Consider the following 56,525-nt stretch of genomic DNA (forward strand, 5'->3'; position numbering starts at 1 on the left):
GGCCCACTGCCCGGCATCATCGTTGCGGCCGGTGTCATTGAGCTCGTGACGGGCGTGCTGATCGTCCTTGGCCTGTTCACCCGGCCGGCGGCGCTCCTCGCGTCCGGTACCATGGCAGCCGCCTACTTCCTCGGGCACGCCGCCCAAGGCTTCTTCCCGGTCCTCAACCAGGGCGAAGCTGCCATCATGTTCTGCTTCGCGTTCTTCTACCTGATCTTTGCTGGTCCGGGCGCCTGGAGCCTTGACGCGCTCAGGAGCCGTCGCAAGCACGAAGACTAACGTCACTGTGTGTCTTTCGAGCCGCTGCCGACCTATGTTCGGTGGCGGCTCTACCTGTTGAGCGTCCGCTTTCCACCCATTGCGGAAGTTGAGGTGCCTGCGTGGACTATCGGATCAATCTGCGCCTGTTCTTTCCACCGTCGGGGAGTATCTAGCTCGCTGTCATTCGAGGACTGGTGAGTTGCGGGTCGTGCTGATGTTGTGTTTCCGGGCACTCGTGCTGACGTTGGTGGGTTGCGTCGCGCTGCCGGCCGCCGCCCAGAGCCCTATCGAGATCGGCAAAGCGTATGACATCGCATCGCGTGCCCTAGGCGAGCATCGGACAGTGAATGTGGTCCTGCCGCCGAGCTACGCCAAAACACCAGAGCGACGCTATCCAGTGCTCTACCTGATTGACGGCGGGATCGACCAAGATCTGCTGCACGTAGCCGGCGTGGTTCAGCTTGGCGCGATGTGGGGGCGATCGGCCGAGGCCATCGTCGTCGGTATTGAGACAAAGGATCGGCGCAAGGAACTGGTCGGCCCCACTAAGGACCCGGATCTGTTGAAACGCTTTCCCACTGCCGGCTCCTCCTCTAAGTTTCGTGAGTTTCTGAAGACCGAGGTGAAACCGCTAGTCGAGCGAACCTATCGCACCGGTGAGCGGAGCGCCGTGTTGGGCGAGTCACTTGCGGGTCTGTTCGTCATAGAGACGTATCTCACAGACCCAGAATTGTTCGACGCTTACGGCGCTATCGATCCAAGCTTATGGTGGGATAAGGAAGCGCTGTCCCGGACGGCTATCGGGCGGGTGAATGCGCGCCACAAAGGTCGGTCGCTGTTCCTAGCGATCGCAAAGGAACAATTGGAAGAACCTTCCGCCAGCCAACGATTGATCTCCGCGATCCGCAACCAGGGGCTGCCGAACTGCGAGCTCCGGCGCTCCGACCTGACTCACGCTACGATCTATCAGCAGCTGACACCCCAAGCAGCTCAGTATCTTTTACCGCCCTCTAAGCCGCCAGCACTCGCATTCGGCTTTAATCTCGCATGCACAAACAAGTAGCAGCAGGAGCACGAGCACCGCGCATGTTGCGGATATTGCCCTGAGTGTCCGCTTCCCCCCTAGTGGGGATTCGGCGGCTCACCTTTTGCACGTTCTCGCTCCGCCCATTGCCGCCGCCACAGACGCATTGCGATCTCATCGTCGCGGGCAATCTCCAACTGCCGGTAGATGCAGCTGAGCGCATGATCGGCTGCCGAGAAGCGCCAAATGCCTTCAGCGCCAAGCGCCTTCCAGAGATCATCGTACGGCTTACGATCGCCCGGCCGCAGGCTCCACAGGTAGGCGAGCGCAAACCGCACCGCGAGCGTCCGGCGCGGCGCTCTGACCCGGCATTCCTGGACCGCTTCCTCCAAGGCCATGAGCGCCTTTGCACGCAGCTGAGGGGAGGTGAATGCCACTTTGTTCTTCTGGAACAAAGGTGGTATATCATTCAAGCCGCGAGCGGACGGTCACGCGGCAGAATGGGGGCAGGCAAATGAGCACCACCGCATCGGAGTCGAAGAAAACGCTGCCGCCGGAACACATGGCGCAAATGGCGCTGAACCCTTGTGTGACCGCTGCCGCAACCGTCATCGCCTTTAGCAAGCGATCGTTTGGCGAGGTGGATATACAGACGACCTACGAAGCCCTTCAGAAGGAGGCCAAGAAGGTCCGGGCAGGCGACCTAGGCGGGGTTGAGGACATGCTGGTGGCTCAGGCCAGCGCGCTCAACAGCATCTTCCTCGACCTGGCCAGCCGGGCGCAGGTGAACATGGGCGAGTATATCAATGCAGCCGATCGCTACATGAAGCTGGCCCTGAAGGCGCAAGGACAGTGCCGGGCGACGCTGGAGACCTTGGCAGCCGTCAAGAACCCGCCGCTTGTTGTCGCCAAACAGGCGAACATCTCCACCGGGCCGCAGCAGGTGAACAACGGCGTGGCGCATTCCGCACGGGCGGAAGAAAAATCAAATCAGCCAAGCGGACTATTGGAGGCAGGCAGTGGCGAACGGCTGGACAGCGGAACGACGGGCGCAGCAATCGGCGGCAATCCGGCGCTGGAGCCCGTGGGAGCGCTCAACGGGGCCGCGCACCACTGAAGGTAAGGCGATCGCCAGCCGCAACGCCTACAAGGGAGGCAGGCGCGATAAGCTGAGAGCGGACATCGCCTACATGAAGGCTATGATCCGGCAGCTAAAGGTGGACGAGCTGGAGGGTATCTAAGCCGACGGGCGCGAATGTCCGCTAAGGGTGGTTGGCGGACGTTCGACCGCCGCTAACCAGCGAGGCACTGAGGTGGCGAACATTTAGCTTCAGGAGAGGCTCTGCGCGCTCCAGTTTAGGGGCCCTTCGGGCAGCCCTCTGCGCTCTCTGGTTCAAAGGTTTAACCGCTGAGTGAGGCAGGGGTTCAGAGACGGTCAGGTTCGTTCCTCGCAGCCTCTTGTCCATAGCAATCTTCCGATCTGCAGTTGCACCGTGCACCTCGCTTGGTGAACCCTCGCAAGACCTGCTTGTTCGGTCCGCCTCGATGATGGTGATTGGTGACCGGCTGGCGCTCGGCGATTAGTTCGGCTTCCCTCAACCGTGCTCGTGCAGGGCATTGATGAACTTCCAGGATGACCACCTCGACATCCCGCTCACCGACATGATCTTTCCAGGCGGCACCCCGCTCCGGTCGAACAGCTCTACCGTATGTGCCTGAACCGTTGTGGAAGACCTGTTCCTCTCCGGGGAAGCGATGGCCGTAGACAACTTGAGGTTCGAGCAAGGTACCGGGGGCGAGATACATCCGTGGCATAAAAAGTGTTGTCCCGCTTGAGAGTGTCTGGTGCTTTACGCTGTCTAACTGAAAAGGCGCCGTTGCCGCATGCCTGAAAATAACAAGAGCTTTGAGAGCCTTCGGCGGCGGATTTTGGATGAGCCGATCTATGCGTCTAATGGACGCCACACTGGACGGCTGTGGAGAGTAGCCGAGAACGTCCGTGCTAATGCGCAGAGGGCCTCATGTGACGACCGATTGCTACACCTTCTATCTAGAATAGGGGTATTTAGCCGGGGATTGGCGCACGATCTGCGCAGTGGCCACACATCTGTTGAAGACACCGCCAAACTCCTCGATCAGCTCGCCGACCTCGGGGACCTCTCGTTCGACGAATGGCTTCACGGAACATAAGACTAGATGCCTCAGGAAAGGCGAAATGAGGCTTTCCGCTTCACAGCCACTCTCGAACCCTTGCCCTTGCCGCCTTCCAGGCTGGAGGCTTCAGGAAGCAGCAGTTCATGCCGACGAACAGCGGTGTTGCCGAGCACGTCTATGGGTGGTTAGCGGGCGTTCAGCCGCCGCTACCAGCGTGCACTGAAGTGGCGTATATCCCAGTTGTCGTACTGCTCCTGGTTCCGCCACGGCACGCCAGCTACTTCTAGCGATGGGATTAGTGATCGACACGCCGATGCAAAGTTGGCGATGAGCTGTGTGACGGAGGCGGTCTGCACTACAGGCTACGCCTAGGGCCGCAGCTGCAATGTCCGCAATGGGTGGAAACCTGACATTCTAATCGACGTCTCGCAGCCGCCATTTGCCTTTCGTTTGGACCAGCAGGAATGTGCCAGAACGCAGAACAAAGCCCCCTTGCAGATACCTGACGCGCAACTCGCAACCCGACTGAACGGCCCTCAGAAACTGATGGTGTGGCAAGTTGGGACGAAGGCGCACATCGCCTCCTTGGTATGGAGCACCTTTCTCCGCCATACGAACTTGTAAGGCCGCTGCGGCACCTGCAGGAAGGTCCGCCATCCGCTCGTATGTCGCTCGCCGCTTTGACGCGCATGCTCCCGACCCTTGCGCATCAGCCGCAGGATGAAATGCTAGCCCGACCATTGCTAAAACGATCGGAAGCCTCATCCTAGGAAGGTTAGCTCCGTTTCGAACGTCTGCAATGGGTGGAAAGCAGACTTAGCGTTGCACGGCCCAGTTAGCTGAGCGACGAAACTGACCGTTGGTGCGGCTGGTCGTACCTTGCCCGAGAGCTGCTAAATGGCTCTCGGGATCGGCTCGCACGTTCAGGGCGCATGACAATCCACTTCACCTGCCGCGGCCGGGGAAAACCGCTCGTTCTAGTCCACGGCCTCGGTAGCACCAGTCGAGCTTGGTGTCTCGTCACGCTAGCGCTTGCTCGCGATCGAGAGGTTATCACGCTCGACCTGCCGGGTCACGGTGACAGCCCTGCTGAGCCAGGCAGTGGCACCTTTGAAGGCTTGGCTGAAAGCCTTGAAAGATGGCTGAAGGCCGAGGGGCTCACCAGCGCTGACCTGGTCGGCAGCTCCTTGGGGGCTCGGCTGGTGCTCGAGATGTCCAGACGGGGTCAGTCCGGGGCAGTGGTCGCACTTGATCCGGGCGGCTTTTGGGAGGGGTGGGAGCGCCACTTCATCAAAAGCTCCCTTGCAGCTTCTGTCGTGCTGCTCCGCTCGATACGACCTGTTCTGCCGGTGATGGCGCACAACCCATTCGCCAGATCCATGCTGCTCGCCCAGCTCTGTGCCAGGCCGTGGGAGCTCAATGGCAATCTGGTTGAGGTCGAACTGCAGAGCTTCGCGGACACACCCAACTTTGACGCCTTGGTGGACGATCTTGCCTATGGGCCGAAGCAAGAGGGCCCAGCGGCGCCTGGATCAGGCTCGATCACCATCGGGTGGGGCCGGCACGACCGGCTTTGTTTTCCTGCGCAAGCATTCCGAGCTCAGGATGCCTTTCCGGGATCACGCGTGGTGTGGTTCGAACGCAGTGGCCATTTTCCGATGTGGGAGGAGCCAGAAGAGACGGTCAGGATCATCAAACAGGGAATCGCTTGAGGTGAGCCGTCCGGCATTTCACGATCCTGTGTTCAGGTTTGTGCTTCAAGCTGAGCTTTTGCCGTGGAGAAGTTGCCATGGAGAAGCTTATGCACCTGGTCGTAACTGTGCCCGCTACCATGCTTGGTTGGGCAGCAATCCGCAGGGCTGAAGCACGGGATAACTTGGGCCAGATGACGTTCGCCGAACGCGTACGGCAGCTCGCAGGATGTTTCTAGCTAAGGTGGAGATCAGAAGGCTGGAGAGGGCATGATGCTGACACTACTTGCCACAGCCTTGGCTGCTACATCGCCAACCGCTGATCAGGAGGCAGTCCGAAGCGCCATCGTGGCGGGTGCCGAAGCATGCAGCGCGGGGAACACCGAAGGCTCGATGGCTTCGGTCGATCGAGATCTGGTCTTAAGCTATCCGGATGCGAACGATCGGACCTTCGATGGCCTGGCTGCCGGGTATGCCCGTCTTTGCAGACGTGAGGGCGACAACACGGTTGTTTCAACCACGCCGGAGTTTGAAGAAATCGCCGTCAATGGCGATGTCGCAATAGCGCGGCTCATCTGGAAGACACGTCTCCGCGGCATGCCAGAAGGTGCATTTCGTAAGATGCGCGACTTCCAAGTATGGAGGCGGACGCCGGATGGTTGGCGCTTCTGGCGTGGCGTTCACTGGCAGTACTCGGATGAACGCCCGCGATAATCGGCATTATCCACAACAACGCGGTCGCTGGAGAACGCCTTGCGTGTGCAAGCGACAACGCACAGACTTCTGAACAGTTCCAGCCGTTGCGGTAACGGATCGCTCGGAACGAATCGACTTCGATCCGGTTCGATCCGCCATGCTCGACAGCAGTGACCTTCGAAAGCAAGCGCGACTCGCGCGCCGACTAGCGGAGCAGACCTATTCAGAGGCGGGAAGAGAGGAGTTCCTCAGCATCGCTGGCCAGTGCGAACGCGAGGCGGACAGCCTTGATAGCCAAGAGCTGCATCTCGGAAGTGATGAAGATCAGCGGCGGATCGGCGGAAGCGATCGGTCAACCAAGCACCGGACGGTGATCCGAGGCGATAATCCATTCGCCTCCTTTTCGCGTTAGCCGGAGCCTGAGAGCGGCGGGGCTGCCTGTCGTTTCAGACGTCGCTCTCAACCTCCTGTGTTCAAGGAACGGGGTTGATCTAGCGGGGCGTTGAGCCTGTCGCGCTCCGGTGCGCTACGCGGCACAAAGCACTGCGGCCTACTTGCTAACGGGACGGTCCTCATCGATAGGCGGCAGGGGGGCGGGGGGATCGTACCACCGGAGTAGCTTTGACCGACACAGGCGCTGCCTCACACTTGAACCTCCCCGCCTATGCGCGTGACGTTCTCGAAAACATGTCAGAGGCCTTCTTCCTACTGGATCAAGAGTTCCGGCTTCTGGACGTAAACAGGGCTGCGCTTTCCCTCGACGGGCGTTCGAAGGATGAACTTGTCGGCCGAACACTGTGGGAGCTGACGCCAGGTTTAAAAGACTCCGATTTGGGCAAGCTCTTCCAATGGGTCATGTTGCACCGCGAGGAGCGCATCGCGACGCATCATCAGGAATGGGAGGATGGGCACAGTGCCTGGCTGCAGTCTCGTATTGTCCCTGTTCAGGCTGGGGTCGCCGCGTTTTACCGTGACGTCTCAGCAGAGTTGTCTGCTCAGGAAGAGCTGCGGGACACCAGCCGTCGCCTGGACGCTATTCTAAGCAATACCAGAATGGCGGTGTTCCTCATGGATCATCGGCAGCAGTGCATCTATGCGAATGCCGCTGCCGAGGCGCTAACCGGCTATACCTTCGAACAGATGCGTGGGCGGCCGCTTCACGATGTCGTCCACCACACAAAGCCGGACGGATCGCACTACCCGCTGGAAGAATGCCCCATCGATCGTGCCTTCCCGGAACGGGCGCACATGCAGGGCGAGGAGATCTTTGTCGCGCCGGACGGCAGCTTCTACCCTGTCGCGTTCACGGCAAGCCCACTCCTTGATCAAAGCGGAACCCCAGTGGGCACCGTGATTGAGGCTCGAAACATCGAACAGGAGAAAGCGAAGCAAGCGCAGTTCGATGTGCTTAATCAGACTGGCGAAGCTTTAGCTGCGGAGCTCGATCTCAACCGAATCGTTCAAATGGTTACCGATGCAGGTGTCCAGTTGAGCGGCGCTAAGTTTGGTGCATTCTTCTACAACGTCACCAATGAGGCAGGGGAGAGTCTCCTACTCTACACTCTGTCTGGCGCCGAGCGATCGGACTTCGAAGGCTTTGGCCACCCTCGCGCGACTGAGGTTTTTGCTCCGACGTTCAACGGTGAGGGAGTCGTTCGTTCGAACGACATCACGTCGGACCCCCGCTATGGCAAGAACCCGCCACATGGGGGCATGCCTCAGGGACACCTGGCCGTTCGCAGCTATCTTGCAGTCCCTGTCACCTCCCGCTCGGGTGAGGTGATCGGTGGCCTGTTCTTCGCGCATCCAGAGGCAGGCGTGTTTGGTGAGGACTCAGAGCGACTGCTCCTCGGCCTCGCTGGACAGGCGGCTGTCGCGATCGACAATGCTCGTCTGTTCGAGGCTGCACAGCGCGCCAACCAAAACTTGGAACAGAAGGTCATAGAGCGAACGCGAGAACTAGAGATCGCGAACGACGCCCTTCGGCAGAGCCAGAAGATGGAAGCGATCGGGCAGCTTACCGGCGGGATAGCGCACGACTTCAACAACCTTCTGACGGTAATCAGGGGCTCTGCCGACGTGCTCCGCCGAAGTGACCTTAGCGAGGCCAAGCGCCAGCGCTACGTCGAGGCAATATCGGACACTGCCGACAGAGCGGCTCGATTGACTGGCCAGCTATTAGCGTTCGCACGTCGGCAGGCGCTGCATCCCGAGGTGTTCGACGCTGGCCTTCGAATTACTTCCATCGCGGAAATGCTCAGGAGTGTGTTGGGTTCGCGAGTTCGCCTGGAGATAGACGCTGGGTGCTCAAACTGCTTCGTGGAGGCGGACACCGCGCAGTTCGAAACGGCAATCGTGAACATGGCAGTAAACGCCCGTGATGCGATGGACGGAGAGGGTGAGCTTAAGATCGAGATCCACCGGGTAGCTCAAGAAGAGCGTGATTTCGTGTGTGTTCAGGTCACCGACACTGGCCAAGGGATTGAGCCGGATGCCTTGAATCGAATTTTTGAGCCATTCTTCACAACGAAGGAGGTCGGCAAGGGTACCGGCTTGGGGCTGAGCCAGGTTTACGGCTTCGCAAAACAATCTGACGGAGAGATCGTCGTCGAAAGTACGGTTGGAGTCGGAACTATATTTCGACTGCTGCTCCCAGCACGTGATGACAGGCCCGACGCGAGCACCGCGTCCGAGCGGGTCAGCTCACTGCGCGCGGGCGGCAAGGTCTTGATCGTGGAAGACAATGCTGATGTTCGCGGGTTCGCAGCCGATCTACTGCATGATCTCGGTTTCGACGCTGAAGTAGCAGAATCTGGCGCTGCCGCACTGGAACGGCTTGCAGGAGGCGCCTCTTACGACGTTATCTTCAGCGACGTTGTTATGCCTGGGATGAACGGTATTCAGTTAGCCAAGGCGATACGGGAACGCTCGCCCAACATGCCGATCGTGCTCACCAGCGGCTACAGCCACGTTTTGGTTGAGGAAGGCCGTCATGGATTTCCACTGCTTCAGAAGCCGTACTCCGCCGAGGCGGTGGTGAGAGCATTGCACGAGGCTAGGGAACCGCGTGCTGTTGAAGCGTAGATGCGAAGTCAAGACGGCCGCTCACGATGCCTAAGGTTAGACGAATGGTCTGCTTCGGAGGTCTGCTAAGGGTCGCTGGCCGACGATTCGACCGGCCGCGCGGCCAATGGTCGCACGAGTGGAAAGCGGACATAGAAAGCGCCGCCAGACGTTCATTGGCGGCGCTCCCTATCAGCGTCTCCGTCGGCATTCAGGCGTAGGCGACGGACCTTCGCGCGTGACGACGTGCTGTGAAGCCCATCAGACCAAAGCCCCCGATCATCATCGCCCAAGTCGCCGGCTCGGGAACGGCCGCGTTCAGAACCACGTTGTCGAGTCCCATGCCGGCTTGCGCAGCGAAAACACTGTAGACGCGGACCCCTATCTGATTGGAGGCTGCTTGAGCGTTCAATGTGCGACGCACCCAAGTGCCACCAGCAGGGTCAGTGAAGCCCCCCGTAGCTAGCACGAGATTGCTGGAGGGGTCGTACAGATCATAGCCGATCGTGCCGCCTCGTGAGTTGGTTGCCCAGGCGGATGCGTCGAGAGACAAGGTGTATGTCTGACCTGCCGTAGCGGCAACAATCTGAGCCAATCCGCCGATCGCACCCTCCTGGTTCATGTCCAGGAACTGCACGCCGTGCGATGCATCGACGAGTACCGGAAGGCCGGGTTGCTCGTACTTGTTGTGGATCAGATCGACCCCATTGGCGTACTGGGTCCAGCCTGGCGTGCTCGCAAAGCTGCGTACGCACCAGGCAAATCCCAAGCAATTGTCTGCCGCTGTAACTGCGCGAGCTTCGAAACTGCCATTGGTCAGTAAGTTGCCGTAAGCAGGCGCGGTCAACGCGCTGAGCGCGGCAAAGGCCGCAGTATATCGCTTCATCTTATCCCCCTGCTGCAAAGACGGCCGGATCCCGACTCGTCTCCTAGCTACAGATTAGCTCATCACGCGCCGTCGCCCTAGTGCTTGCATAAGCCGATGATTCCTGAAGTGGGGCAGCTCAACCTTCGAGGCACACGCTAAGCTCTGATCACCTCGCACGAGAGATCTCAGCGGAATGCCCGAAATGGGTCGAAAGCAGAAAACGAAAGAGCGCCGCCAGCGTTTCCACCGACGGCGCTACCTACGCTTGTGCGGGGGAGCCTAAGCGCAGGTGACTGAACTGCGGGCGCGGCGACGCGCTGCGGCGCCGAGCAGGCCGAAGCCGCTTAGCATCATCGCCCAGGTTGCCGGTTCCGGGACACCAGGAGGCGGTGTCACGGCACCGCAGGCTCCGGTCGTGCACAGGTAAACGTTATCGAGCGTCACGAAGTCAGCGCCTGAGCGCCAGTCAGCATTGATCGCGACCCGCTGTAGATTAGCCAGAACTGACTGGAGGGTTGCATCGCTCACAGTACCTGCGCCACCGTCTGATGTGCCGAAGTTGGACCCGATCAGGGTCAGCGAATAGGTAGTCTTGGCCAACGGGTCGGTACTTGGGACCACACTCCCCTTTGCATAGAGCGCCTGGCCATTGCCAATAAGTGTGAAGGGTGACGCTGCAAAACCGTCGTTCAAGCTGTCCGACAATTCGAACCGGAACGTGCCCCCAAAAACCGCGGACTTGTCGCCCAGGAACGCGGTTGGGGCGACAAATGCATTGTAGCTGAACACGTCGCTTGTCTCGATGTCCTGACGCACACTGTTGTAAGTTACGCCAGATGTCGCGCCGAGAGATTGAAACTCGCCCACCTGCCAACCTTCGGCTCCAACATCGAAGGTGCTGGAAGCGACGTTGGCAGCATAAGCCGAACCTGTGAGGAACACGGACGCGGCCGCAAGGCTCGCGCAAAAAGCACTTAATCGCATGACTGGAACTCCCCTGTAGACACGTGCGACCACTTTTATCGTTAACTGCTCCTTAGTTGCGTGCTGCCTCAAAGGAAAGCTCTCGCCAGTCCCATTTTGAGGCACTCCATGAGATCGCACCCCGACCGCAGATCGTCCGTTGACCGGCGTGCTGGGGTGCGTGGCTTGACTATCGGAGCGCTGCACTGAAAATCTCCTCGACGCTGAACGAATGGCCGAGATGGGTCGTTTCCGGTCGTCCGTTCAGGCCCGACGTTTGGGCAACTATGGGCGGAAAGCGGGATCAGAGGACGTCCAGAGCTACTTGGCGGTAGCGCTTGCGGGCGACCTGAGGGCCCGGCTTGCTTCGGCCGCACCGATCTTCGCCGCAGGCTGCCCGGATGCGCGACGGGATCTGAGGGCGTCGAGCGCTGCCCGGTGGGCGGCGTCCCGCGCGCCGGCGGCGGCGACAAGAAGGTCCGGTGTCACGCCGGTGCCCTCCCAGCCTGGCCCGTCGGTCACTCGCCGCTGAGGCAGGAAGAAGGATATTCCGCTTCCCACCTCGATCATGTTCCCACCGTTGCCCGCCCCCCTGCTTGTCTCGCCAACAACAGTGCCAAGGCCGCGGCGCTGCACGATATACGCAAGCATTTCGGCAGCCGAGGCGGTGGTGCGGTCCTGGAGCACATAGAGCGGCACGCCGGCCAACCGTCCCGACGTTACCTCCGCAGTCCAGATCTCTTCCGTGGTGCTGCTCGGTCGGTCGTATGTTGTAAGGAGCCGCAGCGGTTTCTCAACGAAGTGCCCGAGAAGCAAGCGGACCAGTTCGGGAGAGCCACCGGGCACACCTCGAACATCGATGATCACCGCGTCGGAGTGAGCAAGAAACGCCATTGCTGCCTCGGCAGTGGGTCGGGACAAGTCCGGCGGCACGAGCCTGGTCAGCTTCAGATAGCCGACATTGCCCTCCAGCCGCTCCACCCGATCAAAGCCAAAGTTCGTCCGCGCAATCTCGTCGTTACTCCTTCCGTCGATGCGCGCCATCATGCGCGGAGCCGATGCGCCGTCGGCACTATAGCGGCGTGGCTGCATCGGCCCGGTCGAGGCACTCCTGTTCGGCTCGTAAGCCACTCTCAGATGAAGGTCCGGCACCACCGAGCGCAGGTCGCTCGTTAGCGCGGCGGCGAAGCCTGCCGGATCGGCGTGCATATCGTAAGCGCCGGTGCCGAGCCGTTCCCGGAGGTGCTGCGCCAGCTTTGCGCCCGCTGCCGGCTCCACGTACATCGTTTCGGCGGCCACCGCGATGTTCTCGACCACCTCCTGTTTGGCCGAGATGTGCAGGCCCGACATGTTGGAGCTTGCCGCGGCCTCGGCGTCCTTCGCTACGGGCGCCTGCTGTGCAACGGCCACAGTTTCTGCAAGTAGAAGTGTCAGGGCGAGCAGACTTGCGGCATCTTTCATTCGAAAAGATCTCCGACCATGGCGCGATCCCGGCGATCGCAGACAAACCATTAGCTTGCGCCTTCCGAAGGGCGCGGCTTGGTCTGCGAACACCCAAGCAACATCGACAAACAGCCAGAAGCGACAGAGTAGTTGAACTCACGTCCACTTTCCGCGCCTCGCTCACCGCTTTGCATGTCTGCTTCAAAGGCCCGATTGGACGTGCAGCCGGCCTGCGTGGAACGGCCAGGAAGGGCGCTTGGCCGCCGTTGCTGCCAGCTACCTCTGGAATGTCGGCTAAGGGTGGGTAGCGGACGTTACTGGTCCTGAAACCCGCTACCATCCTTCGAAGGCGCTTGGCCAAACGTAATGTCGCCTAGTTGGCGCTTCCAAAGGCGATCGGCAAAGGGAGTAGCCTGGGCAACCGTTCATACCATCTGAGGTTTTGAAAAGTAGAAAGCCGGTTCCGTCTGCTGCCTTCGTCAAAGCCCGCTATGGTTGGGAGCGGACGCTGGCCCACCGCTAACCAGCCAGGCACTGAAGTAGCGTGCTGTAGCTTACAAACACAACCGAGTGCACTGCCAGATGTAGCGCCCGATGCGGTATAACCAAACGAGCACGCCTATCGCGACCGCCAGCAGTGCGCCAGGCAAGAGCAGGATTGCCAGCAGATGGAAGCCTTTCGCCTCGGAGTCGGTGAACCAGCCTTGCCAAAGTAGGGGCATGATCGCAGCGAACACACCAATGAAACCAGCGCTGAGAAACCGCTTGTTGATCACCAGCCAAGCCGGGACCGTAAACCACAGCAAGATCGCGACCACGAAAATCGAGTTGGCCTGCTGCTCCACGGTCACTCCAGCTTCTCCACCGGCTTATGCCTCAACACTCGTCCGGAGAACCACAGTGCCCACGAGACGACGCCCGCGATGCCATAGAGCACGACCAGCCCGCCCGGATGAGTGCCCCAACTGAGCGCATACCAAGCAGCGAACAGGGCAAATAGGACTGGCAACACGGCTAGGCCATAGAGGACGAGCCCCAACGCCCTCACTCGCCCCTCTCCGGCACCGGCTCATGTTTCACGATCTTCCGCACCTCCTATTCGAAGTGTCAAAAAGCACGGCCTGCGAAAGGCAGCAATGGGTCGCTTGCGGACATTCCGACCGGGGCCCGCCCCCGTTGACGAAAAAACTGTGTTAGCGCTCAGGCGGCCGGCGGCGTTGGTTTCCCACTCTCTATTTCTCTCTACTTTAGAGAGCCCCCTCCCAGGTTCTGGCTCTGTCCGCAGCGCTTGCCGATGATCCGGCCGCCCTCGCCATGCCGGTCGAGCCCGTAGAGCCTCGCCACGGCCTCAGGAGCGCCTTTCAGGCCGTAGCAAAGCACTTTGTGCAGGTTGGCGCGGTAAAGCGCTGGAGCGGCGTCCCAGGCGCTTGCAGTGCCCCCAATGCGCCTTGTTCGCACCGACCGGCGCGGCGTCTGTTTGCCAGCCAGGTTTCGCACCCATTTCTGTTGGAGTTTGCCGAACGAAGGGCCGGCCGGCCAATGCAGGTAAATATGGACGTGCGAGCCCTTGCGGCCGTCGCCTTCGTCATTCTCGCGAATATACCTCCAGGCAGTGCTCAAACCGCGCCTCGCCAGGAAGTCCCCCACCAGCTTCAGGTAGCCGCCGATCGCCGTGCCCGCCTCAGAATCGGAGTAGCCAATTGCCTCCAGATGAAGGGTAATGAATCGATTGAACGGAAGGCCGATCGCCAGCGCCCGGTCTGCCGCCGCGAAGGTGGCCGCGACCTGCTTTTCCGTCAGCTCAGTCGAGATGCGGCCGGCACGGTTGCGATCGCCACCCCAGCCGTTCCGCTTGAGAGCAGGCGAAGTGGGCACCACACTTAAAAGATCATGTATATTAGCAAGGGGTGGGCCAACTTCGGCCTTTGGCTGAAAACCGCCATTCCTGTCCGCACGCGAGCGCCGGGCGAGAGCCACGAGTCCGCCTCCCGTCGTAAGTTTCAAGATTGCTCGCGAAAGGAGAGGGGAGCGACCGGAAAGCCGCTCCCCTCAACTGGTCCGCCGGTTAGCCGGTCGGTGGACCGCGCTGAGTGTCGATCTGGTGCAGCACGTCGATCAGCTCAGGAATCCGCTCCAGCGGCATGAAAAAGCCACCGCGACCGGGCTTCAGTTTGCCATCCGTGTCGCGATACCAGGGCCAGAAACCTAGTCGCTTCCGCCCTTGGTAATCTGAAGGCCCAATCCGCCAGACGTGCCGGCGGCTCTCGCATTCGAGAACAGGGCTGATCACCTCTAGCGGGGCGTTGGACCCCGCCGCTCCACTGTGGTAGCTGCCATCTCTGGCGGTTGTTTTGTCACTCCCGCTACCTGCGCTCGGGACCGGCCTACTTGTCCCGGGCGCAGCTCTATCAGCCTCAAGCATGGCCTGCCTCTCCGGACGCGAGAGCGCGCAGGCTTTCTACTCGCACAAGGCGTCTGCGCCCAATCTGCACAGTTTCCAGCCGATTCTCGCTGATGAGCTGGTAAACCTTGGAGCGGCCTAGACCGAGAGCCCTAGCCGCATCGGGAGGGCAAAGTAGGATTTCCATTTGTCCTCCAGTGTCCACGCCGAGTGCTAGATTGCATTGTGGACGCTGGAGAGATGCAACCGGAAGTCAGTGCACTCACTACATGTGCATCAAAAGTCTGGAGTCTCCGGCAAGTGGGAACTCGGGAAAGCCTTACGCACAGTAGTCATAGACACACCTAGTTCAAGCGCAGCATTCCGAGCAGCCTCCGTTGGTTTATCACCTTCGAGCATGTATTTTCGCACGGTCTCCCTTCGCTCTTCGTCGGATTGCCGCCGTCTGCTTCTGGCGCTTTCAACTTGAGCCTCGTGAATTGCCTTCTGTTTTTCGAAGAACTCATTGTGCGCCGCTCGGAGTGCTATCTCGGCAAAGAGCTGGCCGGCACGCAACGCATGGTAGGCTGCGCGTTGTGGCTCACCAGCTTCGCATTGTGACTCTGCATTCTGCAACGCGAGCTCAATCTCTTGATTGTACCACCACACGCCGGCGTAAGGCTCGCATGCTCCAGGTGGCAGCACCCATTCACTATAACCTACCCTGAGACAGCCGAACGCCCACAGAAAACGGTCCAGCTGCCATCTTATCTGTCTAGCATCGTCGCTAAAGGGCGCGCGCTTCAGCCGTCTTTTACGCTTCTTCCGCTCTCTACGTTCGTTTATCTCGAAGTCGCCGGAGTAGATGGGCTCTCTAAGGTAGCGCTTAGTTAGGCCGTCGCCTCGCGCCCACTCTCTGTAGGTGATGTCGCCGCTGCACCGAGAGCCCTCGGATCGGTAGCGGTCGGCAAATGGCCGCCCCTGCGCATCTAATCCCAGCTGGATGAAGAGCTCAGAAATCAGCCATCGCCGCTGCTCATCTGAAAGCGGCAGTTGATCAGCAAAGCGCCGAACGCCTTCTGCGTCTAGGCCAAGCCATGCAGGTTTCATAGGCGCCGAAGATGCACCAACTTGCCTTCCTGGATGATGCAGAACCGCCCCCAACGCCCCATCAGCTCGCGCCGCTTTTCCAGATAGTTCGTTCGCCGGTAAGCGGCCTCAACCTTGTTCGGGATCGCATGCGCGAGCGCCGCCTCGGCAATCTCGCCAGCCATATTCGACTGCTCCGCTGCCCAATCGCGGAAGCTAGAGCGAAAGCCGTGCGTCGTTTCTGTACGGCCGGCGTCGCGCAGCACCTTCGTCAGCGTCATGTCGCTGAGTGGCCGGCCGCGCTTCAAGCCCGGGAACACCAGCCCGCAATCGGCTAGCCGCAGCGCCTTGGCCCGTCTGAACACGTCCAGAGCCTCAGGAGAGAGCGGCACGATATGCTCCTTGCCCGCCTTCATGCGATCGGCCGGAATGGTCCAGAGACCCGCCTCCAGGTCCAACTCGCTCCAGCGCGCGCCACGAACCTCGCCAGAGCGGACGGCAGTTAGGATCAGCGCCTCAAGTGCGAGCCGCCCCATGCTGGTCCGCTCGCGCAGGCTTTGAAGGAAGGCCGGAACCTCAGGGTAGGGCATTGCTTCGAATCGCCCGTTGTTCTTCGGCTGGCGAGGAAGCGCCTTTGCTACGGCTCGCATGTCGATCGGATGGGCTCGCCAGTTCTTGCCCACGGCAAAGTCCAGCACCGTCCCGACCCGCTGCCGGACGCGGCGGGCGGTCTCCGCCTTGTCGAGCCAGATCGGCCCCAGCACGTCACGAACGTGACCGGTCTCAATCTTGTTCACCGGCAGATCGCCAAAGACCGGGAAGGCATAGGTTTGCAGCGTTGTCAGCCACTGGCCGCGATGCTTGCCGTTCTTCCAGCCCTTCTTGTGCTCGGCATGCACCATTGCGGCTGCCACGCGGAACGTGGGGACACCCGCCGCCTTCTGCCGCTCCAGCACCGGGTCCAGCCCGGTCTCAACCTGCGCTCGCACCTCTGCGGCCCGGTCGCGAGCGAGGGAGAGCGGAACCTTGCTGAAGCTGCCAAGCCCTATGTCGCGCCGCCGGCCGTCCTTCTGCACCCGCACTATCCATGATGCAGCGCCCGTGCGGCCCACCTCCAGGAACAGCCCATCTCCGTCGCCATGCCGGCCGGGCTTCTTCACCAGCGCCTTGACTGCCGTTGCGGTTAGCTTTCCCACTTCGCTGTCCCCACATCCTTCCCCACACTGTAGCGCGGTTGCCAACAAACGGCAATGGACGGGAGCGAACGGAAATGCCGCCAGCCCTCTGGATAGGCTAGGCTAAACCGGATGCTGGCGAATGGGCGAAAACGTGGAAGTGGCGGAGAGAGTGGGATTCGAACCCACGGTGGGCTTGCACCCACGGCGGTTTTCAAGACCGCTGCCTTAAACCACTCGGCCATCTCTCCGTCAGGGCCGCTTATCGCTTCGGGAACGGGACGCAAGATTTCTCTGTTGCGCCGTAAGAGCCTTGTGGCACTTAAGAAGCGGGAAGAGGTGACGGCGATGCGTAGATTTGTTGCCGCCGCCGCGATGTTGCTCGGTGTAGGAGCACCCGTCGCGGCACAGGACGACGCGGGATTTCAGGAGTTTCTGGGAAGAGTCAGGCAGCAGGCGCTGCGGGAGGGCGTCAGCGCCCGCACTCTCGATCAGGTGCTGCCGACCCTGACCTTCAATCCGCGCGTGGTTGCGCTCGACCAGGCCCAGCCGGGCGGCAACCCGGCTGGCCCCCCATCCACGTCCATCCCGGCTTTCGCGCCTTACCGGGTCAAGCATGTCGACCGGGCGCGGATCGATCGCGGCCGTGCCAAATACCGCGCGCTGCGGCCGCTGCTCGCCCAAGTCGAGGCGCGGACCGGCGTGCCCGAGGAAATCATGATCGCCATCTGGGGGCATGAGACCAACTACGGCTCCTACACCGGCGATTTCGACCTGCCGCGTTCGCTGGCGAGCCTCGCCTATGAGGGACGTCGGCGCGAGCTGTTCACGACCGAACTGATCGCGACCTTCAAGATGATGGACCGCGGCGTGCCGCGCGAGCGCCTGAAGGGCAGCTGGGCCGGCGCAACCGGCTATCCGCAATTCCTGCCGAGCGTCTATCTCCGCCTGGCGCGCGACGGCGATGGCGATGGCCGCGCCGATATCTGGACGTCCGAGGCCGATGCGCTCGCCTCCATCGCCAATTATTTCGTGAGCTCGGGTTGGCGGCCGGGGCGGCCTTGGGGTGTGGCCGCGAGCGCGCCACCTTATCTTGACCGCCGCGCCATCGTCGGCAAGATCACCTCGCCCCGCTGCCCGCGCGTCCATGAACGGCACAGCCGCTGGATGACCGTGGCGGAGTGGCGCAGCCGCGGCGTGGTGCAGACCGGCGGGCAGCGGCTGCGCGACACTGAGCTGGTGACCCTGCTAGAGCCGGACGGCCCCGGCGCGACCGCTTACCTGCTCACGAGCAACTATCGCGCGATCCTCGATTATAACTGCTCCAATTTCTACGCGCTTTCGGTAGGACTGCTGGCCGACGAAGTCGCCCAAGCATCGTGAGTATCCGAATGAAGCCCTATCTGCCCGGTTCGATCTTTTTGGTCGCGCTCGCCACCCCCACCGTCGCCGCTGCCCCGCCGTTCGAGACGCCGGCGCCGGTCGCCTATATGATCGACCTGTCGTCGGGCGCGGAGCTCTATGCCAAGGACGCCGACCGCCGCATGCCGCCCGCTTCGATGGCGAAGATGATGACGGTCTATGTCGCCTTCGACATGATCAAGAGGGGCGAACTGAAGGAAGGCCAGGCGTTTCAGGTGCGGCCGGAGACGTGGCAGCGTTGGCACGGACCAGCAGCCGGCTCGACCATGTTCCTCAGCCCCAACGAACAGGTCTCGGTCGAGAACCTGCTGAACGGCATCGTCGTGTTGTCCGGGAACGACGCCTCGGTCGTGCTCGCCGAGGGGATCGCCGGCACCGAGCAGGCCTTTGCCGAGCGGATGAACCAGGCGGCCAAGAAGCTTGGCATGACAGGCAGCCGCTTCTGCAACTCGAACGGCTGGCCCGACGAAGGCTGCACTCAGGTGACCGCGCGCGATCTTGCCAAGCTGGCGGCCGCGACGATCCGCGAGCATCCGCAGCTCTACAAGAAATATTACACCAAGACCGAGTTCACCTGGGGCAAGACGCTGGGCGGCGGCGCGCCGATCACGCAGGCGAACCGAGACCCGCTGCTCGGCCGCGTTGCCGGCGCCGACGGTCTCAAGACCGGCCATACCGAGGAGGCCGGCTATGGCTTCACCGGCTCGGCGGAACAGAATGGCCGCCGGCTGGTGATGGTCGTATCCGGCCTGACCAGCTTCAACCAGCGCATCGCCGAGTCCGTCCGCTTCATGGAATGGGGCTTCCGGGCGTGGCAGGCGAAGCCGCTGTTCAAGCAGGGCGCGCGGGTAGAGACCGCGGACGTGCAGCTGGGCGACGAGGATCAGGTCGGGCTGGTCGCTCCCCGCAACCTCGCCGTGACGCTTCCCGCCGGCGCTGCGTCCAACATCCAGGTCAAGGTCGTCTATAACGGGCCGCTCAAGGCCCCGATCAAGAAGGGCCAGCATGTGGCCGACCTGGTCGTCTCGACGCCCGACACGCCGCCCCAGACCATGCCGCTGGTCGCCGATAGCGATGTCGGCGAAGCGGGCTTTTTCGGCCGCATCTGGGCCGGCCTCACCTCCTTCTTCGCTTGAGCGGCAGGTTCATCACCCTCGAAGGCGGGGAGGGTGTCGGCAAGTCGACCCAGGCGCAGCGGGTGGCCGACGCCTTGCGCAACCGGGGCCTGGAGGTGGTGCTGACCCGCGAGCCTGGCGGCAGCGAAGGCGCCGAAGCGATCCGCTCCCTGTTGCTGGAGGGGGAAGGAGACCGCTGGTCCACACCTTCGGAGGCATTGCTGTTCGCGGCCGCCCGCGCGGATCACGTGGCGAAGACGATCCGGCCTGCTCTCCAGGCTGGGCAATGGGTGATTTGCGACCGCTTCCTCGACAGCTCGCGCGCCTATCAGGGCTATGCGGGCGGCTTGGGTGACCAGGCTATCCTCGAACTTCACAGGACCGGCAGCGGTGGCTTCCTGCCCGACCGTACGCTCGTCCTCGACCTGGCGGACGCAGAGGCTGCGGCCCGCGCCCATGCCCGCGATGGCGGCGAGGCAGATCGCATCGGCGGCCGGAATGAGGCTTTCCACAAGGCAGTCGTGAACGCCTTCCGGTCCTTCGCCGACCAGGAACCCGGGCGGGTGCGCCTGATCCATGCATCCGGCACGGCCGAGCAGGTGACAGGGCGGCTCCTGGCAGCACTGGAGGACCTGCTGTCATGACGCCGCTACGCGGGCACGACGCGCAGGCTGGCGCCTTTCTAAACGCCATGCGCGGCGAGCGACTGCACCATGCCTGGCTGCTCGTCGGTCCCAAGGGCGTCGGCAAGGCGAGCTTTGCCAAGGCCGCCGCGCTGCGGCTGCTCGCCGAAGCGGCGGACCCTTCGCTCGCAGGGGAGGGGCTCTCTGTCGATTCGGAGCACCGCATCGCCAAGCTGTTCGCCGCGCGCAGCCACCCCGATTACCGCCTCGTCGAACGCGAGGTGTGGAAGAAACCGGACGAAGTGCTGCCGGTGGACGAGCGCAAGGGCGACGAGGCGCTCGGCCGGAACATCAAGGTGCTGCAGATCAGGTGGCTCGACCGCATCCTGTCGGTTGCGCCCTCACTGTCCAGACGCCGTGCGATCGTCATCGATGCCGCAGACGATATGGAACGCGGCGCCGCCAACGCGCTGCTGAAGAGCCTGGAGGAGCCGCCCGCGGGCACCGTCTTCTTCCTGGTCAGCCACATGCCGGGCCGGCTGCTGCCCACCATCCGCTCCCGCTGCCGCACTCTCCGCTTCAATCCCCTGAACGACGCGGACATGCGAGCGGTGCTCCAGGCGCAGCTGCCCGAAGCAGGGGCCGCCGAAATCGACGCGCTCGTGAAAATCGGGGATGGGGCTCCGGGGCAGGCGCTCCGTTTCGCCGGGCTGGACATCGGCGCGCTTGATGCCGCGCTGGAGCAACTCGCCAGCACCGGCGACCCGAACAACGCCACGCGCGTGTCGCTCGCCAAGGCGCTGGCGGCCAAGTCGGCCCAGCCGCGCTATGAGGCCTTTCTGGAGCGCGCACCTGCCTTTATCGCCGCTCAGGCCAAGGATCGGCATGGCCCTGCGCTCGAACAGGCACTCGGCAGCTGGGGCAAGGCGCGCGAACTCGCCGCCGGCGCGATCGGCTTGTCGCTCGATCCGCAGGCAACCGTGTTTCAGCTCGGCTCCTATGTGGCCGCGCTTGCCCAAGGTGGCTCAGCCGCTAAAGGCTGAGCCATGGCCGAACGCTTCTACATCACCACTGCCATCGCCTATCCGAACGGCCGTCCACATATCGGCCATGCCTATGAAGCGATCGCCACCGACGCAATCGCGCGCTTCCAGCGGATGATGGGGCGAGAGACCTTCTTCCTGACCGGCACTGACGAACATGGCTTGAAAATGGCCCAGACCGCCCGCGACCGCGGCGTCGAGACGCAGGCGCTTGCCGATGAAATGTCAGGCTATTTCCGGGAGATGGATCGGATACTTAACATCAGCTTCGACCGCTTCATTCGCACCACCGAAGCTGCGCATCACGAGGCCAGCCGCGCGATTTGGAAGGCGATGGAGGCGAATGGCGACCTGTATCTCGGCCGGTATGAAGGCTGGTATTCGGTCCGCGACGAAGCGTTCTACGATGAAAAGGAGCTGATCGTAGGGGAAGGGGGGCAGAAGCTGTCTCCCCAAGGGACCCCCGTCGAATGGACGGTCGAGGAGACCTGGTTCTTCCGCCTGACCAAATACCAACAGCCCCTGCTCGATCACTATGCAGCCAATCCTGACTTTATTCGCCCGGAGAGCCGGCGCAACGAAGTGCTGCGCTTCGTCGAGGGGGGATTGGCCGACCTGTCCGTGTCCCGCACCAGCTTCGACTGGGGCGTGAAGGTACCGGGTTCGGACGGTCACGTCATGTATGTCTGGGTGGATGCACTGACCTCTTACCTGACCGGCGTCGGCTATCCGGGTGAGGCGCCCTTCTGGCCCGCCAATGTCCACATCATCGGCAAGGACATCACCCGCTTCCATACGGTCTATTGGCCGGCTTTCCTGATGTCGGCCGGCATTCCGCTGCCCAAGTCCGTCTTCGCGCATGGCTTCTTGCTTCACCGCGGCGAGAAGATGTCGAAATCGGCCGGCAATGTCGTCGATCCGATAGAACTCGCCGAGCGCTATGGTGTCGACGCGCTGCGCTATTTTCTGTTGCGCGAGGTCAATTTCGGGCAGGACGGCAGCTATTCCGACGAAGCCATCGTCACCCGCGCCAATGCCGATCTTGCCAACAGCTTCGGCAATCTCGCCCAGCGCGTGCTGAGCTTTATCGCCAAGAACCTCGGCCGCATGCCGGGCGAGGGGAGGGCCGATCCCGCCGACCGCCAGCTCCTGGAGACCGTCTCACGAGCCTGCCGCGAGGAACTTCCTGCTGCCTTCCAGGAGCTGGCGCTGGCGCAAGGGTGCGAGGCCTGGATGCGGGCGGTTTTCGCCTGCAACCAATATGTCGATGCTCAGGCGCCCTGGGCGCTGCGCAAGACCGATCCCGAGCGGATGGAGGCGGTGCTCCGCACCTTGGTGCTGGCGATCCGCGACTTGGCAATCGCCATCCGCCCGGTAATCCCTGCCTCGTCTGACCGGCTGCTCGATCTGCTCGGAGCAATGGGCCGCAATTATGCCGACCTTGCCGACCGGAGCTGGATCGACACCGCGGCGCTCCAGACTCCCGCACCGATCTTCCCGCGCCTCGAGCTGCCGGCCTGATGTTCACCGACAGCCACTGCCACCTGAACTATAAGGGCTTGGTCGAGGATCAGGCCGGCACGATCGCGCGGGCGCGGGCGGCCGGCGTGGCCACGATGCTCAACATCTCGACGCGCGAGAGCGAGTGGGACGCGATCGTCGGAACGGCGGAGACGGATCCGGACATCTGGGCCTCGATCGGCATCCACCCGCACGAGGCCGATGCCCACCCCGACGTCGACACCGCCAAGCTCGTCGCCAAGGCCGCGCATCCGAAGGTGATCGCGATCGGCGAGACTGGCCTCGATTATTACTACGATCACAGCGACCGCGACCGGCAGCGGGCGAGCTTCCGCGCGCACATCGCGGCGGCGCGCGAGACCGGCCTGCCGTTGATCGTTCACACCCGCGACGCTGAGGAGGACACAGCCGAAATCCTCGCTGACGAGATGGGGAAGGGCGGTTATACGGGTGTTATCCACTGCTTCACCGCCAGCGGAGCTTTCGCCGACAAGGCATTGAACCTCGGCCTCTATATCTCGCTGTCGGGCATCGTCACGTTCAAGAACGCCAAGGATTTGCAGGAGACCGCGCGCCGCATTCCCGAGAGTCGGCTGCTGATCGAGACGGACGCGCCCTTCCTCGCGCCGGTGCCGCATCGGGGCAAGACGTGCGAACCAGCATTCGTCGCCGACACGGCGCGTTATCTGGCCGAACTGCGCGGCACCAGCGTCGAAGCGCTGGCGGAGACCACCACGGCCAACTTCCGCACGCTATTCAGCAAGGTTGGTGCGTGAAGGTCACGATCCTCGGCTGCGGAACATCTTCAGGCGTGCCGCGGATCGGGAATGACTGGGGCAGCTGCGATCCGGGTGAACCGAAGAATGCCCGCCGCCGCGTCTCTATCTTGGTCGAGAGCGAACGCACCCGCATCCTGGTCGACACCTCACCGGACCTCCGCATGCAACTGCTCGATGCGGGAGTGGGGCATGTCGATGCGGTAATCTGGACGCACGACCATGCCGATCACGTCCATGGCCTCGACGATTTACGCCAGCTTTACCATAATGCCGGCGCTCCGATCGCCGGCTTCGCGCGGCCGGCCACCATCGCCGTGCTGATGCGACGCTTCGACTACGTCTTCGAAGGCGCCGACGGTTATCCAGCGACCGCGAGCCTGGCGGAACTGCCGGACCGGCTGACGATCGGCGACATCGAGGTGAGCACCGTCGATCAGCCGCACGGTTCGATCACCTCGGCGGGCCTTCGCTTCGACGCCGATGGCGCCTCGGCGGCCTATGCAACGGACTTCCACAAGATGACCGATGCCATGCGCGCGCTTTATGCCGGCGTCGATCTGTGGATCGTCGATGCCTTGCGCCGCCGGCCGCACCCGACGCACCCGCATCTTGCCGAGGCGCTCGCCTGGGCGGCCGAGCTGAGGCCCGCGCGAACGCTGCTGACGCACATGGATAATTCCATGGATTACAGAGGCCTGCTCGCCGAACTTCCATCAGGCATCGAGCCGGCCTACGACAATCAGGTGATTACCCTGTGAGCGGCGACGATAGCGCCCAACTAGCCGCCGCCGCGATGATGCTGGTGCTCGTGGGATCCAGCCTCTTGTCGCGGCGGCTGCCGCTTGGCGACGTGGCGCGGATGGTGGCCGGCTGGATGCTGATCTTCGCCGTGATCCTGGTCGGCTATAGCTATCGGGGCGAACTCGGCGCGGTCGGTCAGCGGGTCACCGGCGATCTGCTGGGGGAGCGCGGCCAGACCGTCGGCGACACGTTGCGCGTGCCGATGTCCGAAGACGGGCATTTCTGGGTGCGCGCCCGCGTGAACGGCACCCAGGTCCGCTTCCTGGTCGATAGCGGCGCGACGACGAACGCGCTGTCGGCACGCGCCGCAGCTGCGGCCGGGCTGCAGATCGACGAAGCTGGCATGCCGATCGTGATCCAGACGGCGAATGGCGCGGTGCAGGCCCGCCGTGCCAGGATGGAGACGCTCAACCTAGGTCCGATCACCGTGCGCGACATGGCCGCCGTCGTGTCGCCCGCGTTCGGCGAAGTGAATGTGCTCGGCATGAACTTTCTGACGTCGCTGGGCAGCTGGCGGGTCGAAGGGCGGACTTTGGTGCTGGAGCCGCACAGCCGTGGATGACAAACCCAGCCGCACTCTCACTTTACATAATGTATATTATCGGGACTATACATGGACGAGAAATCAGCCCCTCTCGCGCTCCAAAGGCTCGCCGCGATCATGGCCCGGCTGCGCGATCCGGAGCGTGGCTGCGAATGGGACGTGCAGCAGACATTCGCGACCATAGCACCCTATACGATCGAGGAAGCCTATGAAGTCGCCGACGCGATTGAGCGCGACGATCTCGATGCGTTGAAGGACGAGCTTGGCGACCTTGCGCTCCAGGTCGTCTTCCACGCCCGCATGGCCGAGGAACTCGGGCGGTTCGATCTTGCCGACGTGCTGACCGCTGTCTCCGACAAGATGGAGCGCCGCCACCCGCATGTGTTCGGCGATGGCGCGTCGCCCGGCTGGGAAGCCGTTAAGGCCGCCGAGCGCGCCGGAAAGGACGATCCGAGCGCGCTCGCCGGCGTCGCGTCCGCACTGCCGGCGCTGCTCCGTGCCGAGAAGCTGCAGAAGCGCGCCGCCCTCACCGGTTTCGACTGGCCGGACGCAAGCGGCGCCCGCGAGAAGATCCTCGAGGAACTGGACGAGATCGCCTCGGCGCTGCCCGAGGCACTGGAGGAAGAAGTCGGCGACCTGCTCTTCGCCGTCGCCAACTTCGCACGCCATCTGAAGATCGACCCGGAAGCTGCCTTACGCAAGGCGAATGCCAAGTTCGAGCAGCGCTTCCGGACGATGGAAGAAATGGATGTCGATTTCGTCAGCCGCACCCTCGATGAGAAAGAAGCGCTCTGGCGTCAGGCGAAGGAACGCGCCTGAAAGCGGCTATATTCGGCATCCGACAGGCGCACATCGTAGGCGATGCGGTCGCCGTCGATCGTCTCCTGCCCGATCACTTCGCCATGCTCGTGCAGCCAGGCCGCGGCGGCGCCTTCGGTCAGCGGCAGCTCGATATGCCGCACGCGATTGGCCGTGGTTAAGCGGTCGGAAACCATGCGGGTCAGCCGCTCGACGCACTCCCCGCTGAGCGCGGAGATCAGCACCACATCCTCCCGGCGCGCCGCATCCGCTTCGATCAGCGACCGCTGCTCGGCGTCGAGGCTGTCGAGCTTGTTCCACGCCTCGATCTTCGGCGCCTCGGCACCAATTTCGGCCAGCACCCGCTCGACATCGGCCCGCTGCGCATCGGAGTCCGGGTGCGCGATGTCGCGGACATGGACGATCAAGTCGGCCGAGATCACTTCCTCCAGGGTGGCGCGGAACGCCGCGACGAGCTGCGTCGGCAGGTCCGAGACGAACCCCACCGTGTCCGACAGGATCGCCTTGTCCAGCCCTGGCAGCGAGATCTGCCGCATCGTCGGATCCAGCGTCGCGAACAGCAGATTCTCCGCCATCACGTCCGCACCCGTCAGCCGGTTGAACAGCGTCGACTTGCCGGCATTGGTGTAGCCGACCAGCGCGATGACCGGCCAGGGCGCTCGCTTGCGCCGTTCCCTATGCAGCGTGCGCGTGCGGCTGACCGTCTCCAGTTCCTTGCGCAGCTTGGCCATGCGGTCGCGGATCAGGCGGCGGTCGGCCTCGATCTGGGTTTCACCGGGACCACCGAGGAAGCCGAAGCCGCCGCGCTGCCGCTCAAGGTGAGTCCAGCTGCGCACCAGCCGGCCCGCCTGGTAATCCAGATGCGCGAGTTCGACCTGCAGCCGGCCCTCCGCCGTCGCCGCGCGCTCGCCGAAAATCTCGAGAATGAGGCCGGTCCGGTCGATGACCTTGGCTTTGGTCCCCTCCTCCAGATTCCGCTGCTGGACGGGCGTGATCGCACCGTCGACGATCACCAGTTGCGCCTCATGCGCGCGGACCGCTGTCGCGATCTCCTCCACCTGCCCGCTGCCGAACAGGGTCGCCGGCTTGGGCGCGCGCACGCGAAAGGCAATCCGCTCGACGACCGCGATGCCGATCGCTTCGGCCAGACCGGCTGCCTCGTCCAGCCGCGCATCGGTGTCGCGCCCGTCGGAACTCCGCAGGTCGGGATAGGCGATCACCGCCCGCGCGCCGCGGGCGAACTCGTCATAGTCGCGTTGGAAACCGGTCATAGCGTGCAGATAGGGAGCGGGCGCCCCGACTTAAACGGCTATTCCCACTGTGCCTGCTCTTCCGCCAGGTTCAGCGGATGCGCGGGCTGCACGGTCGAGATGGCGTGCTTATAGACTAACTGCGTCTGGCTCTCGCGCCGCAGCAACAGACAGAACAGGTCGAAGGCCGCGACATCGCCCTGCAGCATCACGCCATTGACCAGGAACATAGTCACCGGCTCCTCGCTGCGGCGCACTGCGTTCAGGAACACTTCCTGCAGCCCGTTTGCCTTTTTTTGCCCGTCGGCAAAGGCCTTCTCGATTGGCGCAAGGTCCACCGGCCCGGCCGGCATCACCGTCGAGATCGCATGCTTGTAGACCAGCTGCGAGTTTCCGTCCCGGCGCAGTAGGACCGAGAAATTGTCGAACCAGGTGATGATTCCCTGCAGCTTGACGCCCTTGACCAGGAACATGGTCACTGGCGTCTTCGACTTGCGCAACGAATTCAGGAAGATGTCCTGAAGATTATTGACCCTGTCGGCCATGCTTGCCTCCGCTCTTGTTGGCGGCTTCTCGGCTCCCCCTGTGGAAGCGCCCGCTCCATAGCCGCAAAGCGTCAGAGCGTCGAGTCGCTGTCAATCTTCGTCCTTGCTGTCGGCGAGGCCCAGCAGCTTCAGCTTCCGGTGCAGCGCCGACCGCTCCATGCCGATGAAGCTCGCCGTGCGTGAGATGTTCCCGGAAAATCGCCTGATCTGCACGCGTAGATACTCCCGCTCGAACGTCTCGCGGGCTTCCCGCAACGGCGCACCCATCATCGCCGTCTGGGCAGCGTTGGACGCGAGTTGCGGCTGGTCGCTCAGCACTTCGGGCGGCAGCATGTCGATATCGATCCGCCCGATCCGGTCCCCCGGCGCCATGATAATGGTCCGCTCGACGATGTTGCGCAGCTGCCGGACATTTCCCGGCCAGTCGTAGGCCTGTAGCGCCGCCATGGCGTCCATCGCCACCTCAGGCGTCGGCACGCGCCGTTCCGACGCATAGCGGGCGACGAAATGATCGACGAGCGAAGGGATATCCTCCCGGCGCTCGGCCAAGGGCGGCAGGTGCACCGGCACCACGTTCAGCCGGTAATAGAGGTCCTCGCGGAAGCGGCCGCCCGAAATCTCCTCCGGCAGATGCTTGGAGGTGGCGGAGACGACGCGCACATCGACCTTCACTGTTCGCTGCCCGCCCACGCGCGCGAAGCTTTGATCGGTCAACACCCGCAGGATCTTGGCCTGAGTGGTGACCGGCATGTCGGCAATCTCGTCCAGGAACAGCGTGCCGCCATGCGCCTGTTCGAGCAGGCCGGGCCGCGAAAGCTCGCCCCCTTCCTCCACGCCGAACAGTTCCTCCTCGACGCGTTCCGGCGTCATTCGCGCCGCGCTGACGACGACGAACGGCGCCTCGGCGCGCGGGCTCCACATATGCAGCAGCCGCGCCGCGACTTCCTTGCCGACTCCGGCCGGACCGGTGATCAGCACCCGGCTGCCGGTGGCCGCAACCCGCTTCAGCGTCGCGCGAACCTGGTTGATCGCCGATGATGCCCCAGTCAGCTCGTCGCCGCCGCCGACCTGGGCCTTCAGATTGGCGTTCTCGCGCCGCAGCCTTTCGGTCTCGGTCGCGCGGCTGACCAGCAGCAGCAGCCGCTCCGCCTCGAAGGGCTTTTCAATAAAGTCGGCCGCGCCCTTGCGCACCGCCGCCACGGCCGTGTCGAGATTGCCGTGCCCCGATATGACCAGCACCGGCAGCGACGGATCGCGACGCTTGATCTCGTCGAGCAGTTCGAGACCGTCGAGCTTCGAGCCGGTCAGCCACACATCGAGAAGCACAAGGGAGGGCCGCCGGTCGCGGATCGCGTCAAGCGCGGCATCGCTGTCGGCGGCGCTGCGGGCCGAATAGCCTTCGTCTTCAAGAACGCCCGCGACAAGATCGCGAATGTCCTGCTCGTCGTCGACGATGAGTACGTCCAGGGCCACTCCTAGCTCCGTTTCAGCGCGATGGGCGCGCGTTCTTCTTCGATTTCGCTGTTGCTGTCCGCGAGCGGGGCCAGCGCCTCACGGTCGAGGCTGATGCAAACAACGGTGCCGCCCCCTTCCCTGTCCTTCAGCTCGATCGTGCCGAAATGCTCCTCGACAATCTTCTTGACGATCGCGAGGCCGAGGCCGGTGCCCCGCACGCGGGTCGTCATATAAGGTTCGAACAGCCGCCCCCGCTCGGCCGGCAGCCCGGCGCCATTATCCTCAACTTCGATAACCAGCCGCCGCGCATCCGGCTCCGCGATCCGCATCGCGACAAGCCCGCCGGACTCCTCTTTGCGTTCAATCGCTTCGACAGCGTTCTTGACGACGTTCGTCAGCGCCTGGCCGAGCTGGCGGCGGTCGCAGACCAGCAGCGGTGACGGCTCGGGCGCGTCGAGCGTGAAGCGCACGCTCGGGTGCGCGACCTCGTGCAGGAACAGGGCCTGGCGGCCGATATCCACCACGGGCTCTTCGCGGAACAAGGGCTTTGGCATGCGCGCAAAGGACGAGAATTCGTCGACCATGCGCCTGAGATCGCCGACCTGACGAACGATCGTCTCGGTCAGACGGTCGAAGGTGGAACGGTCGCTGGCGATCTCCTTGCCGTAGCGCCGTTGCAGCCGCTCGGCGGCGAGCTGGATCGGCGTCAGCGGGTTCTTGATCTCATGCGCGATCCGCCGTGCGACGTCGGACCAGGCGGCGCGGCGTTGGTCGAGCAGCTGCTGCGTGATGTCGTCGAAGGTCAGCACGGAGCCACGCTCGGTCACGACGATCTTGACCGCGAGCGTACGCGGTTCGCCGCCGCTGGTCAGCTGCACGACCTGCTCGCAATCGTCCTGCCCCAGCATCGCGGCCAGTTCGGGCGCGACTTCGTCGAGCTGCTTGCCGACCGCGTCGTCGCCCGATTTGAGCAGGCCCGCCGCCGAGCTGTTCATCAGCCGGATGCTGCGGTCTGGGTCGACCGAGATCACGCCTGCGGTCACGCCCGACAGCACCGCTTCGGTGAAGGCGCGTCGCCGGTCGAGGAGATCGTTCGCGCCGACCAACTGCTGCGTCTGTTCCTCCAGCCGCCGTGTCATTCGGTTGAAGGCATTGGCGAGCGTGCCGATCTCGTCACGCTCCCGCGGCGTGGCGACGCGCGCCGACAGGTTGCCGGCCGTGACCTTGCGCGCCGCATCGACCAGCTCGCCCACGGGCCGCACAAGCCGGTCGGCGACGCGCAAGGCGATCCACACCGCCGCGCCGACGATCAGCAGCGAGATGAGCAGCAGCGCCGCGTTGAAGCGCAGCTGCAGCACGCGCGACCGTTCGAGCAGCGCGTCGTAATCGGCCAGCACCGCCTTGGCGCGCGCAGTTTGGGCAAGCGCCTGGGGGTCCGAAATGCGCGAGTTGTAGAGATATGTGTTTGTGTCGGGCTGCAGGCGCGTCACCGCCTCGATCCGGTCGGTACTGTCGGTGACCACCACGCTCTCGCCGCGGACCAGCCGGCCGACCACTTCGGGCGAGACCCGGCGCTCCACCGGCCGCGCGTCCGGGTTCACCATCGCCAGCGTGCGCGCGACGCCGTCCGGCCCTATTGAGACGATCGCGGACTCGCTGAACTCGCGCGACAGCACCTGCCAGCCATAGCCTTCGATGAACTCGGGGCTGTCGGACCGCGCCTGGGCCAGATAGTCGCGCAGGTCGCCCGCCATGGTGATCGTCTCGGCGGCGACGTCTTGCCTTTTTTCCTGATAATAGCCCTGGGCCAGCTCGCCGGCATTTTCGAGCATGCCGCGCGCCCGGTCCGAGAACCAGAATTCGACGCCATATTGGAACAGCAGCGACGCGAAGATCACGACCAGCAGGGTCGGCACTGCGGCGATCACGGAGAAGAGCGCGACCAGCCGGACGTGCAGCCGCCCGCCGCCGCCGACAGGCGACTGGGCTGCACGCTTCTTCGCGACCCGCCTCCCCCACAGCACGAGCAGGGCGATTGCCGGCACCAGATTGGCGACCAGCAGGAGAGCGACGAGCGGCGGCGTGAGCGGCTGATTGCTGGGCTGGCGATCGAGCAGGAAATAGCTGCCGACGCCCACGGCAATGGCCACAGCCAGGGTCAGCAGCTCGACAGCCGGCATGTAATGCGATCGGCGCCAGATCACCGCCAGGGTGCGGCGCCAGCGCGGCAGGCGTGAGTCGGAAGCCGGGGCAGCCGTCATCGTTGCAACGATACAACAGTTTTCGGCCAAGCCAAACCTCTGTTGCGCTTTGGCAACAACAGCTTGGCTCGCCCGCGCGTCAGGCTGCGGCGCGCGACAGCCAGGGAGTGTAGAATTCGCGCAACATGGCGAGCACCGTGGCGCTGCTCGCTTCCTGGTTCACCCGGTTGCGGAACTCGGCCGAGCCATGCAGCCCGCGCGTGTACCAGCCGATATGCTTGCGGGCCATGTTGACGCCGGTCAGCTCGCCATAATGTTCGAGCATCGCATGATAATGTTCGACGATCAGGTGGTACTGTTCCTCGATGCTCGGCTCAGGCAGCTCAGTTCCTGTTGCAAACCAGTGCATCACCTGATTGAGAAGCCAGGGTTTTCCGTAGGCGCCGCGCCCGATCATCACGCCATCCGCACCGGACAGCTCCAGCGCCCGCTCCGCATCGGCTATCGAGCAGATGTCACCATTGACGATCACCGGCAGCTTCACGGCCTCTTTCACCCGCCGCACAAAGGCCCAGTCCGCCTCGCCCTTGTACATCTGGCAGCGGGTGCGGCCGTGCACCGTGATCATCTGCACGCCCAGATCTTCAGCAAGGCGGGCGAGCTCAGGTGCGTTGAGGCTCGCATGGTCCCAGCCCATCCGCATCTTCAAGGTGACCGGCACCTTCACCGCCTTGACGGTCGCCTCGATGATCGCGGTCGCCAGCGGAATCTGCCGCATCAGCGCCGAGCCGGCGTCGCCATTCACCACCTTCTTGACCGGACAGCCCATGTTGATGTCGATGATTGCCGCGCCGCGGTCCTCATTGAGCCGCGCCGCTTCCGCCATCTCGGCGGGCGAGCAGCCGGCCAGCTGCATCGACACCGGCTCCTCGATCGGGTCCCAGGCCGCCTTTTGCAGCGACTGGCGCGTTTCCCGGATCATCGCCTGGCTGGCGATCATCTCGGTGACGTTCAGGCCCGAGCCATAGCGCCGCACGATGCGCCGGAACGGCAAGTCGGTGACGCCGGTCATCGGCGCCAGCAGCACGGGGCTGTCGATCCGCACCGGGCCGACCTGAATGGGCTTTAGCTGTGCCATTGAGGGGCGGGCACATAGCGTCTGCGCCCCTTTTCGACAAGGCAGCGGCCCGCTAACGGGCGTCAGTGAGCAAGACCATCGCCCTGATCGTCGCCGCGGGCCAAGGCACGCGCGCGGGCGGCGGCGTGCCCAAGCAGTATCGCAAGCTCGCCGGCAAGGCTCTGATTGCGCATGCCTATGACAGCATGGCGCGCCATCCGGCCGTGTCCGGCGTAGCCGTGGTCGTCGCCGAGGGTCAGGAGCAGGCGCTGGCTGACGCACTGTCCGGCCGCCCCCTGCTCGCCACCGCACTGGGCGGAGCCACCCGCCGCCTGTCCGTCCGATCGGGTCTGGAGGCGATCGGGTCGGCAAACACTGTCCTGATCCACGATGCCGCACGGCCCTTCGTGCCCGCCGAGGTGACCGATCGGCTCCTCGCCGCCCTTCGCGATCATGCTGGCGCCGTCCCGGTGCTGCCGGTCGCCGACACACTCGCCCGCACCGGCAAGCAGCTCGGCGAAGTAGTGGACCGCGCCGGTCTCCTCCGGGTGCAGACGCCCCAGGCCTTTCGGTACGACGTGATCGCGCACGCGCATGCGCGCTGGAGCGGCGATGCCGAGCCGACCGACGACGCGCAGATGGTCCGAGCCGCCGGCCATGCCGTGGCGACCGTCACAGGCGATCCCCGGCTCGACAAAATTACTCGGCCCGAGGACTTCGCCGCCGCCGAAGCGCGACTGGGCCAGCGCGTGTTCCGCACCGGCATGGGCTATGACGTGCACCGGCTCGCCGACAATGAAGAACTCTGGCTCGGCGGGCTGCTGATCCCGCACGGCCGGGGCCTTGCCGGCCATTCCGATGCAGATGTCGCGCTGCACGCCCTCACCGACGCGATCCTCGGCGCGGTTGGCGCGGGCGATATCGGCCAGCACTTTCTCCCCAGCGACCCGCAATGGCGCGGCGCCTCGTCGGACCGCTTCCTCCAGCACGCGGCTTCGCTCGCTGCTGAAAGCGGCGCCCGGATCGAGCATGTCGACCTGACCATCATTTGCGAGGCGCCAAAGATCGGCCCGCACCGGGATGCCATGCGCGCCCGCATCGCCCAGCTGCTTGACCTTTCCCCTGCCCGCGTCAGCGTCAAGGCAACCACGACCGAGCGGCTGGGTTTCACCGGACGGGGAGAGGGCATCGCCGCCCAGGCGGTCGCCACCGTCAGTGCTTACGAGGTTCAGGAATGACGAATCATCCCCATGCCGATGCGCTGCTGCCGCCGGAGCTGGTGGAGAAGGCGCAGCAGGTGGTTGCCGCCAATCGCGCCGCCGGTCGCCGAATCGCGGTCGCGGAAAGCTGCACCGGCGGGCTGGTGGGCGCGGCGCTTACCGAAATAGCGGGCTCGTCCGACGTGTTCGAAGCGAGCTTCGTCACCTATGGCAATGATGCGAAGATGCGGATGCTTGGCGTGTCCAGCGATGTGCTCGAGACGTTCGGCGCCGTGTCTATTGCCACCGCCTGGGCGATGGCGCAGGGAGCGATGAGCAAGGGCGACGTCGATGTGGCGGTCGCGATTACGGGCATTGCCGGTCCCGAAGGGGGCACCGAGAAAAAGCCGGTCGGCACCGTCGTCTTCGCCCGCGCGGAACGTGACGCGCCGCCCGACAAGATCAAGGCCGAGCGGCGGGAGTTCGGTGACCTCGGACGCGGCGGCGTGCGGCTTCAGGCAACGCTGTGCGCGCTCGAACTGCTGATGCCGGAAGCGGCGCTGACGCCTGCGCCGTAGAGCTGGTTGGCGCGCTCCTCGAAGGCGTTGATCATCCGCCTGAGCGCCGTGTCGAACATCTGGCCGGCCAGCGCTTCGAACACGCGGTTCCGGAATGCGAAATCGACGCAGAAATCGACCAACGTCCCGCCCTGCCCGTCCGGCCGGAACTTCCAGTCGTTGCTCAGATGCTTAAGCGGGCCTTCCAGATAATCGACATGGATATGGTCGGGCCGGTGCTTGTGCACCCGGCTGGTGAAGCGTTCGCGCAAGGCCTTGAAGCCGACGATCAGGTCGGCGACCATCTCGTTTGCGCTGTTCGACCGCACCCGCACCGCCGCCACCCAGGGCAGGAACTCGCCATAGCGCGCCACGTCGGCGACCAGGTCGAACATCTGTTCGGGTGTGTAAGGCAGCTGCCGGGTTTCGGAGTGGCGGGGCACTATTCCCTCCGTTCGTATCGAGCGAAGTCGAGATACGAGGGCACGGCGCTAATGCTTCTCGACTGCGCTCGAAGCGAACGGAGTTGAAGCGGCCAGCTTCGCCTCCCGATTGGCCCGCAGCTTAGCAAAATCGTCGCCGGCGTGATAACTCGATCGGGTCAGCGGCGAGGACGCCACCAGCAGAAAGCCCTTGGCGCGAGCGATGGCTGCATAGGCGTCGAAGGCCTTGGGCGGGACGAACTCCTCGACCTTCGCATGACGCGGCGTCGGCTGCAGATATTGCCCCATGGTCAGGAAATCGACGTCAGCCGAGCGCATATCGTCCATCACCTGATGCACTTCCAGCCGCTGCTCGCCCAGGCCCAACATGATGCCCGACTTGGTAAAGATCGACGGATCGAGCTTCTTGACGTTCTCCAGCAATCGCAGCGAAGCGTAATAGCGCGCGCCCGGCCGGATCGTCGGATAAAGCCGCGGCACCGTCTCCAGATTGTGATTGTACACGTCCGGCCGGGCAGCAACGATCGCCTCGACGGCCGCTTCGTGCTTGTTCCTGAAATCCGGCGTCAAGATTTCGATGGTCGTGGACGGCGTCGTCCGGCGCAGCGCTTCGATCACCTTCACGAACTGCGAAGCGCCGCCATCCGGCAAATCGTCGCGGTCGACCGAGGTGACGACGATATGCTGCAGGCCCAGTTCGGCGGCCGCGTCGGCGACATGCTGCGGCTCCTTGACGTCCACTGCCCGCGGCATGCCGGTCTTCACATTGCAGAAGGCGCACGCGCGGGTGCAGGTGTCGCCCAGGATCATCACGGTCGCGTGCTTCTTGGTCCAGCACTCGCCGATGTTCGGGCAGGCCGCCTCCTCGCAGACCGTCGCCAGGTTCAGCCGCCGCATCAGCTGGCGCGTCTCGGCAAAGCCGGTGCTGGTCGGCGCCTTCACCCGGATCCAATCAGGCTTGCGAATGCGTGGGGGTCTCCCCTCGGCCAGGCTCGGGACAGGCAAGACGGGATCGGCTTCGCTCATGGAGGTGCAGATAGCGAGCCGGACCCCGGCTTGCCACCCCTTCCCTCCCTGGCCTAACGCCGGCGTCATGACGCAAGCTTTCGACTCCCTGATCGCCGGCTATCGCCGCTTCCGTGAGACCGGCTGGCGCCAGCAGCGTGAGCGCTGGGCCGAGCTGAAGGAAGGTCAGGCGCCCCGCGTGATGGTGATCGCCTGCTCCGACAGCCGGGTCGATCCCAGCCAGATCTTCGACACGTCGCCAGGCGAGATGTTCGTCGTCCGCAACGTCGCCGCGATGGTCCCGCCGTTCGAGACGGGAGGCGGACGTCATGGCGTCTCGGCCGCGCTGGAGTTCGCCGTGACCCAGTTGGAAGTCGCCGAGATCGTCATCATGGGCCATGGCGCGTGTGGCGGCGTCAACGCCGCCCTCACCCGCCGCTTCCACCAGGCGGCGCCCGGCGAAGGTGGGTTCATCGCCGGATGGATGGAGCTGCTCGACGAAGCCCGGGATCGTGTGCTGCAGGACCGCCGGGACGATCCCAACATCGCCCGTGCCATGGAATTGGAAGCGGTGAAGGTCAGCCTCGCCAATCTGCGCACCTTCCCCTTCGTCGAGGATCGGGTTCAGGCGGGCACACTCAAGCTGCACGGCGCCTATTTCGCGATCGCCGACGGCATGCTGCATGTGCTGGGGGAGGATGGCGCCTTCCGAACCGCCTGATTGGAACGGTTGCGGCACTATGGCCGTTCAGTCGGCCAGTGCTCGTCCAGTCAGGAGAGATGGAATGCTGAAGCACCTTGTAGCCGGCGTCGCACTGATCGCGATGGCTGCGCCCGCAATCGCCCAGTCTGCTGCGACAACCTCACCTCCGACCCAGCCGGGATCGAAGGACGATCCGGGCACGCCGCGTACGCCGCTGCCGAACGACCGCGGCTATGACAAGCCGCAGGTCCGCACCGAAGCGATCAACGCCCAGACCCGTGACGACGTCGCCCGCGCCAACTCGAGCGCGAACATCACGTCGGGCAGTTCGGTAAGCGCATCGGCGATTCAGGCCGATCTCCAGGCCCAGTATAGCAGCGACATGGCATCTTGGCTGAGCGCTATGCGCGCGCGCGACGCGAACATGGCTGCGAACGCCGCGCAATATGACCGCCAGCAGCGAGCCTATGCCGATGCGATGTATGTCTGGCGCATGCAGGTCCGCGACTGCGAGCGCGGCTATCAGTTCGCCTGCAATCGCCCGACGCCAAACCCGGCCGATTTCATGCGGTAAACGCCATTGCGAGCGTAGCGAAGCAATCCAAGGGCTCCAGGAGCCGCTGGATTGCTTCGTCGCCTGGCTCCTCGCAATGACGAGGTTCTTACTTCTTGCCCCCGAGCGTCAGCCCGCCGAAGCGCTTGTTGAAGCGCGCGACCTGGCCGCCCTGGTCCATCAGTCGGCCGGTGCCACCCGTCCAGGCAGGATGGGCGAGCGGATCGATTTCCAGCGCCAGCGTGTCACCCTCTTTGCCCCAGGTGGAGCGGGTCTGATAGGTCGTGCCGTCCGTCATCTGGACGGTGATCATGTGGTAATCGGGGTGAACGCCCTTCTTCATGTCAAATCTCCGAGGTGGCCGGTTCCGACCGGCCCAAAAAAGGAAGGCGCGCCGCTAGCAGAAGCGCCTTCCGGTGGCAACTCTCCCAGCCGTTATGCCGAACTTGTTTCGGCATAAGCTTTGCCGGCGAGGGGTGTGGACCGGCTGGTCTAATCACCGTCACGCGCGACCCTTATCCCGAAACAAGTTCGGGATGACGGGTCAGGCACTCGGCGGATCCGCGATCATCGCGGTGAAGTTTGCCTCCGCCGCCAGCTGCCCGTCGACCATCGCGCGGCCGGCGAACTTGCACACTTTCGACCGCTTCTGAACGAACTCGACTTCGAGCCGGAGCAGCACGCCAGGCTCGACCGGCTTGCGAAACTTGGCCTCTTCGATCGCCATGAAATAGACGAGCTTGCCGGTTCCGCTTAGGCCTAGCGACTCCACCGCCAGCACTCCCGCCGCCTGGGCGAGCGCCTCGACGATCAGCACGCCGGGCATGATCGGCCGGCCGGGAAAATGGCCCTGGAAAAAGCCTTCGTTGAACGTGACCGCCTTGATTGCCGCAATGCGCTGTTCGGGCACGAGTTCCTCGACGCGGTCGACCAGCAGCATCGGATAGCGGTGGGGAAGCGCGGCCAGCACCCTGGTGATGTCCAGGGGACCGGTAGAGCCTCCCTCACCCGCACTCATCTTAGCGGCTCTGCGGCTGTGCCGGCTGGGCCTGCTGCGGCAGCGGCGTGACGCTGACGCTCGGCAGCTGCTGGTTGAGGGCAGCCAGCACTGTATTGGTGATGTCGATCGCCGGCGCCACGGCCAGGGCGGCGCCGCGGTCGACGATCAGCGACGCGCCCGTGGCGGCCAGCTGGGCGTTGATGATCGGCCCAAGGCGCTGGTTGATCTGCTGGACGACATGCGCCTGGGTCGAACGAATGGTCTGCTCCTGGCGGCCCAGTTCCTGGTTCGCCGTGTTCTGGCGGGTCTGGAGCGACTGTATGCGGGTCTGCAGCGCGGCATCGGGCTGCTTGCCCTGCAGCGCGTTCACTGCGGTCTGGATCGCCTGCGCTTCGGTCTGGAGCGGAGCGGCGAGCTGCTGCTGCCGGGTCTGGAGAGCCTGGACCTGGCCCTGGAGCGTGGTCTGCGCCGCGCGGCAGGCGGTGCATTCGCGCAGGATGCGGTCGGTGTCGACCACCGCGATCACGGCGGGGTTCAAGCGCTGCGCCTGGGCGGCGGCAGGAGCAAGCAGAACGAGCGCGGCCATCGCCGCCTTGAGAGTCGTGTTCATCAGAATTGCGTTCCTACGTTGAAGGTGATGAGCTGCGGATCGTCACCCTTCTGGGTGATCAGCGCCTTGGCGATGTCGATGCGGAACGGGCCGAAAGGCGAGTTCCAGTTCACGCCGAAGCCGACAGACAGGCGCGGCTTGGGCGTGTCGCCCAGGAAGGTTTCCGCGAAGGCGACACCTGTCTCCTGGGTTCCAGGCGTGCTTCCCGCGGGGCAACCACCAGCCGGCTGGAGAATAACCGTCGGCGTGGTCGCGGGCGGCACTGCGGGCGTCGTACAGATTGCGGACTGGAGACGTGGATCGCCCGGCGCCACGTTCAGCGTGACGGGCCGCTTCACCCCGAACACCGCGCCCACGTCCATGAAGATCGACGGACGCAAGCCAAGCTCTCGCGCACCGGCCCCCAGCGGAATCTGCATCTCGATATGGCCAAGATAATAGGCCCGGCCGCCGATCGCGTCGTCGGCCAACAGATCCTTGCGCTCACTGTTCAGCTGAAAGCCGATCGTGTTTCCGTTCGCGTCCTTGATCGGGATATACGCGTTCGTTGCGGGGTCTCTCGCATAGGCTTGGCGCTGCACGCGCGGGCCGACGCCGCGAATGTCGAAGCCGCGAAATTGTGGCTGCCCTAGGTAGAAGCGGTCGATCAGCCGCACCGGGTCCACTTCGTTTCCGGAGGCATCGAAACGCTTGCCTTCGAACGAATGGATATAGCCCCCTTCGGCGCTGAAGTTGACGATGAAGCCGCGACCAAGATTGACATATTTGTCCGCGTTAAGCCGCGTCTTCAGATATCGGACGCTGCCGCCCAGCCCGGCGAAATCCTGATTCAGAACGAGCCGCTCGCCGCGTGTCGGCCGCAGTCCATTGTCGAGGGAGCTATAAACTAGCGAATAGCCGAGTGAGGAAGTCGTGCGATTGCCGATCGCATCGCAAAGGAAGCGGCCGGCACGGAGCGGATCGCACACCCCGTTGGTGAAGAACTCGTCACCCAGGCTGACATCGTCGACCGAGAGGCTGTAGCGCGTCTGCAGCTGTACGAACTCAGTCAGGGGCACGCCCAGGCGGAGCTGGAAGCCGGTCGAGACCTGGCTGTAGGTCGTGTTTCGTTCGTTGCCGTTGACGAAGTTGAACGAGTTGAAGTCGCGACGGAAGATGTTGCCGCCCAGGGCGATGTTGCGGTCGAACAGATAGGGCTCCGCAAAGCCCAGCTCGACCGACTTCGAGAATTGCGAGTAATTGATCGAGGCCGACAACGTCTGGCCGAGACCGCGGAAGTTGTTCTGCTCGATCGATGCGTTGACGATGAACCGCTCAAGGCTCGAAAAACCTGCCGACAACGACAGCGATCCGGTCGGCTTCTCTTCCAGATTGGCTTCGAGCACGACCCGGTCGGGCGTCGAGCCCGGCTTCTGGTCGATCTCGAATTTCTCCTGGAAATAGCCGAGCGACTGGATGCGGTCCTTCGAACGCTTCACCTGAAAGCTGTTGAACGGGTCGCCTTCCTGCAGCCGGAACTCGCGGCGCACCACCTTGTCCTGGGTGATGGTGTTGCCGTTGATGTTAATCCGCTCGACATACACGCGCGGCGTCTCCGCCAAGCGGAAGGTGAGGTTCATCTCCTTCTTCTCGGCATCGCGCTCGAACTGCGGATCGGCCTCGGCAAAGGCATAGCCGAGCAGGCCGGCGGTCTCATTCAGGCCGTTGACCGTGTCCTCGACCTGCTTGGCGTTATACCAGTCGCCCTTCTTCATCGGGATGACGGTCTGGGCAAAGTCCGGCTTGAAGTCGCGCAGATCGCTCTCGACCTTTACGTCGCCATATTTGTACCGCTCGCCCTCCTCGACCACATAGGTGATGATGAAGTCGCGCTTGTCGGGCGTCAGCTCGGCGATCGCTGAGATGACGCGGAAATCGGCATAGCCTTCGGTCAGATAGAACTGACGCAACTTCTGCTGGTCATAGGCGAGACGGTCGGGGTCGAAGCTGGTGTTCGAGCTGAAGAAGCTGGTCAGGCGCGCCTGCTTGGTCGCCATCTCGCCGCGCAGCCGGTCGTCCTTGAACTTCTCGTTGCCGATGATGTTGATCTGCTGGACGCGGGACTTGGCGCCTTCCACGATCGAATAGACGATGTCGACGCGATTCTGGTCGAGCGTGACCATCTGCGGATCGACCGTCGCGGCATAGCGGCCCTGGCGGCGGTATAGTTCGATGATCCGCGCGACGTCGGCCCGCACCTTCGATCTGGTGAAGATCTGGCGAGGGGCAAGCCGGATTTCCTTGAGGATCTTGTCCTCTTTCAGCCGCTTATTGCCTTCGAAGATGATGCGGTTGATGACCGGGTTCTCGCGGACCTCGATCGTCACGACGCCGCCAGCCTGGCGGACGGTCACATCGGCGAACAGCTCGGTCGCGAACAGGTCCTTGATGATCTGGTCGCCGACTTCGGCGGTATAGGGATCGCCCGGGCGCGGCTTGATGTACGAGCGGACCGTGTCCGGCTCGATCCGCTGCGAACCGACCACGTTGATCTGGGAGATCGTCTCGGCAGCGACGGGAGCCGGCGCTGCCGGAGCCGGTGCGGGCTGGGCGGGAGCCGGCGCCGGCGCACCGGTCGTCTGGGCCGCCAGCGGCATCGTCAGGCCGGTCAGGATCGTCCCTGCCAGCAAGGCGGAGAGCGGCCGGATACGATAAGTCTGCGTCAAAGAGGCCGTCACCAGATACCCACCCCAAACATCATGCCGGATTGTGCAAAGAAAAAAGTCGCTCGCGCCCTGCCCGAACCGGCCTAGCCGATCAACCCGCTAAGGCCGCGCCACAGGCCGAATGCAGACAGGTCGTTGAACGTCACGAACAGCATCAATCCCAGCAGTAGCAACAGCCCGGACCGAAAGGCCCATTCCTGCACCTGCGGCGCTACCGGCTTCCGCCGCACCGCCTCCAGCGCATAGAAAAGCAGATGCCCGCCATCCAGCATAGGGACTGGCAAGAGGTTGATGAATCCGAGATTAATCGAGATCAGCGCGACGAAGCCTACGAAGGCGGACGGTCCAACGTTTGCCACTTCGCCAGAGATCTGAGCAATCCGCAGCGGACCGCCGAGTTCCTTGGCACTGCGGCGTCCAGTGACGATCTGACCTAGTCCGTCCACCATACCCCGCACAAATCCAAAGGTCTGACGCAGGGCAATGGCGGGCGCCTCAAGCGGCCCGACACGTTCTATGATTTGCGGAGGCGGCGCGATCCCAAGTTGGCCGAACGGGTATTTGTTGCCAAATCGATCGACCTGATACCGTACCCCAGTGACTGCATTAATGGTCCGGATGGCACCTCTTCTGTCGACACGAACCGACAGGGTCTCGCCCGGACGCGCAGTTACGAAATCTACCAGGTCACGGAAGTCGTCCATGTCCCGCCCGTTGATCGAGAGGATCGTATCTCCAGGGAGGAAGCCGGCTTTGGCAGCAACGCTATCAGGCTGCAAAGCACCGACCTGTGCTGGTGTGCGATTTACACCAACAGCCATCGCAAAGACCGCGAGAATTAGGATGGCGAGCAGGAAGTTGGTGACGGGTCCCGCCGCCACGATCAGCGCGCGCTGCCACACCGGCTTGGCATGGAAGGTGCGGTTCCGCTCTTCGGCCGGCAGCAGCATCCATTTGGGATCGGGCTGGCTCGCGGGGTTCATGTCGCCGGCGAAGCGGACATAGCCGCCCAGCGGCAGCCAGCCGAACTTCCAGCGCGTGCCCAGACGGTCGGTAAAGCCGAACATCTCGCGCCCGAAGCCGATCGAAAAGGCCTCTGCCTTCACCCCGAACCAGCGGCCGACGAGATAATGGCCAAGCTCGTGCACGAACACGAGCGGTCCGATCACCGCCAGGAAAGCGAGAATGGTCAGCAGCAGACCGGGAGCATTGCTCAATCGACGAACACCTTCATCGCCTCGGCGGCATGGGAGCGGGCCTCTCGATCGATCGCGATCACGTCTTCGATCCGCCCAGGCGCCGCCGGGTCATAACGCTGCATCGTCTCTTCCACAATTGCGGCGATTTGGAGGAAGGCGATGCGTCGGTTAAGAAATGCGGCGACTGCCATCTCGTTCGCGGCGTTGAGAACCGCCGGACGCGCACCGCCCGCCTCCAGGGCCTCGCGCGCCAGCCGCAAGGCCGGGAAGCGCTCGGGATCTGGCGCGGCGAAGTCGAGCCGTCCGATGCTGGCCAAGTCGAGCGGCGCGACAGGCGTCTCCATCCGGTCAGGCCAGGCCAGCGTATGAGCGATCGGCGTCCGCATATCGGGCGAGCCAAGCTGCGCGAGCATCGATCCATCGACATATTCGACCAGCGAATGGATCACCGATTGGCGATGCAGGATGATCTCGATCCGCTTGGGCGCGACCGGGAACAGCCGCGCCGCCTCGATTAGCTCCAGCCCCTTATTCATCAGCGTCGCTGAATCAATCGAGATCTTGGCGCCCATCGACCAGACCGGATGCGCGACGGCCTGCTCGACTGTAACGCCAGCCATCTCGGCCAGGCTGTAGTCGCGGAAAGGGCCGCCGCTCGCCGTCAGAACAATCCGGCGCACCCGCTCCGGCCGCTCGAAGTCGAAGCACTGGAAGATGGCGTTATGCTCGGAATCGGCGGGCAGGATCGTGGCGCCCGAACGTTGGGCGGCCTGCGGGATCAGCTCGCCGGCGGAAACCAGTGGCTCTTTGTTGGCAAGCACGACGGTGCCGCCCTGCTCCACCGCGGCCATCACCGGCTCCAGCCCAGCGCAGCCCACGATAGCCGCCATCGTCCAGTCGGCGCCAGACCCTGCCGCCTCGACAAGCGCCTTCTCCCCTCCGGCGACGCGCGTGCCCGTTCCGCTCAGTGCGTCGCGCAGCTCCGGCAGCCGCCGCTCGTCGGCGATCACAGCGAATTCGGCGTTGGTGCGGCGCGCGATCGCCGCCAGCTTGCGCACTTCGGCGTTGGCGGTCAGCGCGACGACGTGGAAGCGGTCCGGCTCGCGCTCGATCAGGTCGAGTGTCGAGGTGCCGATCGAACCTGTTGCGCCTAGGATCGAGACGCTGCGCGTCACAGGAGTTTGTCCAGCAGGATCAGCCCGGCGGCGGCCGGCGCGACCGGCACCAAGCCATCCAGTCGGTCGAGCACGCCGCCATGGCCGGGAAGCAGCTTGCCGCTATCCTTCACGCCCGCCTGGCGCTTGAGCCAGCTTTCATATAGATCGCCGATCTGCGCGATCACCCCCAGGATCGGACTGGCGAAGGCGAGCTGCAGGCGAAGTCCGGCATATTGCCACAGCAAAAGGCCCAGCACGAATGCGGCGGCGACCCCTCCGATCAGGCCCGCCCAGGTCTTGTTCGGGCTGACGCTGGGGGCAAGCTTCGGGCCGCCGATGCTCCGTCCTGCCGCATAGGCGCCGATGTCCGTCGCCCAGACCGTCGCCAGCGCCCAGAGCGCCAGCAGCAACCCATTTTCCTGTCCGCGCAGGAAGAGCAGCGCGAGCGCCGGCAAAGCCACATAGGCGATTCCGAAGCCCAACCGCGGCTTGCGCGTGATGATGGTCACAAAGAATGCGGCCCCGACCGTTAAGCCAAGTGCGAAGAAGTTCGGGCCCGCGGCAAGCGGCGACATGATCGCGAGCGGCACACAGCCGGCGAACAGCGCCAGGCGGTTATGCTTGGGGTCGGTCTGGACCAGGTCGCCCCATTCGGCGAGCATCAGCATCGCCGCGGTCGAGGTCAGCACCCAGAAAGCGATGCCGCCCAACCACAGGGCCGCTACCGCCAGCACGACCATGGCGACGCCGCTGACGGTCCGCACACCCAGATCGGAACCGCTGCCCTTCGAACTCATAGACCGCCGAAACGGCGCTCCCTCCGGCCGAAATCGGCCAGTGCAGCGGCGAGCTCCTCCCTGCCAAAATCGGGCCAAAGCGTGTCCACGAACAACAGCTCCGCATAGGCCGTCTGCCACAGCAGAAAGTTGGACAGGCGCCGCTCACCCGACGTGCGGATCAGCAGGTCCACCGGCGGCAGATCGGCGGTGTAGAGCGTCTGGGAGAGCGCCTCCGCCGTGATCGCATCTGGAGAAAGCTCGCCCCGCTGAACTTGCTCGGCCAGCAATCGCGCGCCGCGCGCGAGCTCATTTTGCGAGCCATAGTTGAGCGCGATTACTAGGGTTGTCTTGCTGTTGCCTTCGGTGCGGGCGATCGCGTCGTCGATCAGGCGCACGACATCGGCCTGAAATGCCTGATAATCGCCGATTACCCGCAGCTGGACGCCCGCCTCGGCAAGCTCGTCGATATCGTCGATGATGAACCGCCGCAGCAGCCCCATCAAGTCGGAGATCTCTTCCGCCGGCCGTCGCCAATTCTCCGACGAAAAGGCATAGAGTGTGAGCACTTCCAGGCCCAGATCGCCTGCCGCGCGCACGACCTGCCGCGCGGCCTCGACGCCCTTGCGGTGCCCTGCCACCCGAGGCAACCGGCGCTTCTTCGCCCAGCGGCCATTGCCGTCCATGATGATCGCCACGTGGCGGGGCAACGAAGCTCCGTTCGCTTCGAGCGCAGTCGAGAAGCGTCTCTCGACTTCGCTCGAGATGAACGGATTTGGTTTTGCACTCACTTGCCGAGGATTTCTTTCTCTTTGGCCGCGGTCGCCGCGTCGATTTCGGCGATGGTGGCGTCTGTCAGCTTCTGGACCTCCGTCTCCAGCCGCTTGCGCTCATCCTCGCTGATCTCATGCTTTTTCTCGTCCTGCTTCAGCGCGTCGTTCCCGTCGCGGCGCACGTTGCGAACGGCAATCCGGGCCTTTTCAGCATATTGGGAGGCGAGCTTCGCAAGCTCCTTGCGGCGCTCCTCGGTCAGATCGGGAATCGGCAGGCGCAACGTCTGCCCGTCGACGATCGGATTGAGGCCGAGCCCGGCCGAGCGGATCGCCTTGTCCACCGGCCCGACATTCGACTTGTCCCACACCTGCACCGACAGCATCCGTGGTTCGGGCGCGGAGACTGTTGCGACCTGATTGAGCGGCATGTGCGCGCCATAGACTTCGACATTCACCGGATCGAGCATCGTCGTCGAGGCGCGGCCAGTGCGCAGGCCCTGCAGATCGTGCTTCAGGGACTCGACCGCGCCATGCATGCGGCGCTCGATATCGCTCTTGCTATAGGCTGGCATCTTACTCCCCTTGCGTCTGGACGATGGTGGCGGTGCCTTCGCCGGCGAGCACCTTCGACAGATTGCCCTGCTCGCGAATGTTGAAGACCACGATCGGGATGTTGTTGTCGCGGCAGAGGGCGACGGCTGAAGCGTCCATCACCTTCAGATTGTCCGCGAGGACACGATCATAACTGATTGTATCGAAACGCTTCGCCGAGGCCACTTTCTTCGGGTCGGCATCGTACACGCCATCGACCGAGGTGCCCTTGAACAGCGCGTCGCACTTCATCTCGGCGGCGCGGAGCGCAGCGCCGGAGTCGGTCGTGAAGAACGGGCTGCCAACGCCTGCGGCGAAAATCACCACCCGCCCCTTCTCCAGGTGCCGGGCAGCACGGCGGCGGATGAACGGCTCGCACACCGAAGCCATCGGGATGGCGGACTGGACGCGCGTGTCGACGCCGATCTGCTCTAGCGCATTCTGGACTGCTAGCGCGTTCATCACGGTCGCGAGCATACCCATATAGTCGGCGGTCGCGCGCTCAAAGCCCTTGGCTGCCGCTGCAAGACCACGGAAGATGTTGCCCCCGCCCACGACGACGCAGATCTCGTACCCCTGCGCCTTCACATCGGCGATCTCGCGCGCGACCCGGGCCGTCACAGCGGGATCGATGGCATGACCCTCGCCCATCAACACTTCGCCGGACAACTTCAGGAGAATGCGGTTGAAGCGGGGGCGAGTCATGCATGTCCGTTCGGGCAAAGGTGAGGTGTCTTAGTCAGCGCGATAGGCGCTGCCAAGCACAGCGTGCGCCCCGGCGGAGGCCGGGGCCCAGGCATATATCATTGCTGGGCCCCGGCCCTTGCCGGGGCACACACCATCAAGCGACAGGGTCGGCCTTCTTCACGCCGGCAGTCGCAGCCACCTCGGCGGCGAAGTCGCTCTGCTGCTTCTCGATGCCTTCGCCGAGCTGGAAGCGAACGAAGTCCGCGATGCGCGCCGAGCCGCCAGCGCCCTTGGCTTCCGCCGCGACGAAGTCCTGCACCGGCGTCTTGCCGTCGAAGACTACTGCCTGGGTCAGCAGCGCATTTTCCTTGCGGAACTTGTCGACCGGACCTTTGACGATCTTCTCGACCACTTCGGGCGGCTTGCCAGCAATCTTGTCCGCCGCCTTCTCCTTGGCGATCGCCGCTTCGCGCTCGATGATCGCCGGATCGATCGCGTCGCCGCTGAGCGCCAGCGGATTGGCGGCGGCGATGTGCATCGCCAGCTGCTTGCCCAGCGCTTCCAGCTTGTCGGCCGGCGCATCGCCTTCAAGCGCGACGAGCACGCCGATCTTGCCCATTCCTGGCGCCGCGGCGTTGTGGACATAGGAAACGACGGCGCCCTGGCCGACGCTGATGCTCTTCGCGCGGCGCAGATTCTGGTTCTCGCCAATCGTCGCGATGTTGGAGGTGAGCACTTCCTGCACGGTGCTGCCGTTCATCGGTGCGTTCAGCAAAGCTTGGACGTCGTCGCCCGCGGTGAGCGCCAGCTGGGTCACGTCCCGCACGAACGCCTGGAACTGTTCGTTCTTGGCGACGAAGTCGGTCTCGGAGTTGACCTCGACCACTACGCCCTTGGTCCCTTGGACGGCGACGCCGACCAGGCCCTCGGCGGCAGTGCGGCCGGCCTTCTTGCCCGCCGACGCGAGCCCCTTGGCGCGCAGCCAGTCGATCGCTGCTTCGATGTCGCCGCCGGTCTCCGCCAGCGCCTTCTTGCAATCCATCATGCCGGCGCCGGAGCGCTCGCGCAGATCCTTCACCATCGCGGCCGTGATTTCCGCCATGTGTTCACTCCTCTGATAAGGTCTCGGTTGGGCCTGAGCCTGTCGAAGGCCTCCCTGTCCTTCCCAATGGAGTGGAAGAAGGGAGGGCTTCGACAAGCTCAGCCCGAACGATGTAGATGTCAGGCCGTGGCGGTTTCCTCGGAAGCCAAAGCTTCCTCGGCCGGCGGCTCCGCCATGGCGCCGATGTCGACGCCACGCTGCGCCTGGCCCTGCTGGCCGCCGCGAGTCGCCGCGGTGGCGACCGCATCGCAATACAGGCGGATCGCGCGCGCCGCGTCGTCATTGCCAGGCACCGGGAAGGCGATGCCGTCCGGCGACACGTTCGAATCGAGGATGGCGACGACCGGAATGCCGAGCGTATTGGCTTCCTTGATCGCTAGCTCTTCCTTGTTGGCGTCGATCACGAACATCACGTCCGGGATGCCGCCCATGTCGCGGATGCCGCCCAGCGACAGCTCCAGCTTGTCGCGCTCGCGGGTCAGCTGCAGCACTTCCTTCTTGGTCAGACCGTGCGTGTCGCCCGAAAGCTGCTCTTCCAGCGCCTTGAAGCGCTTGATCGAGTTCGAGATCGTCTTCCAGTTGGTGAGCATCCCGCCCAGCCAGCGGTGGTTGACGAAATGCTGGCCCGAGCGGCGCGCGGCTTCAGCGATCGGCTCCTGCGCCTGGCGCTTGGTGCCGACGAACAGCACCTTGCCGCCAGCGGCGACCGACGAGCTGATGAAGTCGAGCGCGCGCGCGAACAGCGGCACGGTCTGCGACAGATCCAAAATATGCACGCCGTTCCGGTCGCCGTAGATGTACGGCTTCATCTTGGGGTTCCAGCGATGCGTCTGGTGGCCGAAATGCGCGCCCGCTTCGATGAGCGCCTGCAAAGAGACGGTGGGAGCCGCCATAGGATGTTCTCCTTACCCGGTTAACCCTCTGGAAGGCAGTGACCCCTCGCAAGCGCGGAGCACCGGTATGAGCGCCTTCCATGTGGAATGCGGCGGCCCTTAGCGACGAGCCGAGTCAAAAGCAAGCTTGACAGAGATAGAACATATCGTGAACATAGGAACCAACAGAGTCACGGACGGTTGACGTTCATGACCTCAGGGAGGTTTGCATGGTGCAGGTTTTCATAACCATTTTCTTCAGCTTGGCAGCGATCGGCGCGGTGCTGATGATCGTTTCGATGCTCCGGCGCGATTGGGACCGGGTCGTGGCGATCCTCAACGGCTCCGAACTCGCCCAGGCTCAGGCGTCCTTGCCCCGGGTACGGGTCAGGCAGCGGGCGTGGGGCCGTCCGGAGCAGCGGACCGTTCCGCAGCGTCGCGCCGCCGCCGCTTGACCTTGGAATAGGCGCGGACACTGAACGGGATCAGCGCGAGATAAACGACGCTGATGACGATCAGCGTTTCCCAGGGAGCCGAGAACACAGCCGCCCCCAGCAAGGCAATCACCACGATCGCTTCCAGCCTTACATTGCGGCGCAGCCTGAGCGAGCCCCAAGAGAATGTCGCCACATTCGAAATCGCCAGAAAGGCGATCGCCGCCGCCCAAGGCGCAAGCAATCGATAGTCCTGGAGCCAGGTCCATTGCCGATCGCTTGCCAGCCACAAGAAGATCGGCAGGAACAACAGACCTGCCCCCACCGGTGCCGGAACGCCTGTGAGGAATCCGGCCGACTTGTGCGGCTGATCCTCGACGTCGATCCGCGCATTGAAGCGGGCCAGGCGGAGCGCCATGCATACGGCATAAGCCAGCGCAAAAATCCAGCCGATGCGCGGCCATTGCTGCAGCGCCCAGAGGTGGATGATCAGTGCCGGCGACACGCCGAACGCGATCACGTCCGAGAGCGAATCGAGCTCGGCGCCGAACCGGCTCTGCCCCTTGAGCGCGCGGGCTATGCGTCCGTCCATCGCGTCCAGCACACCGGCCGCCACGATCGCATACATCGCGTTTTCCCACTGCCCAGCGATGGCGAAGCGCACTCCGGTCAATCCGACGCAAAGCGCCAAGGCAGTGACTGCGTTGGGCACCACCGCGCGCAGCGGAATGCCCCGCCGGTGCTCGTTTGCCGCTGTCATTGCGGCACGCCGATGACGGTTTCGGTCTCGCCGATCCTCGCGATCACCGTCTCGCCGGCGATCGTCCGCTGGCCGAGCGCGACGCGCGGTACCGTGCCCGCCGGCAGATAGACGTCGACCCGGCTGCCAAATCGAATGAGGCCCACGCGCTGCCCGCGTCCGACCACGTCGCCGGGCTTCACGAACGGCACGATCCGGCGCGCGACCAGGCCCGCAATCTGGGTGAAGCCGATCCGCGTGCCGTCGGCACCTTCGACGAGGAAGTGCTGCCGCTCATTATCCTCGCTCGCCTTATCCAGGTCCGCGTTCAGGAATTTGCCCGAAATATAAACGACGCTGCGGATCGTGCCGGCGATCGGGCTTCGATTGATGTGCACGTCGAACACGCTCATGAAGATCGACACGCGCATCATCGGCGCCTCGCCCAGCCCGTCGGGCCCGGCGAGCTCGCGGGGCGGCGGCACGGTCTGGATCAGCGTGATCAGCCCGTCGGCCGGCGCGATCACCAGCCCCTCGCCCTGCGGCACGCTGCGAATCGGGTCGCGGAAGAAGGCTGCCACCCAGATGGTCAGCCCGATCAGCGCGAAGCCGATTTCGTCCCAGACGAAGAAGGTGAAGATGAAGGCGAGCAGCGCCGAGATCAGGACGAATTTGCGGCCGTCCGGGTGCACGGCAGGCCAGCGCCACTTCACATTGGTGGTGACGACCGGAGGCTTTTCGAGTGATGGCATGGCACCTGCTTAGGCTGGGCTGTTCAGCTTCACAACGCCGGACACCCCGTTGATCGTTCCGCCTGCCACCCGTAAGAGCCGCGCAACCCAAGTTTCAGGAAGAGCGCGCAATGGCCAAGATCAAGGTGAAGACCCCCGTTGTCGAACTCGACGGCGACGAGATGACGCGGATCATCTGGGCCTGGATCCGCGAGCGGCTGATCCTCCCCTATCTCGACATCGACCTCGAATATTACGACCTCGGCATCGAAAAGCGCGACGAGACGGAGGACAAGATCACCGTCGAGTCCGCCCGCGCGATCAAGAAGTATGGCGTCGGCGTGAAGTGCGCGACCATTACCCCGGACGAAGCGCGCGTCGAGGAATTCAAGCTCAAGAAGATGTGGAAGTCGCCCAACGGCACCATCCGCAACATCCTGGGCGGCGTCGTCTTCCGCGAACCCATCGTCATCAAAAACGTGCCTCGGCTGGTGCCCGGCTGGACCGACCCGATCGTGGTCGGCCGCCACGCGTTCGGCGACCAGTATAAGGCGACTGATTTCCGTGTGCCCGGCCCCGGCAAGCTGCGCATGGTGTTCGAAGGCGATGACGGCACCGTGATCGACGAGGAGGTCTTCCAATTCCCCTCCTCGGGCGTCGCCATGGGCATGTACAATCTCGACGACTCGATCCGCGATTTTGCCCGCGCCTCCTTCAACTATGGTTTGCTGCGCGAATGGCCGGTCTATCTTTCGACCAAAAACACCATTCTCAAGGCCTATGACGGCCGCTTCAAGGACATCTTTGCCGAAGTTTTCGAGAATGAATTCAAGCCTCAGTTCGACAAGATTGGTACGGTCTACGAACATCGCCTGATCGACGATCTCGTCGCCTCGGCATTGAAGTGGAGCGGCAAGTTCGTCTGGGCCTGCAAGAATTATGATGGCGACGTGCAGTCCGACATGGTCGCTCAAGGCTTCGGCTCGCTGGGCCTGATGACCTCGGTGCTGCTCTCGCCCGACGGCAAGACCGTCGAGGCGGAGGCCGCGCACGGCACCGTGACGCGCCATTATCGCCAGCATCAGCAGGGCAAGGCAACCTCGACAAACCCGCTCGCCTCGATCTTCGCCTGGACCGGAGGCCTTAAGTATCGTGGCCGCTTCGACAACACGCCCGACGTGACCCGCTTCGCCGAAACGCTGGAACGCGTCTGCATCAAGACGGTCGAACAGGGGCAGATGACCAAGGATCTCGCCATCCTGATCGGCCCCGACCAGCCCTGGATGACGACCGAGCAGTTCTTCGAAGCGATCCGTTCGAACCTCGAAACAGAAATGGCCAGCTGGGCCTAAGCGGCAAAGGCGTCCGGTGAACGCACATGTTCCCGCCGGATGCCGAGGCCGATCACGCGGCCGGGAATACGCTGCAGCAGCGGAAAGCGGTTCACCAGACGCAGCACGGCCGGCGGACGCTGCAGCGCCTCGGTGCGCGTCAGCAGGCCGCCGATCACCCGGTCCTGCGCGGCCTTCTGTGCGCTCTGGATCACGCGCGTCGGAAACAGCCGCCGCCGCTGGACTCGCTCGAGCAGCGGGTCGACGGCGCGGCCGTCCGCTAGCGGCCCGGCAAGGATGTTCGCCGCCGCGACCGCGTCCTGCACCGCGAGGTTGATGCCGACGCTGCCGATCGGCGACGCCGCGCACGCCATGCCGCCGATCGGCGACATGGCGTGCGCGGCGTCGCCGATTGCCAGCAGCCCAGGCCGGTGCCACCGTTCCAGCCGGTCCAGCGCAACGTTCAGCAGTTTCAGCTGATCGAAATCGCCGAGCGCCTCCGAAAGTGATCCAACTTCCGGCGCCATAGCTTCGATGTCGGCGCGGACGGCGTCGATGCCGCGGGCCCGCAGCCGTTCCGCGCCGCCTTTCGGCACGACGAAGGCGCATTGCCAATAGTCGCCACGGTCGATGCAAACCAGCAGCCGCCCCGCCTCGACGATCCCGCGCAGCCCGCTTGCAGTTGCGCCTGTGCGCGGGGCGCGGAACCAGAACACGTCGATCGAGGCGCCGAGATCGCGAAGGGGCAGCATCGACCGCACGCCGGAGCGGCGGCCGTCCGCCGCAACTACCAGCGCGGTCGCGGTGATCTCCTCGCCCGTCGCCAGCACGACTCCGGTGACGCGACCGTCCCGCTCGACATAGTCGGTCACCTCCGCCTCCCGGCGCAGCGAAAAAGTCGCATAGGCGCTCGCCTCGTCGAACACGAAGTCGAGGAAATCCCATTGCGGCATCATCGCGATGAACGGCGCCGCGACCGGCAAGTGACGCAGGTCGCCCACTTTCACTTCCGTTCCGAACAAGCGCAGAACGGCGCCGTCGACCCGGTTGTGCGGCCGCCGGAGAAACCGGTCGAGCGACCCGAGCTCGCGCAGTATCTCCATCGTCGACGGATGCACCGTGTCGCCACGGAAATCGCGCAGGAAGTCTGCATGTTTCTCCAGCACCAGCGTCTTCACGCCGGCGCGCGCGAACAGCAGGCCCGCCATCATGCCCGCAGGGCCGCCGCCGACGATAACCAGTTCGTGCTCGGACATTTCACGTCCTTTCGGCTGACAAGCAGGGCGTCCGCTGCTTAAGAGACGTTGTGGCCTTTACGCTGAACTCGACCGGCTTTTCCGACGCGCTTGTGATCCTTGGCGCGGCCGGGATCGTCATTCCCGCATTTGCGCGTGTGCGCGTCAACCCCGTGATCGGCTTCATCCTGGTCGGCGCGCTGGTCGGACCATTCGGCCTAGGCCAGCTCGTTCCCCAGGCGCCCTGGCTCTATTACTTGACCATCTCGGATCCGGACGCGATCGAGCCCTTCGCCGAACTCGGCATCGTGCTGCTGCTGTTCGCAATCGGCCTGGAATTGTCCCTAAAGCGCTTGTGGGACATGCGCGCGCTCGTCTTCGGCGTGGGCGCGGCGGAGCTGGCGCTGTCTGGCGCGCTGATCGGCGCCGCGCTGCTGGCGCTCGGCCAGCCATGGACGGGCGCTTTCGGCTTGGGCCTCGCCCTCGCCCTTTCTTCGACCGCGCTCGTGCTGCCGATGACTGGCATTCACGGCCCGGTCGGGAGGCCGGCCTTTGCGATGCTGCTGTTCGAGGATGTGGCGCTCGTACCCATCATCTTCATCCTCGGCGCGCTCGGAGGTTCGGCGACGCTCGCCAGTCTCGGCTCCACCGTGGCGCTCGGCTTCGCGGTCATCGTCGCACTCCTAATCGCGGGCCGCTTCCTGCTGCCGCGCCTCTTCGCCCAGGCCGCCCGCGCCAAAAACCCGGAGCTGTTCCTGGCTGCGAGCCTGCTCGCCGTCATCGTCGCGAGCCTCGCGACCAGCGCCGCCGGCCTCTCGCCGATCGTCGGCGCGCTGATCGCCGGCCTGAGCATCGCCGAGACCGACTATCGCGGCGAAGTCGAATCGATCACCGCGCCCTTCCGCGGCCTGGCGCTGGGCGTGTTCCTGATCACCGTGGGGATGAGCCTCGACCTGGGCAGTATCGCCGCCAATTGGCAGTCGCTGGTGATGGCCGTGGTGGGCGTCATGCTGGTCAAGACGCTCGTCACCTTCCTGCTGCTGCGCGTGATCAAGACGACCAGGGGTGCGGCGCTGCAGACCGGCATCCTGATGGCCTCGCCGTCCGAAACCACGCTGATCGTGCTCGGCGCAGCGTCGGCCGCCGGCCTGATCAGCGCCGGCACCGCCGCCTTCTGGCAGACGGTGACGGCGATCGGCCTGACGCTGACCCCTCTTCTCGCCCGCGTCGCCAAGGACCTGGCGCGCCGGCTGGAGCATGGCGCCGACGAGCCGCCAGAGCAGGCGAATATAGGCACGGTGATCATCGGCTTTGGCCGTGTCGGACGCATGGTCGCCGACCTGCTCCGCGCGCACAACAAGCCTTTCACGGCCGTCGAAAGCGACATCGACGCCGTCGCCGCCGCCCGCAAGGACGGCTATAACGTCCTCTTCGGCGACGCTTCGCGGCCCGACTTCATCGACCGGCTCCGGCTCGGCCATGCCGAGGCGCTGGTTCTGACGATGGATGACCCGGTCTTAAGCGTCCGGCTGACGCGCCGGGTGCGCGGCTGGGTGCCTGACCTGACGATCGTCGCCCGCGCTCGCGACACCGATCACGCCGCCGAGCTCTACCGCGCCGGCGTCACCGACGCAGTGCCGGAAACATTGGAAAGCTCGCTGCAGCTCTCCGAAGCGGTGCTGGTCGATCTAGGCGTCGCCATGGGCCCCGTCATCGCCTCGATCCACGGAAAGCGCGACGAGCTTCGCAAGGAGATCAAGCAGGCTGGCGCCCTCGACCGCGAGCCGCGCCTCGCCCGCACCAGGCTGCAGGACCTGAACGAGGCTAAGTCTCTCTGACCTCTGTCGTCATTGCGAGGAGCGTCAGCGATGAAGCAATCCACATGCCGCGGCTGGATTGCTTCGCTCCGCTCGCAATGACGGGAAGGATAAAGGTGGTGCGGGCGGTCGGGATCGAACCGACACTCCTTTCGGAACCGGATTTTGAGTCCGGCGCGTCTACCAATTTCACCACGCCCGCAGCGAAGGCCGCACGCCCCTAGCCGAGCGCAGGCAGCCTCGCAACTGGCCTATTCAGCCGCGAGGGGAGCGTCGCCTTCCTTCGGGTCCGGTCCGAAGCGGTTCGGTCCACGAGTGCCTTCAAGGCACATGAAGACCAAGACGATCAGCCCGCCCAGATATGGGATGAAGTTCAGCAGCACGAACCAGCCCGACTTGTCCTGGTCGTGGAAGCGCCGGACCTGCACTGCGAGGCCCGGGATGAATAAGGCAAGCGACAGAAGCAGGATGAGGATGACGCCCATGCCGAAGCCGGCGCCGCTCGCGGCCGAGGCCGGGTCCATGAACACCGCTCCGGCGCCCGTGACGATTGCCAGCACGATCATCACGATCGTCACCAGCAGCGTGAAGAGCCAGAACTCCTTCCGGCGCGAACGCCCGCTGAAATCCGCATAGCGCTTCAACGGCAGCAAAGCCCAATCCAGCATCTTGCCCCTCCTTCTTCGGCCGTTTCCCTGCGGCCGTTCAGCGAGCCTATCAGGCGGGGCGATATTCACAACGCGGAACGTGCGGCAGCCGCTCGTGTTTGACGGGCATGGTGGAAGTCCGGGCAGGCCATGGCTATGGCGAGCTGGTGGAGGCAGTGCGCGCGCGCCGCTGCATCCTGTTCGCAGGCGCCGGGCTGTCGATGGCGGTCGGCCTTCCCTCCTGGTCGCAGCTGATCGAGCACATGCGGCGTGAGCTCGACCTAGCCGATGGCGTCACCGATGCCGATTACCAGACGCTCGCCGAATATTACCGGCTGGAAAAAGGGAGCATCGGCGCGCTCAGGAGCTGGATGGACCGCACCTGGAGCGTGTCGGAGGCGAAGGTCGCCAGGTCTCGCATTCACCAGCTGATCGTGAAGCTTGATTTCCCGATCCTCTACACGACCAATTACGACAATAATCTGGAAGTCGCCTACGCGCACGCCGGGCGCGACTTCACCAAGATCGTGAACGCCCGCGACCTCACCCGCGCCGAGGATGGCTGCACGCAGATCGTCAAATTCCATGGAGATTTTGAGGAGGACAACTCCCTCATCCTTGCCGAGACCGACTATTTCGACCGGCTGAACTTCGACTCGCCCCTGGACGTGAAGTTTCGCGCCGATGCGCTCGGCCGCACCATTCTGTTCATCGGCTATTCGATGTCGGACCTGAACATCCGTCTGCTGCTCCACAAGCTTTGGCGCACCTGGGTCGATTCCGGGCGAATGAAGGATCGCCCGCCTTCTTTCGTCTTCGCCGCCCGGCCTGACCCAGTGCGCGATGCCGTGCTCGGACAATGGGGAATTACCGTCCTCAGCAACGGGGAGCGGGATCCGCAGAAATCATTGATCAAGTTTCTGGATCAGCTGGCGGCCGATGTGGACCCGGTCGATTAGCGGAAGCCGCGATAGTCCACTGGTTCAACTTTCCTGAAGCGCCGCGCGCCCTCGGTCTCGGACCAGCCGCGCGCCAACTCCGCCGCTGCGGGCGCCGCAGCGGCGCTCAGCACGATTCGCTGCACGGCTGCACAGTCGAAGCTGACCCGGCTGATGCAGATCAAGGGACCGGGCGGCAGCGGCTCCGAACGCCATATCTCGACGATCTTTGACCTCACGTCGGAGGGCGCGTTCCGCCATGGCTCGTCGGCGAGCGCCGCGACATCGGCCCGACCGTCTGCCAAAGCAGCGAGCGCGCCATCGTGGGTTCCCGCCTGCAAACGGGTGCCGAACTGCTCCGGCGCAAGGCCAAGCGAGCGCAGATAGCCCGACTGGACCAGCGCACCCGAAGTGGACCCCGGCAGCACTTCGGCATAGCGCAGCGTCCCGATCCGCTGGCGGAGCGAGGCGGCGGTCACTCCGGAAATTGCCCGCGCCAGCAGCACGCCGCGATAGCGGGCCAACGTGCCGGCCGGCACATCGACTACGGCTATAGCGGTCAGGCTGGGCGCATCTGCCATGCCGAGATAGCTGGCGAGATTGGTCATCGCGACGTCGACCGCGCCCCCCTTCACTGCGTCCCGGAGCGCATCGGGCGTCGGGTAAAGCTGAACCGTCA

58 protein-coding genes and 2 tRNA genes (1 of these 60 running past the window's edge) are annotated in these 56,525 nt (G+C 64.0%); 23 read left to right on the top strand and 37 right to left on the bottom strand.

The features are described from left to right. Both VGT77_RS12295 and VGT77_RS12300 read left to right on the top strand, forming a co-directional pair. Positions 1-279, top strand: a 279-nt coding sequence (locus tag VGT77_RS12295) for a DoxX family protein (RefSeq protein ID WP_327462982.1), incomplete at its 5' end; no start/stop codon positions are given. A gap of 190 nt (positions 280-469) precedes the next feature. Beyond that, entirely contained in the window at positions 470-1,324 is an 855-nt protein-coding gene (locus tag VGT77_RS12300) for an alpha/beta hydrolase (RefSeq protein WP_327463137.1), read from the top strand. 59 nt (positions 1,325-1,383) lie between these two features. Here VGT77_RS12300 and VGT77_RS12305 read toward each other — a convergent pair whose 3' ends face one another. Then, positions 1,384-1,683: a hypothetical protein gene (locus VGT77_RS12305; protein ID WP_327462984.1), complete on the bottom strand. Its 300-nt coding sequence runs from the start codon at positions 1,681-1,683 to the stop codon at positions 1,384-1,386. Between the two features lie 116 nt (positions 1,684-1,799). Here VGT77_RS12305 and VGT77_RS12310 point away from each other — a divergent pair, with 116 nt between their 5' ends. From VGT77_RS12310 to VGT77_RS12325, 4 genes are all read left to right on the top strand, one after another. Continuing rightward, positions 1,800-2,402 carry a hypothetical protein gene (locus VGT77_RS12310; protein WP_327462986.1) on the top strand — a complete coding sequence of 201 codons (603 nt, stop codon included), beginning with the start codon at positions 1,800-1,802 and terminating at the stop codon, positions 2,400-2,402. Positions 2,403-4,371: 1,969 nt separating this feature from the next. Continuing rightward, a complete protein-coding gene (locus VGT77_RS12315; protein ID WP_327462987.1) occupies positions 4,372-5,151 on the top strand; it encodes an alpha/beta fold hydrolase in 780 nt (259 codons plus the stop codon). Positions 5,152-5,400: 249 nt separating this feature from the next. Beyond that, positions 5,401-5,844, top strand: coding sequence for a nuclear transport factor 2 family protein (locus VGT77_RS12320; protein WP_327462989.1), 444 nt, complete (start codon positions 5,401-5,403; stop codon positions 5,842-5,844). 603 nt (positions 5,845-6,447) lie between these two features. Next, positions 6,448-8,910: a PAS domain S-box protein gene (locus VGT77_RS12325; protein WP_327462991.1), complete on the top strand. Its 2,463-nt coding sequence runs from the start codon at positions 6,448-6,450 to the stop codon at positions 8,908-8,910. A 190-nt stretch (positions 8,911-9,100) separates the two neighbouring features. Here the strand turns inward: VGT77_RS12325 and VGT77_RS12330 are convergent, their stop codons facing one another. The 11 genes from VGT77_RS12330 to VGT77_RS12380 all read right to left on the bottom strand — a co-directional run bounded on the left by VGT77_RS12330 (position 9,101) and on the right by VGT77_RS12380 (position 17,058). Next, the gene (locus VGT77_RS12330; RefSeq protein ID WP_327462993.1) at positions 9,101-9,775 is read right to left on the bottom strand and encodes a PEPxxWA-CTERM sorting domain-containing protein; all 675 of its coding nucleotides are present in this window, start codon (positions 9,773-9,775) and stop codon (positions 9,101-9,103) included. A 261-nt stretch (positions 9,776-10,036) separates the two neighbouring features. Next, on the bottom strand, positions 10,037-10,741 hold the full coding sequence (locus tag VGT77_RS12335; RefSeq protein ID WP_327462995.1) for a PEPxxWA-CTERM sorting domain-containing protein: 705 nt from the start codon (positions 10,739-10,741) through the stop codon (positions 10,037-10,039). Positions 10,742-11,041: 300 nt separating this feature from the next. Beyond that, positions 11,042-12,130, bottom strand: coding sequence for a S41 family peptidase (locus VGT77_RS12340; RefSeq protein WP_327462997.1), 1,089 nt, complete (start codon positions 12,128-12,130; stop codon positions 11,042-11,044). 587 nt (positions 12,131-12,717) lie between these two features. Continuing rightward, entirely contained in the window at positions 12,718-13,014 is a 297-nt protein-coding gene (locus tag VGT77_RS12345) for a hypothetical protein (RefSeq protein ID WP_327462999.1), read from the bottom strand. Next, positions 13,011-13,175, bottom strand: a complete 165-nt coding sequence (locus VGT77_RS12350) for a hypothetical protein (protein WP_327463001.1) — start codon at positions 13,173-13,175, stop codon at positions 13,011-13,013. The genes VGT77_RS12345 and VGT77_RS12350 overlap by 4 nt, the downstream gene beginning before the upstream one ends. A gap of 230 nt (positions 13,176-13,405) precedes the next feature. Next, the gene (locus VGT77_RS12355) at positions 13,406-14,038 is read right to left on the bottom strand and encodes a hypothetical protein (protein WP_327463003.1); all 633 of its coding nucleotides are present in this window, start codon (positions 14,036-14,038) and stop codon (positions 13,406-13,408) included. Positions 14,039-14,228: 190 nt separating this feature from the next. After that, positions 14,229-14,453: a hypothetical protein gene (locus tag VGT77_RS12360; RefSeq protein ID WP_327463005.1), complete on the bottom strand. Its 225-nt coding sequence runs from the start codon at positions 14,451-14,453 to the stop codon at positions 14,229-14,231. A 124-nt stretch (positions 14,454-14,577) separates the two neighbouring features. Continuing rightward, the gene (locus VGT77_RS12365; protein WP_327463008.1) at positions 14,578-14,751 is read right to left on the bottom strand and encodes a helix-turn-helix domain-containing protein; all 174 of its coding nucleotides are present in this window, start codon (positions 14,749-14,751) and stop codon (positions 14,578-14,580) included. An 89-nt stretch (positions 14,752-14,840) separates the two neighbouring features. Continuing rightward, positions 14,841-15,653, bottom strand: a complete 813-nt coding sequence (locus VGT77_RS12370) for a hypothetical protein (protein ID WP_327463010.1) — start codon at positions 15,651-15,653, stop codon at positions 14,841-14,843. Then, a complete protein-coding gene (locus tag VGT77_RS12375; protein WP_327463012.1) occupies positions 15,650-16,828 on the bottom strand; it encodes a tyrosine-type recombinase/integrase in 1,179 nt (392 codons plus the stop codon). Before VGT77_RS12375 ends, VGT77_RS12370 begins: the two co-directional genes overlap by 4 nt. 140 nt (positions 16,829-16,968) lie before the next feature. Further along, a tRNA-Ser gene (locus VGT77_RS12380) sits at positions 16,969-17,058 on the bottom strand. Between the two features lie 97 nt (positions 17,059-17,155). Here VGT77_RS12380 and VGT77_RS12385 point away from each other — a divergent pair. From VGT77_RS12385 to mazG, 9 genes are read left to right on the top strand one after another with little or no spacing between them, the layout of a single operon-like run. Then, positions 17,156-18,190, top strand: a complete 1,035-nt coding sequence (locus VGT77_RS12385; protein ID WP_327463014.1) for a lytic murein transglycosylase — start codon at positions 17,156-17,158, stop codon at positions 18,188-18,190. Positions 18,191-18,198: 8 nt separating this feature from the next. Then, a complete protein-coding gene (locus tag VGT77_RS12390; protein ID WP_327463139.1) occupies positions 18,199-19,365 on the top strand; it encodes a D-alanyl-D-alanine carboxypeptidase family protein in 1,167 nt (388 codons plus the stop codon). After that, on the top strand, positions 19,362-19,988 hold the full coding sequence (gene tmk / locus VGT77_RS12395) for a dTMP kinase (protein WP_327463016.1): 627 nt from the start codon (positions 19,362-19,364) through the stop codon (positions 19,986-19,988). The genes VGT77_RS12390 and tmk overlap by 4 nt, the downstream gene beginning before the upstream one ends. Beyond that, complete coding sequence (locus tag VGT77_RS12400; protein ID WP_327463018.1) at positions 19,985-21,010, top strand: DNA polymerase III subunit delta'; 1,026 nt, start codon at positions 19,985-19,987, stop codon at positions 21,008-21,010. The genes tmk and VGT77_RS12400 overlap by 4 nt, the downstream gene beginning before the upstream one ends. A 3-nt stretch (positions 21,011-21,013) precedes the next feature. After that, positions 21,014-22,531, top strand: a complete 1,518-nt coding sequence (gene metG / locus VGT77_RS12405) for a methionine--tRNA ligase (RefSeq protein WP_327463020.1) — start codon at positions 21,014-21,016, stop codon at positions 22,529-22,531. Further along, entirely contained in the window at positions 22,531-23,307 is a 777-nt protein-coding gene (locus VGT77_RS12410) for a TatD family hydrolase (protein ID WP_327463022.1), read from the top strand. The genes metG and VGT77_RS12410 overlap by 1 nt, the downstream gene beginning before the upstream one ends. Further along, on the top strand, positions 23,304-24,068 hold the full coding sequence (locus VGT77_RS12415) for an MBL fold metallo-hydrolase (protein ID WP_327463024.1): 765 nt from the start codon (positions 23,304-23,306) through the stop codon (positions 24,066-24,068). The genes VGT77_RS12410 and VGT77_RS12415 overlap by 4 nt, the downstream gene beginning before the upstream one ends. Next, on the top strand, positions 24,065-24,673 hold the full coding sequence (locus tag VGT77_RS12420; protein ID WP_327463026.1) for a retropepsin-like aspartic protease family protein: 609 nt from the start codon (positions 24,065-24,067) through the stop codon (positions 24,671-24,673). The genes VGT77_RS12415 and VGT77_RS12420 overlap by 4 nt, the downstream gene beginning before the upstream one ends. A 51-nt stretch (positions 24,674-24,724) precedes the next feature. After that, a complete protein-coding gene (gene mazG, locus VGT77_RS12425) occupies positions 24,725-25,474 on the top strand; it encodes a nucleoside triphosphate pyrophosphohydrolase (protein ID WP_327463028.1) in 750 nt (249 codons plus the stop codon). Here mazG and hflX read toward each other — a convergent pair. The 5 genes from hflX to dusB all read right to left on the bottom strand — a co-directional run bounded on the left by hflX (position 25,453) and on the right by dusB (position 32,063). Then, positions 25,453-26,745 carry a GTPase HflX gene (hflX, locus tag VGT77_RS12430; RefSeq protein WP_327463030.1) on the bottom strand — a complete coding sequence of 431 codons (1,293 nt, stop codon included), beginning with the start codon at positions 26,743-26,745 and terminating at the stop codon, positions 25,453-25,455. The genes mazG and hflX overlap by 22 nt on opposite strands. 38 nt (positions 26,746-26,783) lie before the next feature. Beyond that, entirely contained in the window at positions 26,784-27,344 is a 561-nt protein-coding gene (gene hfq, locus VGT77_RS12435) for an RNA chaperone Hfq (RefSeq protein ID WP_327463141.1), read from the bottom strand. 15 nt (positions 27,345-27,359) lie between these two features. Then, positions 27,360-28,742, bottom strand: coding sequence for a sigma-54 dependent transcriptional regulator (locus VGT77_RS12440; RefSeq protein WP_327463032.1), 1,383 nt, complete (start codon positions 28,740-28,742; stop codon positions 27,360-27,362). Between the two features lie 2 nt (positions 28,743-28,744). Beyond that, positions 28,745-30,985, bottom strand: coding sequence for a sensor histidine kinase (locus tag VGT77_RS12445; protein WP_414713402.1), 2,241 nt, complete (start codon positions 30,983-30,985; stop codon positions 28,745-28,747). Between the two features lie 79 nt (positions 30,986-31,064). Further along, complete coding sequence (gene dusB / locus VGT77_RS12450; RefSeq protein WP_327463034.1) at positions 31,065-32,063, bottom strand: tRNA dihydrouridine synthase DusB; 999 nt, start codon at positions 32,061-32,063, stop codon at positions 31,065-31,067. Positions 32,064-32,128: 65 nt separating this feature from the next. On the opposite strand from dusB, the gene VGT77_RS12455 reads away from it, so the two are divergent. Both VGT77_RS12455 and VGT77_RS12460 read left to right on the top strand, forming a co-directional pair. Further along, a complete protein-coding gene (locus VGT77_RS12455; RefSeq protein WP_327463036.1) occupies positions 32,129-33,280 on the top strand; it encodes a bifunctional 2-C-methyl-D-erythritol 4-phosphate cytidylyltransferase/2-C-methyl-D-erythritol 2,4-cyclodiphosphate synthase in 1,152 nt (383 codons plus the stop codon). Then, on the top strand, positions 33,277-33,819 hold the full coding sequence (locus VGT77_RS12460) for a CinA family protein (protein ID WP_327463038.1): 543 nt from the start codon (positions 33,277-33,279) through the stop codon (positions 33,817-33,819). The genes VGT77_RS12455 and VGT77_RS12460 overlap by 4 nt, the downstream gene beginning before the upstream one ends. Here VGT77_RS12460 and VGT77_RS12465 read toward each other — a convergent pair. Together VGT77_RS12465 and lipA are read right to left on the bottom strand one after the other, a co-directional pair. Then, the gene (locus VGT77_RS12465; RefSeq protein WP_327463040.1) at positions 33,756-34,241 is read right to left on the bottom strand and encodes a type II toxin-antitoxin system RatA family toxin; all 486 of its coding nucleotides are present in this window, start codon (positions 34,239-34,241) and stop codon (positions 33,756-33,758) included. The genes VGT77_RS12460 and VGT77_RS12465 overlap by 64 nt on opposite strands. Before the next feature lie 48 nt (positions 34,242-34,289). Beyond that, positions 34,290-35,267 (bottom strand): lipoyl synthase, encoded by a 978-nt coding sequence (gene lipA / locus VGT77_RS12470; protein WP_327463041.1) that lies wholly within the window; start codon positions 35,265-35,267, stop codon positions 34,290-34,292. 67 nt (positions 35,268-35,334) lie between these two features. On the opposite strand from lipA, the gene VGT77_RS12475 reads away from it, so the two are divergent. Both VGT77_RS12475 and VGT77_RS12480 read left to right on the top strand, forming a co-directional pair. Next, positions 35,335-35,967 carry a carbonic anhydrase gene (locus VGT77_RS12475; RefSeq protein ID WP_327463043.1) on the top strand — a complete coding sequence of 211 codons (633 nt, stop codon included), beginning with the start codon at positions 35,335-35,337 and terminating at the stop codon, positions 35,965-35,967. A 64-nt stretch (positions 35,968-36,031) separates the two neighbouring features. Further along, positions 36,032-36,523 carry a hypothetical protein gene (locus tag VGT77_RS12480; protein ID WP_327463045.1) on the top strand — a complete coding sequence of 164 codons (492 nt, stop codon included), beginning with the start codon at positions 36,032-36,034 and terminating at the stop codon, positions 36,521-36,523. Between the two features lie 88 nt (positions 36,524-36,611). Here the strand turns inward: VGT77_RS12480 and rpmE are convergent, their stop codons facing one another. The 12 genes from rpmE to rpsB form a co-directional block, all read right to left on the bottom strand. Continuing rightward, a complete protein-coding gene (gene rpmE / locus VGT77_RS12485) occupies positions 36,612-36,845 on the bottom strand; it encodes a 50S ribosomal protein L31 (RefSeq protein WP_327463047.1) in 234 nt (77 codons plus the stop codon). 201 nt (positions 36,846-37,046) lie between these two features. Next, entirely contained in the window at positions 37,047-37,520 is a 474-nt protein-coding gene (gene fabZ, locus VGT77_RS12490; RefSeq protein ID WP_327463049.1) for a 3-hydroxyacyl-ACP dehydratase FabZ, read from the bottom strand. 1 nt (position 37,521) lies between these two features. Then, positions 37,522-38,112, bottom strand: coding sequence for an OmpH family outer membrane protein (locus VGT77_RS12495; protein WP_327463051.1), 591 nt, complete (start codon positions 38,110-38,112; stop codon positions 37,522-37,524). Continuing rightward, positions 38,112-40,832: an outer membrane protein assembly factor BamA gene (gene bamA / locus VGT77_RS12500; RefSeq protein ID WP_414713403.1), complete on the bottom strand. Its 2,721-nt coding sequence runs from the start codon at positions 40,830-40,832 to the stop codon at positions 38,112-38,114. Before bamA ends, VGT77_RS12495 begins: the two co-directional genes overlap by 1 nt. A gap of 68 nt (positions 40,833-40,900) precedes the next feature. Then, entirely contained in the window at positions 40,901-42,034 is a 1,134-nt protein-coding gene (rseP, locus tag VGT77_RS12505; protein WP_327463053.1) for an RIP metalloprotease RseP, read from the bottom strand. Next, positions 42,031-43,191 carry a 1-deoxy-D-xylulose-5-phosphate reductoisomerase gene (locus VGT77_RS12510; RefSeq protein WP_327463055.1) on the bottom strand — a complete coding sequence of 387 codons (1,161 nt, stop codon included), beginning with the start codon at positions 43,189-43,191 and terminating at the stop codon, positions 42,031-42,033. The genes rseP and VGT77_RS12510 overlap by 4 nt, the downstream gene beginning before the upstream one ends. Continuing rightward, on the bottom strand, positions 43,188-43,970 hold the full coding sequence (locus tag VGT77_RS12515; protein WP_327463057.1) for a phosphatidate cytidylyltransferase: 783 nt from the start codon (positions 43,968-43,970) through the stop codon (positions 43,188-43,190). The genes VGT77_RS12510 and VGT77_RS12515 overlap by 4 nt, the downstream gene beginning before the upstream one ends. Then, positions 43,967-44,716 carry an isoprenyl transferase gene (locus VGT77_RS12520; protein ID WP_327463147.1) on the bottom strand — a complete coding sequence of 250 codons (750 nt, stop codon included), beginning with the start codon at positions 44,714-44,716 and terminating at the stop codon, positions 43,967-43,969. The genes VGT77_RS12515 and VGT77_RS12520 overlap by 4 nt, the downstream gene beginning before the upstream one ends. A gap of 20 nt (positions 44,717-44,736) precedes the next feature. Beyond that, the gene (gene frr, locus VGT77_RS12525) at positions 44,737-45,294 is read right to left on the bottom strand and encodes a ribosome recycling factor (RefSeq protein ID WP_327463059.1); all 558 of its coding nucleotides are present in this window, start codon (positions 45,292-45,294) and stop codon (positions 44,737-44,739) included. A 1-nt stretch (position 45,295) separates the two neighbouring features. Then, complete coding sequence (gene pyrH / locus VGT77_RS12530) at positions 45,296-46,018, bottom strand: UMP kinase (RefSeq protein ID WP_327463061.1); 723 nt, start codon at positions 46,016-46,018, stop codon at positions 45,296-45,298. A 136-nt stretch (positions 46,019-46,154) separates the two neighbouring features. Further along, positions 46,155-47,102, bottom strand: coding sequence for a translation elongation factor Ts (gene tsf, locus VGT77_RS12535; protein ID WP_327463063.1), 948 nt, complete (start codon positions 47,100-47,102; stop codon positions 46,155-46,157). Positions 47,103-47,221: 119 nt separating this feature from the next. Continuing rightward, the gene (gene rpsB, locus VGT77_RS12540) at positions 47,222-47,995 is read right to left on the bottom strand and encodes a 30S ribosomal protein S2 (RefSeq protein ID WP_327463065.1); all 774 of its coding nucleotides are present in this window, start codon (positions 47,993-47,995) and stop codon (positions 47,222-47,224) included. Between the two features lie 209 nt (positions 47,996-48,204). Here rpsB and VGT77_RS12545 point away from each other — a divergent pair, with 209 nt between their 5' ends. Further along, positions 48,205-48,429 (top strand): hypothetical protein, encoded by a 225-nt coding sequence (locus VGT77_RS12545; protein WP_327463067.1) that lies wholly within the window; start codon positions 48,205-48,207, stop codon positions 48,427-48,429. On the opposite strand, the gene VGT77_RS12550 is transcribed toward VGT77_RS12545, so the two are convergent. Both VGT77_RS12550 and VGT77_RS12555 read right to left on the bottom strand, forming a co-directional pair. Continuing rightward, on the bottom strand, positions 48,362-49,168 hold the full coding sequence (locus VGT77_RS12550) for a phosphatidylcholine/phosphatidylserine synthase (RefSeq protein ID WP_327463069.1): 807 nt from the start codon (positions 49,166-49,168) through the stop codon (positions 48,362-48,364). The two genes, VGT77_RS12545 and VGT77_RS12550, sit on opposite strands and share 68 nt — an antisense overlap. Next, entirely contained in the window at positions 49,165-49,899 is a 735-nt protein-coding gene (locus tag VGT77_RS12555; protein ID WP_327463071.1) for a phosphatidylserine decarboxylase, read from the bottom strand. Before VGT77_RS12555 ends, VGT77_RS12550 begins: the two co-directional genes overlap by 4 nt. Positions 49,900-50,009: 110 nt before the next feature. On the opposite strand from VGT77_RS12555, the gene VGT77_RS12560 reads away from it, so the two are divergent. Next, positions 50,010-51,230: an NADP-dependent isocitrate dehydrogenase gene (locus tag VGT77_RS12560; protein ID WP_327463073.1), complete on the top strand. Its 1,221-nt coding sequence runs from the start codon at positions 50,010-50,012 to the stop codon at positions 51,228-51,230. On the opposite strand, the gene VGT77_RS12565 is transcribed toward VGT77_RS12560, so the two are convergent. Then, entirely contained in the window at positions 51,227-52,465 is a 1,239-nt protein-coding gene (locus tag VGT77_RS12565; protein WP_327463075.1) for an FAD-dependent oxidoreductase, read from the bottom strand. The two genes, VGT77_RS12560 and VGT77_RS12565, sit on opposite strands and share 4 nt — an antisense overlap. 50 nt (positions 52,466-52,515) lie before the next feature. On the opposite strand from VGT77_RS12565, the gene VGT77_RS12570 reads away from it, so the two are divergent. Further along, positions 52,516-54,282 carry a cation:proton antiporter gene (locus VGT77_RS12570; RefSeq protein WP_327463077.1) on the top strand — a complete coding sequence of 589 codons (1,767 nt, stop codon included), beginning with the start codon at positions 52,516-52,518 and terminating at the stop codon, positions 54,280-54,282. A 96-nt stretch (positions 54,283-54,378) separates the two neighbouring features. Here VGT77_RS12570 and VGT77_RS12575 read toward each other — a convergent pair. Together VGT77_RS12575 and VGT77_RS12580 are read right to left on the bottom strand one after the other, a co-directional pair. Beyond that, a tRNA-Leu gene (locus VGT77_RS12575) sits at positions 54,379-54,463 on the bottom strand. 49 nt (positions 54,464-54,512) lie between these two features. Continuing rightward, positions 54,513-54,929: a DUF805 domain-containing protein gene (locus VGT77_RS12580; RefSeq protein WP_327463079.1), complete on the bottom strand. Its 417-nt coding sequence runs from the start codon at positions 54,927-54,929 to the stop codon at positions 54,513-54,515. 107 nt (positions 54,930-55,036) lie between these two features. Here VGT77_RS12580 and VGT77_RS12585 point away from each other — a divergent pair, with 107 nt between their 5' ends. Further along, the gene (locus VGT77_RS12585) at positions 55,037-55,867 is read left to right on the top strand and encodes an SIR2 family NAD-dependent protein deacylase (RefSeq protein WP_327463081.1); all 831 of its coding nucleotides are present in this window, start codon (positions 55,037-55,039) and stop codon (positions 55,865-55,867) included. On the opposite strand, the gene VGT77_RS12590 is transcribed toward VGT77_RS12585, so the two are convergent. Next, a protein-coding gene (locus VGT77_RS12590) for a phosphate/phosphite/phosphonate ABC transporter substrate-binding protein (RefSeq protein WP_327463083.1) crosses the window boundary here: on the bottom strand, positions 55,864-56,525 show its 3' portion. It continues 142 nt past the right edge of the window; 662 of the gene's 804 nt are visible here — the last part of the coding sequence; its start codon lies beyond the right edge, outside the window — the gene reads right to left on this strand; it ends in the stop codon at positions 55,864-55,866. The two genes, VGT77_RS12585 and VGT77_RS12590, sit on opposite strands and share 4 nt — an antisense overlap.

It is taken from the genome of Sphingomonas sp. (assembly GCF_035944535.1).
Lineage (GTDB): Bacteria > Pseudomonadota > Alphaproteobacteria > Sphingomonadales > Sphingomonadaceae > Sphingomonas_B.

Coding starts and splice junctions, on each gene's coding strand:
- rpsB (WP_327463065.1), bottom strand. CDS start 47,995: ATGGCGGCTCCCACCGTCTCTTTGCAGGCGCTCATCGAAGCGGGCGCG.
- VGT77_RS12545 (WP_327463067.1), top strand. CDS start 48,205: ATGGTGCAGGTTTTCATAACCATTTTCTTCAGCTTGGCAGCGATCGGC.
- VGT77_RS12475 (WP_327463043.1), top strand. CDS start 35,335: ATGACGCAAGCTTTCGACTCCCTGATCGCCGGCTATCGCCGCTTCCGT.
- VGT77_RS12555 (WP_327463071.1), bottom strand. CDS start 49,899: ATGCCATCACTCGAAAAGCCTCCGGTCGTCACCACCAATGTGAAGTGG.
- VGT77_RS12315 (WP_327462987.1), top strand. CDS start 4,372: ATGACAATCCACTTCACCTGCCGCGGCCGGGGAAAACCGCTCGTTCTA.
- pyrH (WP_327463061.1), bottom strand. CDS start 46,018: ATGACTCGCCCCCGCTTCAACCGCATTCTCCTGAAGTTGTCCGGCGAA.
- VGT77_RS12515 (WP_327463057.1), bottom strand. CDS start 43,970: ATGAGTTCGAAGGGCAGCGGTTCCGATCTGGGTGTGCGGACCGTCAGC.
- VGT77_RS12310 (WP_327462986.1), top strand. CDS start 1,800: ATGAGCACCACCGCATCGGAGTCGAAGAAAACGCTGCCGCCGGAACAC.
- VGT77_RS12480 (WP_327463045.1), top strand. CDS start 36,032: ATGCTGAAGCACCTTGTAGCCGGCGTCGCACTGATCGCGATGGCTGCG.
- VGT77_RS12320 (WP_327462989.1), top strand. CDS start 5,401: ATGATGCTGACACTACTTGCCACAGCCTTGGCTGCTACATCGCCAACC.
- VGT77_RS12550 (WP_327463069.1), bottom strand. CDS start 49,168: ATGACAGCGGCAAACGAGCACCGGCGGGGCATTCCGCTGCGCGCGGTG.
- rpmE (WP_327463047.1), bottom strand. CDS start 36,845: ATGAAGAAGGGCGTTCACCCCGATTACCACATGATCACCGTCCAGATG.
- VGT77_RS12565 (WP_327463075.1), bottom strand. CDS start 52,465: ATGTCCGAGCACGAACTGGTTATCGTCGGCGGCGGCCCTGCGGGCATG.
- frr (WP_327463059.1), bottom strand. CDS start 45,294: ATGCCAGCCTATAGCAAGAGCGATATCGAGCGCCGCATGCATGGCGCG.
- VGT77_RS12330 (WP_327462993.1), bottom strand. CDS start 9,775: ATGAAGCGATATACTGCGGCCTTTGCCGCGCTCAGCGCGTTGACCGCG.
- VGT77_RS12365 (WP_327463008.1), bottom strand. CDS start 14,751: ATGGAAATCCTACTTTGCCCTCCCGATGCGGCTAGGGCTCTCGGTCTA.
- VGT77_RS12560 (WP_327463073.1), top strand. CDS start 50,010: ATGGCCAAGATCAAGGTGAAGACCCCCGTTGTCGAACTCGACGGCGAC.
- VGT77_RS12385 (WP_327463014.1), top strand. CDS start 17,156: ATGCGTAGATTTGTTGCCGCCGCCGCGATGTTGCTCGGTGTAGGAGCA.
- mazG (WP_327463028.1), top strand. CDS start 24,725: ATGGACGAGAAATCAGCCCCTCTCGCGCTCCAAAGGCTCGCCGCGATC.
- VGT77_RS12495 (WP_327463051.1), bottom strand. CDS start 38,112: ATGAACACGACTCTCAAGGCGGCGATGGCCGCGCTCGTTCTGCTTGCT.
- dusB (WP_327463034.1), bottom strand. CDS start 32,063: ATGGCACAGCTAAAGCCCATTCAGGTCGGCCCGGTGCGGATCGACAGC.
- metG (WP_327463020.1), top strand. CDS start 21,014: ATGGCCGAACGCTTCTACATCACCACTGCCATCGCCTATCCGAACGGC.
- tsf (WP_327463063.1), bottom strand. CDS start 47,102: ATGGCGGAAATCACGGCCGCGATGGTGAAGGATCTGCGCGAGCGCTCC.
- VGT77_RS12335 (WP_327462995.1), bottom strand. CDS start 10,741: ATGCGATTAAGTGCTTTTTGCGCGAGCCTTGCGGCCGCGTCCGTGTTC.
- VGT77_RS12585 (WP_327463081.1), top strand. CDS start 55,037: ATGGTGGAAGTCCGGGCAGGCCATGGCTATGGCGAGCTGGTGGAGGCA.
- VGT77_RS12305 (WP_327462984.1), bottom strand. CDS start 1,683: ATGGCCTTGGAGGAAGCGGTCCAGGAATGCCGGGTCAGAGCGCCGCGC.
- lipA (WP_327463041.1), bottom strand. CDS start 35,267: ATGAGCGAAGCCGATCCCGTCTTGCCTGTCCCGAGCCTGGCCGAGGGG.
- VGT77_RS12400 (WP_327463018.1), top strand. CDS start 19,985: ATGACGCCGCTACGCGGGCACGACGCGCAGGCTGGCGCCTTTCTAAAC.
- VGT77_RS12580 (WP_327463079.1), bottom strand. CDS start 54,929: ATGCTGGATTGGGCTTTGCTGCCGTTGAAGCGCTATGCGGATTTCAGC.
- VGT77_RS12390 (WP_327463139.1), top strand. CDS start 18,199: ATGAAGCCCTATCTGCCCGGTTCGATCTTTTTGGTCGCGCTCGCCACC.
- hflX (WP_327463030.1), bottom strand. CDS start 26,745: ATGACCGGTTTCCAACGCGACTATGACGAGTTCGCCCGCGGCGCGCGG.
- VGT77_RS12370 (WP_327463010.1), bottom strand. CDS start 15,653: ATGAAACCTGCATGGCTTGGCCTAGACGCAGAAGGCGTTCGGCGCTTT.
- VGT77_RS12445 (WP_414713402.1), bottom strand. CDS start 30,985: ATGACGGCTGCCCCGGCTTCCGACTCACGCCTGCCGCGCTGGCGCCGC.
- VGT77_RS12460 (WP_327463038.1), top strand. CDS start 33,277: ATGACGAATCATCCCCATGCCGATGCGCTGCTGCCGCCGGAGCTGGTG.
- VGT77_RS12410 (WP_327463022.1), top strand. CDS start 22,531: ATGTTCACCGACAGCCACTGCCACCTGAACTATAAGGGCTTGGTCGAG.
- fabZ (WP_327463049.1), bottom strand. CDS start 37,520: ATGAGTGCGGGTGAGGGAGGCTCTACCGGTCCCCTGGACATCACCAGG.